The organism is Streptomyces oceani (genome assembly GCF_001751245.1).
In the GTDB taxonomy this organism is placed as follows: Bacteria; Actinomycetota; Actinomycetes; order Streptomycetales; family Streptomycetaceae; genus Streptomyces; species Streptomyces oceani.
Map to the genome: position 1 here is coordinate 23,649 of NZ_LJGU01000135.1, position 53,027 is coordinate 76,675.

At 70.3% G+C, this 53,027-nt stretch carries 51 protein-coding genes, 7 tRNA genes and 1 pseudogene; 13 read left to right on the forward strand and 46 right to left on the reverse strand.

Annotated elements, in window-relative coordinates; genetic code table 11:
• Positions 1–275 precede the first annotated feature (275 nt).
• The 16 genes from AN216_RS27325 to AN216_RS18725 all read right to left on the reverse strand — a co-directional run bounded on the left by AN216_RS27325 (position 276) and on the right by AN216_RS18725 (position 16,827).
• Positions 276–1,280: an AAA family ATPase gene (locus AN216_RS27325; protein ID WP_420855766.1), complete on the reverse strand. Its 1,005-nt coding sequence runs from the start codon at positions 1,278–1,280 to the stop codon at positions 276–278.
• A 264-nt stretch (positions 1,281–1,544) separates the two neighbouring features.
• A complete protein-coding gene (gene aroQ / locus AN216_RS18655; protein WP_070197851.1) occupies positions 1,545–2,000 on the reverse strand; it encodes a type II 3-dehydroquinate dehydratase in 456 nt (151 codons plus the stop codon).
• Positions 1,997–3,091: a 3-dehydroquinate synthase gene (aroB, locus tag AN216_RS18660; RefSeq protein ID WP_070197852.1), complete on the reverse strand. Its 1,095-nt coding sequence runs from the start codon at positions 3,089–3,091 to the stop codon at positions 1,997–1,999. The genes aroQ and aroB overlap by 4 nt, the downstream gene beginning before the upstream one ends.
• Positions 3,088–3,600 (reverse strand): shikimate kinase, encoded by a 513-nt coding sequence (locus AN216_RS18665; protein ID WP_070197853.1) that lies wholly within the window; start codon positions 3,598–3,600, stop codon positions 3,088–3,090. The genes aroB and AN216_RS18665 overlap by 4 nt, the downstream gene beginning before the upstream one ends.
• On the reverse strand, positions 3,597–4,781 hold the full coding sequence (aroC, locus tag AN216_RS18670; RefSeq protein ID WP_070197854.1) for a chorismate synthase: 1,185 nt from the start codon (positions 4,779–4,781) through the stop codon (positions 3,597–3,599). Before aroC ends, AN216_RS18665 begins: the two co-directional genes overlap by 4 nt.
• 130 nt (positions 4,782–4,911) lie before the next feature.
• Complete coding sequence (locus AN216_RS18675) at positions 4,912–5,769, reverse strand: shikimate dehydrogenase (RefSeq protein WP_070197855.1); 858 nt, start codon at positions 5,767–5,769, stop codon at positions 4,912–4,914.
• Positions 5,769–7,463 carry an endolytic transglycosylase MltG gene (gene mltG, locus AN216_RS18680; protein WP_070197856.1) on the reverse strand — a complete coding sequence of 565 codons (1,695 nt, stop codon included), beginning with the start codon at positions 7,461–7,463 and terminating at the stop codon, positions 5,769–5,771. The genes AN216_RS18675 and mltG overlap by 1 nt, the downstream gene beginning before the upstream one ends.
• 140 nt (positions 7,464–7,603) lie before the next feature.
• Positions 7,604–8,068 (reverse strand): Holliday junction resolvase RuvX, encoded by a 465-nt coding sequence (ruvX, locus tag AN216_RS18685; RefSeq protein WP_070197857.1) that lies wholly within the window; start codon positions 8,066–8,068, stop codon positions 7,604–7,606.
• On the reverse strand, positions 8,068–10,734 hold the full coding sequence (gene alaS / locus AN216_RS18690) for an alanine--tRNA ligase (protein WP_070197858.1): 2,667 nt from the start codon (positions 10,732–10,734) through the stop codon (positions 8,068–8,070). Before alaS ends, ruvX begins: the two co-directional genes overlap by 1 nt.
• On the reverse strand, positions 10,734–11,108 hold the full coding sequence (locus AN216_RS18695; RefSeq protein WP_070197859.1) for a DUF6167 family protein: 375 nt from the start codon (positions 11,106–11,108) through the stop codon (positions 10,734–10,736). Before AN216_RS18695 ends, alaS begins: the two co-directional genes overlap by 1 nt.
• An 8-nt stretch (positions 11,109–11,116) precedes the next feature.
• Positions 11,117–11,566 (reverse strand): DUF948 domain-containing protein, encoded by a 450-nt coding sequence (locus AN216_RS18700; protein ID WP_079166746.1) that lies wholly within the window; start codon positions 11,564–11,566, stop codon positions 11,117–11,119.
• Positions 11,567–11,818: 252 nt separating this feature from the next.
• Complete coding sequence (gene rpsD, locus AN216_RS18705; protein WP_244502527.1) at positions 11,819–12,430, reverse strand: 30S ribosomal protein S4; 612 nt, start codon at positions 12,428–12,430, stop codon at positions 11,819–11,821.
• 213 nt (positions 12,431–12,643) lie between these two features.
• Entirely contained in the window at positions 12,644–14,047 is a 1,404-nt protein-coding gene (locus AN216_RS18710; protein ID WP_070197862.1) for a replication-associated recombination protein A, read from the reverse strand.
• Between the two features lie 70 nt (positions 14,048–14,117).
• Positions 14,118–14,765 carry a vitamin K epoxide reductase family protein gene (locus tag AN216_RS18715; RefSeq protein WP_070197863.1) on the reverse strand — a complete coding sequence of 216 codons (648 nt, stop codon included), beginning with the start codon at positions 14,763–14,765 and terminating at the stop codon, positions 14,118–14,120.
• 65 nt (positions 14,766–14,830) lie between these two features.
• Positions 14,831–16,090, reverse strand: a complete 1,260-nt coding sequence (hisS, locus tag AN216_RS18720; protein ID WP_070197931.1) for a histidine--tRNA ligase — start codon at positions 16,088–16,090, stop codon at positions 14,831–14,833.
• 11 nt (positions 16,091–16,101) lie between these two features.
• Positions 16,102–16,827, reverse strand: a complete 726-nt coding sequence (locus AN216_RS18725) for an MBL fold metallo-hydrolase (protein WP_070197864.1) — start codon at positions 16,825–16,827, stop codon at positions 16,102–16,104.
• Positions 16,828–16,971: 144 nt separating this feature from the next.
• Here AN216_RS18725 and AN216_RS18730 point away from each other — a divergent pair, with 144 nt between their 5' ends.
• Positions 16,972–17,787 (forward strand): peptidylprolyl isomerase, encoded by an 816-nt coding sequence (locus tag AN216_RS18730; protein WP_070197865.1) that lies wholly within the window; start codon positions 16,972–16,974, stop codon positions 17,785–17,787.
• A gap of 170 nt (positions 17,788–17,957) precedes the next feature.
• Complete coding sequence (locus AN216_RS18735; protein ID WP_070197866.1) at positions 17,958–19,187, forward strand: DUF349 domain-containing protein; 1,230 nt, start codon at positions 17,958–17,960, stop codon at positions 19,185–19,187.
• A gap of 66 nt (positions 19,188–19,253) precedes the next feature.
• On the opposite strand, the gene AN216_RS18740 is transcribed toward AN216_RS18735, so the two are convergent.
• The 17 genes from AN216_RS18740 to pgsA all read right to left on the reverse strand — a co-directional run bounded on the left by AN216_RS18740 (position 19,254) and on the right by pgsA (position 36,127).
• On the reverse strand, positions 19,254–21,761 hold the full coding sequence (locus AN216_RS18740; RefSeq protein ID WP_070197867.1) for a RelA/SpoT family protein: 2,508 nt from the start codon (positions 21,759–21,761) through the stop codon (positions 19,254–19,256).
• 139 nt (positions 21,762–21,900) lie between these two features.
• Entirely contained in the window at positions 21,901–22,455 is a 555-nt protein-coding gene (locus tag AN216_RS18745; protein ID WP_070197868.1) for an adenine phosphoribosyltransferase, read from the reverse strand.
• A gap of 4 nt (positions 22,456–22,459) precedes the next feature.
• Entirely contained in the window at positions 22,460–23,638 is a 1,179-nt protein-coding gene (gene secF / locus AN216_RS18750) for a protein translocase subunit SecF (protein ID WP_070197869.1), read from the reverse strand.
• Between the two features lies 1 nt (position 23,639).
• On the reverse strand, positions 23,640–25,406 hold the full coding sequence (secD, locus tag AN216_RS18755; protein WP_070197870.1) for a protein translocase subunit SecD: 1,767 nt from the start codon (positions 25,404–25,406) through the stop codon (positions 23,640–23,642).
• A gap of 126 nt (positions 25,407–25,532) precedes the next feature.
• The gene (gene yajC / locus AN216_RS18760; protein WP_070197871.1) at positions 25,533–26,018 is read right to left on the reverse strand and encodes a preprotein translocase subunit YajC; all 486 of its coding nucleotides are present in this window, start codon (positions 26,016–26,018) and stop codon (positions 25,533–25,535) included.
• 161 nt (positions 26,019–26,179) lie between these two features.
• A complete protein-coding gene (gene ruvB, locus AN216_RS18765; protein WP_070197872.1) occupies positions 26,180–27,310 on the reverse strand; it encodes a Holliday junction branch migration DNA helicase RuvB in 1,131 nt (376 codons plus the stop codon).
• A gap of 105 nt (positions 27,311–27,415) precedes the next feature.
• Entirely contained in the window at positions 27,416–28,045 is a 630-nt protein-coding gene (gene ruvA, locus AN216_RS18770; RefSeq protein WP_070197873.1) for a Holliday junction branch migration protein RuvA, read from the reverse strand.
• A complete protein-coding gene (ruvC, locus tag AN216_RS18775; RefSeq protein ID WP_070197874.1) occupies positions 28,042–28,608 on the reverse strand; it encodes a crossover junction endodeoxyribonuclease RuvC in 567 nt (188 codons plus the stop codon). Before ruvC ends, ruvA begins: the two co-directional genes overlap by 4 nt.
• A gap of 167 nt (positions 28,609–28,775) precedes the next feature.
• A complete protein-coding gene (locus AN216_RS18780) occupies positions 28,776–29,528 on the reverse strand; it encodes a YebC/PmpR family DNA-binding transcriptional regulator (RefSeq protein WP_070197875.1) in 753 nt (250 codons plus the stop codon).
• 57 nt (positions 29,529–29,585) lie between these two features.
• Entirely contained in the window at positions 29,586–30,176 is a 591-nt protein-coding gene (gene pdxT, locus AN216_RS18785; RefSeq protein ID WP_070197876.1) for a pyridoxal 5'-phosphate synthase glutaminase subunit PdxT, read from the reverse strand.
• 313 nt (positions 30,177–30,489) lie between these two features.
• Entirely contained in the window at positions 30,490–30,783 is a 294-nt protein-coding gene (locus AN216_RS18790) for an SRPBCC family protein (protein WP_420855767.1), read from the reverse strand.
• A complete protein-coding gene (locus AN216_RS30295) occupies positions 30,780–31,013 on the reverse strand; it encodes an SRPBCC family protein (RefSeq protein WP_244502528.1) in 234 nt (77 codons plus the stop codon). Before AN216_RS30295 ends, AN216_RS18790 begins: the two co-directional genes overlap by 4 nt.
• A gap of 562 nt (positions 31,014–31,575) precedes the next feature.
• On the reverse strand, positions 31,576–32,493 hold the full coding sequence (gene pdxS / locus AN216_RS18795; protein ID WP_070197877.1) for a pyridoxal 5'-phosphate synthase lyase subunit PdxS: 918 nt from the start codon (positions 32,491–32,493) through the stop codon (positions 31,576–31,578).
• A gap of 184 nt (positions 32,494–32,677) precedes the next feature.
• Positions 32,678–33,229 carry a hypothetical protein gene (locus AN216_RS18800; RefSeq protein WP_070197878.1) on the reverse strand — a complete coding sequence of 184 codons (552 nt, stop codon included), beginning with the start codon at positions 33,227–33,229 and terminating at the stop codon, positions 32,678–32,680.
• A gap of 29 nt (positions 33,230–33,258) precedes the next feature.
• A complete protein-coding gene (locus tag AN216_RS18805; RefSeq protein WP_070197879.1) occupies positions 33,259–34,422 on the reverse strand; it encodes a glycosyltransferase family 4 protein in 1,164 nt (387 codons plus the stop codon).
• Positions 34,419–35,354: a phosphatidylinositol mannoside acyltransferase gene (locus tag AN216_RS18810; RefSeq protein WP_070197880.1), complete on the reverse strand. Its 936-nt coding sequence runs from the start codon at positions 35,352–35,354 to the stop codon at positions 34,419–34,421. The genes AN216_RS18805 and AN216_RS18810 overlap by 4 nt, the downstream gene beginning before the upstream one ends.
• Positions 35,351–36,127, reverse strand: coding sequence for a phosphatidylinositol phosphate synthase (gene pgsA / locus AN216_RS18815; RefSeq protein ID WP_170843168.1), 777 nt, complete (start codon positions 36,125–36,127; stop codon positions 35,351–35,353). The genes AN216_RS18810 and pgsA overlap by 4 nt, the downstream gene beginning before the upstream one ends.
• A gap of 242 nt (positions 36,128–36,369) precedes the next feature.
• On the opposite strand from pgsA, the gene AN216_RS18820 reads away from it, so the two are divergent.
• Complete coding sequence (locus AN216_RS18820; RefSeq protein WP_070197881.1) at positions 36,370–38,568, forward strand: elongation factor G-like protein EF-G2; 2,199 nt, start codon at positions 36,370–36,372, stop codon at positions 38,566–38,568.
• Positions 38,569–38,710: 142 nt separating this feature from the next.
• Complete coding sequence (locus AN216_RS18825) at positions 38,711–40,450, forward strand: hypothetical protein (RefSeq protein ID WP_070197882.1); 1,740 nt, start codon at positions 38,711–38,713, stop codon at positions 40,448–40,450.
• Between the two features lie 60 nt (positions 40,451–40,510).
• Here the strand turns inward: AN216_RS18825 and AN216_RS18830 are convergent, their stop codons facing one another.
• The 6 genes from AN216_RS18830 to AN216_RS18855 all read right to left on the reverse strand — a co-directional run bounded on the left by AN216_RS18830 (position 40,511) and on the right by AN216_RS18855 (position 44,618).
• Positions 40,511–41,059: an HIT family protein gene (locus AN216_RS18830; protein ID WP_070197883.1), complete on the reverse strand. Its 549-nt coding sequence runs from the start codon at positions 41,057–41,059 to the stop codon at positions 40,511–40,513.
• Positions 41,060–41,188: 129 nt separating this feature from the next.
• Entirely contained in the window at positions 41,189–43,171 is a 1,983-nt protein-coding gene (gene thrS, locus AN216_RS18835) for a threonine--tRNA ligase (RefSeq protein WP_070197884.1), read from the reverse strand.
• Positions 43,172–43,422: 251 nt separating this feature from the next.
• Positions 43,423–43,497, reverse strand: a tRNA-Val gene (locus AN216_RS18840).
• Between the two features lie 39 nt (positions 43,498–43,536).
• Positions 43,537–44,010, reverse strand: coding sequence for an SRPBCC family protein (locus tag AN216_RS18845; RefSeq protein WP_420855768.1), 474 nt, complete (start codon positions 44,008–44,010; stop codon positions 43,537–43,539).
• A gap of 82 nt (positions 44,011–44,092) precedes the next feature.
• Positions 44,093–44,164: transfer RNA gene (locus tag AN216_RS18850), tRNA-Val, on the reverse strand.
• A gap of 37 nt (positions 44,165–44,201) precedes the next feature.
• Entirely contained in the window at positions 44,202–44,618 is a 417-nt protein-coding gene (locus AN216_RS18855; RefSeq protein ID WP_420855769.1) for a TIGR02611 family protein, read from the reverse strand.
• A gap of 190 nt (positions 44,619–44,808) precedes the next feature.
• Here AN216_RS18855 and AN216_RS18860 point away from each other — a divergent pair, with 190 nt between their 5' ends.
• Together AN216_RS18860 and AN216_RS18865 are read left to right on the forward strand one after the other, a co-directional pair.
• Positions 44,809–45,222: an SsgA family sporulation/cell division regulator gene (locus AN216_RS18860; RefSeq protein WP_003959770.1), complete on the forward strand. Its 414-nt coding sequence runs from the start codon at positions 44,809–44,811 to the stop codon at positions 45,220–45,222.
• A 249-nt stretch (positions 45,223–45,471) separates the two neighbouring features.
• Positions 45,472–46,038: a CGNR zinc finger domain-containing protein gene (locus tag AN216_RS18865; protein WP_070197885.1), complete on the forward strand. Its 567-nt coding sequence runs from the start codon at positions 45,472–45,474 to the stop codon at positions 46,036–46,038.
• 35 nt (positions 46,039–46,073) lie between these two features.
• Here the strand turns inward: AN216_RS18865 and AN216_RS18870 are convergent, their stop codons facing one another.
• A complete protein-coding gene (locus AN216_RS18870) occupies positions 46,074–46,253 on the reverse strand; it encodes a hypothetical protein (RefSeq protein WP_070197934.1) in 180 nt (59 codons plus the stop codon).
• A gap of 67 nt (positions 46,254–46,320) precedes the next feature.
• Entirely contained in the window at positions 46,321–46,827 is a 507-nt protein-coding gene (locus AN216_RS18875) for a hypothetical protein (protein ID WP_070197886.1), read from the reverse strand.
• A 102-nt stretch (positions 46,828–46,929) separates the two neighbouring features.
• On the opposite strand from AN216_RS18875, the gene AN216_RS18880 reads away from it, so the two are divergent.
• On the forward strand, positions 46,930–47,436 hold the full coding sequence (locus tag AN216_RS18880; RefSeq protein WP_070197887.1) for a DsbA family protein: 507 nt from the start codon (positions 46,930–46,932) through the stop codon (positions 47,434–47,436).
• Between the two features lie 61 nt (positions 47,437–47,497).
• On the opposite strand, the gene AN216_RS30890 is transcribed toward AN216_RS18880, so the two are convergent.
• The 4 genes and pseudogenes from AN216_RS30890 to AN216_RS18895 form a co-directional block, all read right to left on the reverse strand.
• Positions 47,498–47,947 (reverse strand): GNAT family N-acetyltransferase, encoded by a 450-nt coding sequence (locus tag AN216_RS30890; RefSeq protein WP_338059262.1) that lies wholly within the window; start codon positions 47,945–47,947, stop codon positions 47,498–47,500.
• Positions 47,948–48,164: 217 nt separating this feature from the next.
• Positions 48,165–48,365, reverse strand: a pseudogene (locus AN216_RS30895) (GNAT family N-acetyltransferase); the annotation flags it as partial.
• A 27-nt stretch (positions 48,366–48,392) separates the two neighbouring features.
• Positions 48,393–49,214 (reverse strand): aminotransferase class IV, encoded by an 822-nt coding sequence (locus AN216_RS18890; RefSeq protein ID WP_070197888.1) that lies wholly within the window; start codon positions 49,212–49,214, stop codon positions 48,393–48,395.
• Complete coding sequence (locus AN216_RS18895; protein ID WP_070197889.1) at positions 49,211–50,281, reverse strand: chorismate-binding protein; 1,071 nt, start codon at positions 50,279–50,281, stop codon at positions 49,211–49,213. The genes AN216_RS18890 and AN216_RS18895 overlap by 4 nt, the downstream gene beginning before the upstream one ends.
• A 134-nt stretch (positions 50,282–50,415) precedes the next feature.
• Here AN216_RS18895 and AN216_RS18900 point away from each other — a divergent pair.
• From AN216_RS18900 to AN216_RS18920, 5 genes are all read left to right on the forward strand, one after another.
• Positions 50,416–50,488, forward strand: a tRNA-Gly gene (locus tag AN216_RS18900).
• 29 nt (positions 50,489–50,517) lie between these two features.
• Positions 50,518–50,588, forward strand: a tRNA-Cys gene (locus AN216_RS18905).
• A gap of 1 nt (position 50,589) precedes the next feature.
• A tRNA-Val gene (locus AN216_RS18910) sits at positions 50,590–50,661 on the forward strand.
• A gap of 25 nt (positions 50,662–50,686) precedes the next feature.
• A tRNA-Val gene (locus AN216_RS18915) sits at positions 50,687–50,758 on the forward strand.
• Between the two features lie 28 nt (positions 50,759–50,786).
• Positions 50,787–50,858, forward strand: a tRNA-Val gene (locus AN216_RS18920).
• A gap of 372 nt (positions 50,859–51,230) precedes the next feature.
• On the opposite strand, the gene AN216_RS18925 is transcribed toward AN216_RS18920, so the two are convergent.
• A complete protein-coding gene (locus tag AN216_RS18925) occupies positions 51,231–51,440 on the reverse strand; it encodes a hypothetical protein (protein WP_070197890.1) in 210 nt (69 codons plus the stop codon).
• 672 nt (positions 51,441–52,112) lie between these two features.
• On the opposite strand from AN216_RS18925, the gene AN216_RS18930 reads away from it, so the two are divergent.
• Positions 52,113–53,027: serine/threonine-protein kinase (locus AN216_RS18930; protein WP_244502529.1), on the forward strand; the 915-nt coding region annotated here is incomplete at its 3' end.

Genomic DNA, 53,027 nt, shown 5'->3' on the forward strand with positions numbered 1-53,027 from the left:
GGGGCCGGTCAGATACCGGATGTTGGCCGCTCCGGTGAGCAGGAGCGCGCCCGTCGCGCCACCCTGCGCGGCGCAGCGCTCGCGCAGGGTGGCGCGTCGGGAAACGTGCACGTCGGACATAGCGTGAGCGTACGGCTACGGGCGCCACGAGGCCGTCCGGGCAGGGCCATGCGGGCGAGCCGGAACCGCGAGGAGGTCCACCTTGAGGGGCCGGGGCCCCGGGCAGCGGCCACCGCGGGCCGCGGGTGGCCGCGGAGCTGCCGACGCCGTCGCCACTACCAGTTCGGCGGACTGGTCAGACTGCGGGCCACGACGTCGTCGAGCATGCGCGCGGTGGTGGCCACGTCCTGTCGGGAATTGTCGATGATCGGCAGTCCCGAGCTGTACCAGCCGGCCATCCGGCCGTGGATGCTCGCCACTTCCTCGTCGGCCAGCCTCCGGTTGCCCGTACGGGCGGCGTTTCGCTCCAGGACGATCTCCAGCCCCGGCAGCAGCACCACCGGGATCAGTCCGGGCCCCACGTGCCGTTTCCAGCCGCCCAGGCCGATCACGGGACGGTCGGGGAAGACCGCGTCGTCCAGGATGCAGGAGATGCCGTTGGCGAGGAAGTTACGGGCGGCGAATCCGCACGTCCGACGGGCCAGGCGGTACTGGGCCTCGGAGTGGTCGTTCCACCCGGACTGCGGGTCCGCGAAGCCGGACCTGACCCATTCCCGTACGTCATCGAGGCTGATGTGCGCGGTGGGTACGGCCCGCCGCGCCGCCCAGTGCTTCGCGACGGTCGTCTTGCCCGCGCCAGCGGCACCGATCAGCAACACCGCCACGGCCGCGTGCGTAGCGTCCAGGGCTCCCGTGTCCGCCGTCGGATCGGGAACCTGTACGGGCGCCCCGGGGGGTAGCTGCACGTGTCCGGTCGAGTCGCCGGGCGCCGGACGGCCACCACCGGGTGCTCCCGGGGGCACCGCGCCGGGGGCGGACGGCGGTGCCGTCGGCGGCGCCTGGGGTGCGGGCACCGCGCCCCTGCTGTACCGTACATCCGCCCCCGGCGCGGTGCCCCCGGGAGCACCCGGTGGTGGCCGTCCGGCGCCCGGCGACTCGACCGGACACGTGCAGCTACCCCCCGGGGCGCCCGTACAGGTTCCCGATCCGACGGCGGACACGGGAGCCCTGGACGCTACGCACGCGGCCGTGGCGGTGTTGCTGATCGGTGCCGCTGGCGCGGGCAAGACGACCGTCGCGAAGCACTGGGCGGCGCGGCGGGCCGTACCCACCGCGCACATCAGCCTCGATGACGTACGGGAATGGGTCAGGTCCGGCTTCGCGGNGGGCCGACCATCGGGCGGAGGCACCTGCGGGCCGGGCGCCTGTCCGGCGAATCGCCCCGGGGGGAACGGTCGCTGAGCCCCGTACTCCTGCATCCGCGCCCCGATCCGTCTCGTGTGATTGTCAGAACCGAACGGTACCTTCCCCGCAGGGCTTCCGCCGCACGGGCCTGACCGGTCCACCAGGCTCGTCCCGACGAGTCGGCCCGCCCCAGGCCGTCCTCAGTCCGCTGGTGAGGGTTCGGTCAGGTCAGCCAGCGCACGCAGCGCGAGGGTGTACGAACCGATGCCGAAGCCGGCGACCGTACCGCTGGCGACCGCCGCCACCACCGAGGTGTGCCGGAACTCCTCGCGGGCGCTCGGGTTGGAGATGTGCACCTCGATGGCCGGTGCCGTGCGCTGCGCCAGGGCGTCTCGTAGGGCGTACGAGTAGTGGGTGAAGGCACCGGGGTTGAGCACCACCGGGATCGCACCGTCCGCCGCCTCGTGCAGCCAACCGACCAGCTCAGCCTCGTCGTTGGTCTCCCGCACGTCCACCGCCATGCCCAGTTCGGCACCGAGCGCGGTGCACCGCCGGACCAGTCCGGGATAGCTGGTGGCGCCGTAGACGTCCGGCTCGCGGGAGCCGAGCCGGCCCAGGTTCGGCCCGTTCAGTACGAGCACCCGTTGGGCGCTCACGCGGCGATCTCCGCGTGCGCCGCGAGCAGCATCGCCGGATCGGGCCCTTCCAGCACGGCCGGCCTGGCCAGTCCGTCGAGCACGATGAAGCGCAGCAGGTCCCCACGGGACTTCTTGTCCACCTTCATGGTCTCCAGCAGCTTCGGCCACTGGTCGCCGCGGTATGTCACCGGGAGTCCGACGGCCTGGAGCACGCTCCGGTGCCGCTGCGCGGTGGCGTCGTCGAGACGGCCGGCGATACGGCCGAGTTCCGCGGCGAAGACCATACCGACGGCGACCGCGGCACCGTGCCGCCAGTTGTAGCGCTCGTTTCGCTCGATGGCGTGCGCGAGGGTGTGCCCGTAGTTGAGGATCTCCCGTCGACCGGACTCCCGCAGGTCGCCGGCGACCACGTCGGCCTTGACCCGGATGGAGCGCTCGATCAGCTCGGCGGTGTACGGACCGTCCGGCCGGCACGCCGCCTCCGGGTCCTTCTCGATCACCTCCAGGATGGCCGGGTCGGCGATGAACCCGGCCTTGATGACCTCCGCCAGCCCGCTGACGTAGTCGTGCGCGGACAGCGACTCCAACGCGGCCAGATCGCACAGCACGCCGGCCGGCGGGTGGAAGGCGCCGACGAGGTTCTTGCCCTCGGCGGTGTTGATGCCGGTCTTGCCGCCGACCGCGGCGTCCACCATGCCCAGCACGGTGGTCGGTACGGCGATCCAACGCACTCCGCGCAGCCAGCAGGCCGCGACGAAACCGGCCACGTCGGTGGTGGCGCCGCCCCCGACGCCGACGAGCACGTCGCCGCGGGTGAACCCGGTCTGGCCGAGGGCCTTCCAACAGTACGCGGCCACCTCGACCGTCTTGGCCTCCTCGGCGTTCGGCAGCTGCACCGCGATCGCCTCGTAGCCCTGGGCCTCGAGGTCCTCACGCACCACCTGCCCGGTCTCGGCGAGCGCCTCCGGGTGGAGTACGGCGACCCGCTTGGCCTGGGGGCCGATGAGTTCCGGCAGTTCCCCGAGCAGTCGGTGCCCGACGAGCACGTCGTACGACGGGCCGCCACCGCTGTCCTCGACGGTGATCCGGGTGTGCGTGGGACTGGTCATGCCTGCTCGAACTCCAATGACTCCAGGACCGCCTGGGCGACCTGCTCGGGGGTACGCCCCTCCGTACTGACGACCGCGCGGGCGACCTCGGTGTAGAGCGGTCGTCGTTCCTCCATGAGGGCGCGCCACTGCTGCCGTGGGTTGATGGTCAGCAGCGGGCGCGGGGCGTCCAGCCCGACCCGCTTGACCGCGTCGGCGAGGGGCAGGTCGAGGAAGACCACCGGCAGCCCGGCCAGCCGCTCCCGGTTCGGCGCGGAGACGACCGCGCCGCCACCGAGGGCCAGCACTCCCGAGTGGTCCGCGACCGCGGCGTCCACCGCCGTGCGTTCCAGTTGACGGAAGTGCTCCTCGCCCTCGTCGTAGAAGATATCCGCGATGGGCTTGCCGGCCATGGCGACGACATCGGCGTCGGTGTCCCGGAAGGTGCCACCGAGCCGTTCGGCGAGCAGCCGGCCGACCGTGGACTTGCCCGCGCCCGGGGGGCCGACGAGCACTACGGCGGGGGTCACGAGATCTCCAGTCCGTCGAGGTAACCGGTGATGTTGCGCCGGGTCTCGGTCACGCTGTCGCCGCCGAACTTCTCGGCCACGGCGTCCGCGAGCACCAGGGCCGTCATGGCCTCGGCGACGATTCCGGCGGCCGGCACCGCGCAGACGTCGGAGCGCTGGTGGTGTGCCTGGGCCGGCTCCCCGGTGGCGACGTCGACGGTGGCGAGGGCACGGGGCACCGTCGCGATCGGCTTCATGGCCGCCCGTACGCGTAGCGGTTCGCCGGTGCTGAGGCCACCCTCCGTGCCGCCGGAGCGGCCGGAGGCCCGGCGGATGCCGTCCTCGGTGACGAGGATCTCGTCGTGTGCCCGGGACCCGGGCGTCCGGGCCAGTTCGAAGCCGTCCCCGATCTCGACGCCCTTGATCGCCTGGATGCCCATCAGTGCCGCGGCCAGCCGGGAGTCCAGCCGCCGGTCCCAGTGCACGTGCGAGCCGAGCCCCACCGGTACGCCGTACGCCAGCACTTCGACCACACCGCCGAGCGTGTCGCCCTCCTTGTGCGCGCGGTCCACCTCGGCCACCATCGCGGCGCTGGCCTCCGCGTCCAGGCATCGCACCGGGTCCTCGTCCAAGGCGGCGGCGTCCGAGGGCGCCGGAAGCGCTCCGTGCGGCGCGGCGGCCGCGCCCAACCCCACGACGTGCGAGACGAGTTCGATCCCGGCGGTGGCGTGCAGGTAGGACCGCGCGACCGTGCCGAGCGCCACCCGGGCCGCGGTCTCCCGGGCGCTGGCTCGTTCCAGGATCGGCCGGGCCTCGTCGAAGGCGTACTTCTGCATCCCGGCGAGATCAGCGTGCCCGGGGCGGGGGCGGGTCAGTGGCGCGTTACGGGCGAGGCTGGCGAGTTCCTCGGGGTCCACCGGGTCAGCCGCCATCACCCGCTCCCACTTGGGCCACTCGGTGTTTCCCACCTGCACCGCTACCGGCGAGCCGAGCGTACGGCCGTGGCGCACGCCGCCCAGGAAGGTCACCTCGTCGCGCTCGAACTTCATCCGCGCGCCCCGGCCGTATCCCAGCCGGCGCCGGGCCAGTCCGTCCGCCACCATGTCCGTGCTGACCGGCACTCCGGAGGGCAGTCCCTCCAGGGTCGCCACCAGCGCGGGTCCGTGGGACTCCCCCGCGGTCAGCCAGCGCAACCTGCTCAACGGTGCTCCTCGCTCTCGCGCCGTCGACCGGCGCCGTCCTCTGCCTGCCGCCGATCATCCCACGTACGGGACGCGTCCCGCCCCGCCGTCCGACCACCGGACGTCGGGTGCCAAGCCGAGCGGCCGGAACTCAGCCGACTCCGTCCGCGGGCCCGCCGGCCGCCCGCCGGCGGAGCGCGGCCTCCCCGGCCGCACGCATCGCGTGGACGGGCGCGGGGGTCCGCCCGGTCATCCGCTCGACCTGCAGCACCGCCTGGTGCACGAGCAGGTCCAGGCCCCCCAGCACGGCGCCGCCGCGACGGTCCCACACATCGGCCAACGGGGTGGGCCAGGGTTCGTAGAGCACGTCGAAGAGGGCCCCCGGGCCCTGGGGCACCGCCTCCGCGAGGCTGTCGGTGGCACCGGGCGGCGTGGTGGCGACGACCAGGGGCGCCGCCAGCGCCTCGGTGGCCCGCTCCCAGGGCACCGTACGCACGCGTACGCCGAGCCGGTCGCCCCAGCGCCGCATCTCCTGGCCCCGCTCCTCGCCCCGGACGTACGCGGTGACCGTGCCCGTACAGACACGTGCCAACGCGGCGAGCGCCGAGGAGGCGGTCGCGCCGGCGCCGAGCACCGCGGCGCTCTCCACCTGCCGCACGCCGCGCTCACGCAGGGCGGCCAGCATGCCCGGGACGTCGGTGTTGTCGCCGAGGCGACGTCCGTCCGGCGCGCGGAGCACCGTGTTCACGGCCTCCACCGAGGCCGCGGTGGCGCTGATCTCGTCGAGCAGCGGGATGACCGCGCGCTTGAGCGGCATGGTCAGGGACAGGCCCGCCCAGTCCGCGTCCAGCTCGGTGAGGAACGCGGCGATACCGCGCTCGTCCACCTCGAAGCGTTCGTACGTCCAGTCGTCCAGGCCCAGTTCCGCGTACGCGGCCCGGTGCAGCACCGGCGAGAGGGAGTGCGCGATGGGTGAGCCGAGCACCGCCGCGCGCCGTCGTACGGACATCAGCCGGAGTTCCGCTTCTCTCGTTGGTATTCGTTGAACGCCTTGACGTTCCGCAGGTGCTCGTCGTGGTTGTCAGTGAAGCGAGTGTCGCCGGGTTTCACGCTGACGAAGAACAGCCAGTCACCCTTGGTCGGCTCAAGTGCCGCCTCCATGGCCTGTTTTCCGGGATTGTCGATCGGACCGGGTGGTAGTCCCGCGTGCAGATAAGTGTTGTAGGGCGACTCGAACTTCGTGTCCTCGACCGTGGTGTTGAGCTTCGACTCACCCTTGGCGTAGTTGATCGTCGAGTCGAACTCCAGCTTCATGGGTTTCTCCAGGCGGTTGTAGATCACCCGGGCGACCTTGCCGAAGTCGGCGTCCTCCTGTGCCTCGGCCTGGATCAGCGAGGCGACCGTCACGGTCTCCCGTGGGGTCATGTCACGCTTCTTCGCGGCGGACTCCAGACCGAGCTTCTCGTACTCGGACTCGGCGCGCTCCACCATGTCCCGCAGCAGGCCCTTCGGAGTGGTGTTGTCCCCGACGGTGTACTTCGCGGGATAGAGCAGGCCTTCCGGCTTGCCTCTCGCCCACTTCGGCAACCCGAGGCCGCCCGCCTCGGCGGCTTTCTCGGTGGTGCCCTTCTTCTGCTCCAGCTTCTTGTCGATCAGCTCGTAGATCTCGGTGGCCCGCAGTCCCTCCGGCACGATGAGGCCGCTCTGGCTCTTCGGGTCGAGCATCATCTCGATGGCCGCGCTGGCGGACATCTGCTTTTGCAGGGTGTAGACCCCGGCGTGAATTCCAGCGGACTTCGTGTTCTCGTCCGCGGCGTCCACGAAGGCGTCGTGGCTCTTCACCACGCCGGATTTCTTCAGAATGTTCCCCATATCGGACAGTGACGACCCCTTCGGAATCTCCACCTGTACGGTTCCGCTTCCGTTTCCGGAATAGTCCGGCGCCGGGCCGAACCGGGACTCGTAGAACTGGTAGCCGAAGTATCCGAGTGTGCCGACACCGCCCGCGAGCAGCACGGTGACGACGAGGCACGCGCAACCGCTGCGGCGCTTGCCACCCCGCCGGCCACGGCGGTCGTCACCGTCCTCCGCGTCGGCACCACCGTCGTCCGGGTCGTCCCCACCCGCGAAGAACGCGTGCTCTCCCTGGTCGGGCCCCGGGTCCCAACCGGTCTCCGGGTCGGGGAAGCCAGCGCCGCCCGGGCCAGCAGGGCCAGGGCGCGCTGTCTGCCCTGGTTCCCCCGTGGAGTGGTAGCCGGGATGCTGACCCGTGCCGTAGACGTGCGGCTGCGGACCGGTACCGTACGGGTCCGCGCCGCCCTGGGCCTCCCAGCCGGCGTACGGCTGCTGCGCCGGGTGGTAGTGACCGCCACTCTGGTACGCCTGCTGCTGGTGCGGGTCGTGGTACGGCTGGTCCTGGTATCCCCCGCCGGGGAAAGCCTGGCCCTGATAGGAGCTCTGGTAAGGATCCTGGTAGTACGCGTCCGGCGACCCGGCGAAGCCCTGATCCTGGTGCGCGGGGTACTGCTGGTACTGATAGCCCTGGTACTGCTGATCGTACGACTGTTCGTACTGCTGGCCAGTGTACGGCTCCCACCCGCCCTGCTGTGCTGCGGGCTGGCCACCGTCCCATCCCGGGTCCCCGTACAACGGGTCCTCGGGATGCCACGGTTGGGAGCCCGGGCCCCGGCCATACTCAGTCATCGATCCCCTCGCGCCATGGAGCGGCAGCGGTCCTGTGCCGTGCCGCGCGATGCTACGCGGTCGCACGACCCCGAACTGCCCGCCTGTGCGGCAGGTGTTCGAACCGCTGCCATGTCGCGCGGCACGTTACCGCATCGCGATCAGACAACCACTTCGACGCACTGGCCTGGCGGCTGCCCGGAGGTGCGTTCGGTCTCCAGCGCGGAGCGCAGGATGACCACCGCGGCGGCCTGATCGACGCGTGAGCGCCCCTTCTTGCTGCTGACCCCGGAGTCCCGCATCTCCCGCGCCGCCGTGACGGTGCTCATACGCTCGTCCACCAGACGCACCGGCACCGGTACGATGCCACGAGCCAGTCGCTCGGCGAAGGCGCGCACCTTGGCCGCGGCCGGGCCCTCCCCACCGTTCAGCGAGCGGGGCAGGCCGACGAGCACCTCGAGTGGCGCGTACTCCTCCACGAGCGCCGCCAGCCGCCGGTGGGCAGCGGGGAGGTCGCGGCCCGGCACGGTCTCGAGCGGACTCGCCAGGAGCCCGTCGGGGTCGCTGCTGGCGACCCCGATCCGGACATCCCCGACGTCCACCGCCAGGCGTCGACCACGTCGCATCAGGCGCTCTCCGTCACCTGGCGCTCCACCGCCGCCATGGCCTGCTCGACCGCCTCCGGGTCCTGGCCCCCGCCCTGGGCGAGGTCCGGCTTGCCGCCACCACCACCGCCCAGCGCCTTGGCGGCCGTACGCACCAGGTCGCCGGCCTTCAGACCACGGTCACGTGCCGCGTCGTTGGTGGCGATGACCGTCAGCGGACGCCCGTTGGTCACGGTGAACAGCGCCACCACCGCGGGCCGGCCGCCCTGGATACGCCCCCGCACGTCGAGCACCAGGGTACGGAGGTCGTCGGCGGCGGTGCCGTCCGGCACCCGGCCGGCGGCCAGTGCCACGCCCCGTACGTCCTTCGCCTCCTGGGCGAGGCCGGCGGCAGCCTGCAGCACCTTCTCGGCGCGGAACCGCTCGATCTCCCTCTCGGCGTCCTTGAGTCGGCCGAGCATCCCCGAAACCTTCTCCGGCAGCTCCTCCGGCTTACCCTTGATCAACTCGGTGAGCTGAGAGACGACGGTGTGCTCACGCGCCAGGAAGTGATAGGCGTCCATGCCCACCAGCGCTTCCACCCGGCGTACCCCGGAGCCGATGGAGGACTCCCCGAGCAGCTTCACCAGCCCGAGTTGAGCGGTGTTGTGCACGTGGGTGCCGCCACACAGCTCCTTGGAGAAGTCGCCGATGCTCACCACCCGCACCTGCTCGCCGTACTTCTCACCGAACTCCGCGAGCGCGCCCTGCTTCTTCGCGTCGTTGAGGGACATCACCTCGGCGGAGACGTCGAGCTCCCGACCCAGGACCTCGTTGATCCGCTGCTCGACGTCCAGCAGCACCCCGCCCGGCACGGCGGAGGGTGAGCCGAAGTCGAAACGGAACCGGCCCGGGGCGTTCTCCGAGCCCGCCTGCGCGGCCGTGGGGCCCAGCGCGTCCCGCAACGCCTGGTGCGTGAGGTGCGTGGCGCTGTGCGCCCGGGCGATCGAGCGGCGCCGGTTCAGGTCGATGGAGCAGTACGCGCCCGCGCCCACCGTCACCTCCCCGACCTGGACCACGCCCTTGTGCACGCTCACTCCGGGCACCGGCTGCTGCACGTCCCGCACCTGCACGACCGCGCCGTCGACCAGCCGGATGCGCCCGGTGTCGGCCAGCTGACCGCCGCCCTCGGCGTAGAACGGCGTACGGTCCAGGACCACCTCGACCTCGTCGCCCTCGTGTGCGGCCGGGGCGCTGACGCCGTCGACCAACAGACCGAGGACGGACGCCTCACCCTCGGTGGCGGAGTAGCCGGTGAACTCGGTGGTCCCGGTGGCGTCCGCCACCTGTCGGTAGGCGGACAGGTCGGCGTGCCCCTGCTTCTTGGACTTGGCGTCCGCCTTGGCCCGCTCCCGCTGCTCCCGCATCAACCGCCGAAAGCCCGCCTCGTCCACGGAGAGGCCCTGCTCGGCGGCCATCTCCAGGGTGAGGTCGATCGGGAAGCCCCAGGTGTCGTGCAGCAGGAACGCCTTGTCGCCGGGAAGCACCGTGCCGCCCCCGGAACGGGTCTCGGTGACCGCGCTGTCCAGAATGTTGGTGCCGGCCCTGAGGGTCTTCAGGAACGCGGCCTCCTCGGCGACCGCGACTGTCTCGATACGTTGGTGGTCCTCGACCAACTCCGGGTACTGCGGCCCCATCGCCCGGACCACGGTGTCGGTCAGCTCCGCGACGGTGGGCCCGGCGGCGCCGAGAATGCGGATGTTGCGGATGGCCCGGCGCATGAGGCGGCGCAGGACGTAGCCACGACCCTCGTTGCCCGGTGTGACACCGTCTCCGATGAGCATGATGGCCGTACGAATGTGGTCGGCGGCGACCCGCAGCGAGACGTCGCTGTGGTCACTCGCGCCGTAGCGCACCCCGGTCAGCTCGGTGACCTTGTCGATGACCATCCGAGAGGTGTCGATCTCGAAGAGGTTGGGGACGCCCTGCAGGATCATCGCCAAACGCTCGAGGCCGAGGCCGGTGTCGATGTTCTGCTTGGGCAGATCCCCGAGGATCGGGTAGTCCTTGCCTTCGCCGGCGCCGCGCTCGTACTGCATGAAGACCAGGTTCCAGATCTCCACGTAGCGCTCGTCGTTGACCGCCGGGCCGCCCTCCGGGCCGAGTTCGGGACCGCGGTCGTAGTGCACCTCGGAGCACGGGCCGCAGGGCCCCGGGACGCCCATGTCCCAGTAGTTCTCGTCCTTGCCCATCCGCTGGATGCGCTCCGCCGGGACACCGACGAGGTCCCGCCAGATCCGCTCCGCCTGGTCGTCCTCCTCGTAGACCGTGATCCACAGCCGCTCCGGGTCGAGGCCATAACCGCCGGCCTGCTGGGAGGTGGTGAGCAGCTCCCAGGCGAACTTGGCGGCGCCTTCCTTGAAGTAGTCCCCGAAGGAGAAGTTTCCGCACATCTGGAGGAAGGTGCCGTGCCGCGTGGTCTTGCCGACCTCCTCAATGTCCGGGGTCCGCACGCACTTCTGGACGCTCGTGGCGCGGTCGTACGGAGCCGCGGCCTCGCCCAGGAAATACGGCTTGAACGGCACCATGCCCGCGTTGACCAGCAGCAGCGTCGGGTCGTCCGCGATGAGTGACGCCGACGGCACGACGGTGTGCCCACGCTCCTCGAAGAAGCGCAGCCAGCGGCGGCGGATTTCAGCCGACTCCATCAGTGGTCCTCTTTCCGATCGTACGGGTGTGCTGGGAGTGCCGGATATGTCGTGTCGCCCCGCGCCGGCCCCGGTCCGGGCCGCGCCTCGCCGAGCCCCGGCCGGGGCTGGGGCCGGGCGGGAAGCACGGGGTGCTCGGCGTCCATGGGAGCCTGCAGGCCGAGCGCGTCGTTGAGTTCGTCCTCGCGCTGCACCATGCCGGTGCGCACCTCGAGCGCGAAGTCACGCATCCGGTGACCGGTCTCGACCGCCTTGTCGGCGGCACGCGCGCCGAGCGACTCCGGCGTCAGGCTACGCAGCTTGCGATTGACCTTGGTGGTGGCCCACACTCCGGCGGCGGCGCCGGTGGTGAACCAGAAGGCACGTCGGAACATGGCGCGGATCAGCCCCTTCCCCGGCCGCGTCCGGCACGACGGGCGCCCGGCACCGTACGCCCCGGAACGATCTTACTGCGGCGGCCGGAGTCGGCGGTGCCACCTGTCGGTTGCTGCTCGCGGCCCAGAGCTCGACGCACGCCGTACCCGAAGGACGCCACCTTGACCAAGGGGCCGCCGAAGACGGAGGAGACCGTGGTGGACAGCGCGGAGGCGTTGGAGGTGACCTCCTGGACGTCACTGGCGATGGTGTCCACCTTCTCCAGCTGACTCTGAGCCGACCGCACGGTCGCGGAAGCCTCTCCGAGCAGCGGAACCGCTCGCTCCGTCACGCCGGTCACCAGCTTGGTCGCCGCCCTGAGCGTCTGTGCGAGCCTCACCAGAACCACGGCGAGGAACGACACCAGGATCGCCCAGAAGACGGCCACGAGGAGGCCGGCCACTTCTCCACCGGACACGCTGCACCGCTTCCTTCGGGTCGTACGGGGTTGGTCAGTCGCCGTCTCCCGGTTCGGTCCGCTCCCGGTACGCGGCGGGATACCGACCTTATCGCGCCGGAGGCGGGCATCCGTACCGCGTTTCCGCTCCCGTCCGCACGGGAAGCGGGAGTTCGACCGACCGCTCGGACCGCGCCGTACGACGGAGCGGCCGGGCGCCGTACCGACAGCGGCCTGTCCGTACGGCGCCCGGGTAGCCGCGTGCCGTGCTGGTCAGCGGGCGTAGTACTCCACGACCAACTGCTCGTCACAGACGACCGGGATCTCCTTGCGGTTCGGGTCCCGATCCAGCCGGAACGCCAGCGCCTCGAGGTTCACCTCGAGGTACCGCGGGGTCTCTCCGTCGGGCGCGTACCCGCCCTCCCGGGCGACCAGGAACGGGTGCTTGGCGCGGCTCCGCTCCCGCACCCGCACGACGTCGTCGGGGCGGATCCGCACGGAAGGCTTGTCCACCTTCCGGTCGTTGACGGAGATGTGACCGTGCACCACCATCTGACGCGCCTGGTAGATGGTGCGGGCCAGCCCCGAGCGCAGGACCAGTGCGTCCAAGCGGCGCTCCAGTTCGACGATCAGGGCCTCGCCCGTCTTCCCGTCGACCTTGCGCGCGCGGTCGTAGGCACGCACCATCTGGCGCTCGCTGATGTCGTACTGTGCGCGGAGCCGCTGCTTCTCCAGCAGCCGCACCTTGTAGTCGCTGCTCTGCTTACGGCCACGGCCGTGCTGCCCGGGCGGGTAGGGGCGCTGCTCGAAGTACTTGACGGCCTTCGGGGTCAGCGCGACACCCAGCGCGCGGGACTTCTTGATCTTGGGACGCGACTGGTTCACGGTGAACAGACCTCGCATTCATTAGGTGAGCCTTACCTTAGTTGAGCGTCGCGCATACTTCTACCGGGACCCCCTTGTCCACCGCACCCGACGTGCGGGACCGGGTCAGCCGCGTCCCATGGAAGGCGCCCGACGGCGGAGCGCCGTCGAGCGCGTACGAACACTCGCGCGGTCCAGCGTAACGGGCGCGCCGGTTATTCCGCGTGGCCACGATCACTCGTCCCGGGGACGCTCCCCCGCGGTCCGGCCGCTTCCCCCGGACGTCTCCGACTCGCCACGCAACCGCGCCCGGACCCGCTGGGCGACCTCGGCGTACCGTGCCTCAGCGCCGTGACGGGTCGGGGCGTAGTACCGCTTGCCGTGGACCGCCTCCGGGGCGTACCGCTGCGCGGCGATCCCGCCGGGCAGATCGTGCGGATACTGGTAGCCGCTGCCATGCCCCAGGGAGGCCGAGCCCTTGTAGTGGCTGTCCCGCAGATGCGCGGGCACCGGTCCGGCCAGGCCGGCCCGTACGTCCGCGAGTGCCGCGTCGATCGCCGTGCACGCGGCATTGGACTTGGGCGCCAGAGCCAACGCGATCGTGGCGTGGCCGAGCGTGATCCGAGCCTCCGGGAAGCCGATCATCGCTACCGCCTGGGCCGCCGCGACCGCCGTCTGCAGCGCGGTCGGATCGGCCAACCCGATGTCCTCGCTGGCGGCGATCATCAGTCGGCGTGCGATGAATCTCGGGTCCTCCCCCGCGGCGATCATCCGGGCGAGGTAGTGCAGGGCGGCGTCCGCGTCCGAGCCGCGGATGGACTTGATCAACGCGCTGGCGACGTCGTAGTGCTGGTCACCGTCCCGGTCGTACGTCACCGCCGCGCGGTCCACCGCCTCCTCCAGGGAAGCCAGCGACACGCTCGACTCGCCCTTCGCCAGCGCCGCGCCGGCGCCCGCCTCGAGGGCGGTGAGCGCTCTGCGGGCGTCACCACCGGAGATCCGCAACAGATACGCCTCCGCGTCGGCGGGCAGTTCCACTGCTCCGCCCAGCCCCCGCTCCTGGGAGACCGCGGCGCGCAGCAGCCCACGCACGTCCTCCTCCTCCAGCGGCTCCAGGGTGAGCAGCAGGGAGCGGGACAGCAGCGGGGAGATCACCGAGAAGTACGGATTCTCGGTGGTCGCCGCGATCAGCGTGACCCAGCGGTTCTCCACGGCCGGCAGCAGCGAGTCCTGCTGGGCCTTGCTGAAGCGGTGGATCTCGTCCAGGAAGAGCACGGTCTCGGTGCCGTACGCGCCCGACGACCGCTTGGCGCTCTCGATGACGGCACGGACCTCCTTGACCCCGGCGGTGATCGCCGAAAGCTCGACGAACCGCTTGTCGGTGGCCTGACTGACGACGTACGCCAGGGTCGTCTTGCCGGTGCCGGGCGGTCCCCAGAGCAGCACCGAGGAGGGTCCGGCCGGCCCCTCCCCGCCCGCGGCGACCAGCCGGCGCAGCGGCGAGCCGGCGTGCAGCAGGTGCTCCTGGCCGACCACCTCGTCGAGCGTACGAGGGCGCATCCGCACCGCCAGCGGACTGACGGTCGGATCCTTGGCTCGACGATCCTCGGCGGCTGCGGTGAACAGGTCTGGCTCCACCCGCGTAACCCTAAGTCACAGCACTGACAGTCCGCTCATCGGTCGGCTCACGCGGAACGGACGGTCCCGGTCAGCTCGTCCAGAAGTCCCACCAGCGGGTGAGCACCAGCATGCCGATGACCCCGACGTGCAGCACGGGAACCACCCAGTGGAACTCGCCCACGACGCCTTTCAGTCCCCCGGACGCGGGGAGCATGCCCTGCCGCATGTTGTGACCGGTGACGTACCAGAACGCGAAGATGGTGGCGACCCAGGCGAGGCAGCACCACAGGCAGAGCGAGTTGATCTCGTACAGCGACTGGTACTGCAACCACGTCACGAAGAGCACGCCGAAGAGGCAGCCGGCGTTCAGCGTGAGCCAGTACCAGCGGGGGAAGCGTGCCCCGGCCAGCAGGGTCACCCCGACACAGATCAGGATGCCGTACGCGACCAGGCCCAGGATCGGATTGGAGAAGCCGAAGACCGACGCCTGGTCGCTCTCCATGATGTTGCCGCAGGAGACGACCGGGTTGAGGCTGCACCCGGGGGTGAAGGTGTCACCCTCCGCCTTGGCCTCGAGGATCTTGGTCTTGTCCACCGTGATGACCCAGGAGGCGAGCAGACCGGCCGCGCCACTGACGATCAGCAACCAGGCCAGCCCCGGACGGGCACCCACCGCACCCCCCGGCGGCCGGTCCGGGTGAGCCCGAGCGTTGGCGAGTGGCGCGGTGGTGGTCATGGGTGATTCGTCCCGTCGTACCTCGACAGCAGAGCGGCGTCCATTATGGACCAACCACCCCCGGATTAACCGACCTTCCCGCGCAGTGCGGTAGCCACTCGATCGAGTGGTACGGGGCTCTGTTCCCCGGTCGCCAGGTCCTTGAGTTGGACCAGGCCCTCGGCGAGGTCGCGTTCACCCAGGACGAGCGCGACCGCGGCGCCCGAGCGGTTGGCCGACTTCATGGCGTTCTTCAGGCCCTTGCCACCGTAGGCGAAGTCGGCGGCGATCCCCTCCCGGCGCAGCGCCGTGACGACTCCGAACAGCACCCGCCGCGCCTCGTCACCCAGCGGCACGGCGAACACCCGCGGAGTCGTGGACAGATCCAGCTCGACGTCTTCCTTCCGCAGCGCCAGGACCGTACGGTCCACGCCGAGCGCCCACCCCACCGAGGGCAACGCCGGCCCGCCGATCATCTCGGAGAGACCGTCGTAGCGCCCGCCCCCGCCGATGGCGGACTGCGAACCGAGGCCGTCGTGCACGAACTCGAAGGTGGTTCGGGTGTAGTAGTCGAGCCCGCGCACCAGCCGCGGGTCGTCCTCGAAGGTCACGCCCGCCGCACGCACCAGCTCCCGCACCTGTTCGTGGTATGTCTTGCAGGACTCGCACAGGTAGTCGCCGACCAGCGGGGCGCCGGCCAACTGCTCGCGTACGCTCTCCCGTTTGTCGTCGAGCACCCGCAGCGGGTTGATGTCAATCCGGTGGCGGGTGTCCTCGTCCAGGTCGAGCTGACGCAGGAAGTCCTGCAACGCCGCGCGGTACACGGGCCGGCACTCCCGGTCACCGAGGGAGTTGAGCAGCAGCCGGAAGCCGCGCAGGCCAAGTGAGCGGTACGCGTCATCGGCCAGGATGAGCAACTCGGCGTCCAGCGCGGGGTCCTCAGCCCCCAGGGCTTCCGCGCCGACCTGCGAGAAGTGCCGGTAACGGCCAGCCTGCGGACGCTCGTAGCGGTAGTACGAGCCGGAGTACCACAGCTTCACGGGCAGGGCGCCACGGTGCAGACTGCCCTGCAGCGCGGCACGAAGCACCGAGGCGGTGCCCTCGGGACGCAGCGCCAACTCGGTGCCGCCCCGGGTGGAGAGCGTGTACATCTCCTTGGAGACGATGTCGGTGGACTCCCCGACTCCTCGGGCGAACAGCTCGGCGTGCTCGAAGCCCGGGGTTTCGACGTAGCCGTAGCCGGCCCGCAGCAGCGGCGCGGCCAGGGCCTCGCGCACCGCGAGGAACTCGGCGGAGTTGGGCGGAAGCAGATCGTAGGTGCCCTTAGGGGCGGAGAAAGCGTTCACGGGGTTCTTGGTCACATTCCTCGTCGGGCGGCGCTCGCGTCTCCGCCAGGCCCGCCGCCGGGTTCGCCGGCGGAGACCTCCCGTAGGAAGGGATTGGTGGCGCGCTCACGGCCGATGGTGGTCTGGGGCCCGTGTCCGGCGAGCACCACGGTGGAGTCCTCCAGCGGCAGGCAGACGCGTGCCAGCGAGCCAAGGATCTCGTCGTGGTCACCACCGGGCATGTCGGTACGTCCGATGGAGCCGGCGAACAACAGGTCGCCCGAGAACAGCACCGGCGGAACATCCGCCTGCTCGGGCATCCGGAAGGTCACCGACCCCTTGGTATGCCCGGGCGCGTGCGACACGGTGAGCTCCAGGCCCGCCAGGTCCAGCCGTGCGCCGTCGGTCAGTTCCGCCAGGTCGTCCGGCTCCCCGATGGTCAGCTCGCCCATCAGCGGCTGTCCGATGACGCGACCGATCGCCTTCTCCGGGTCGCTCATCATGTAGCGGTCGGCCGGGTGAATCCAGGCGGGCACGTCGTGTGCGCCGCACACCGGGACCACGGAGGCCACATGGTCGATATGGCCATGGGTGAGGACCACCGCGACCGGCTTGAGCCGGTGCTTGGCGACGGTCTCCGCGACGCCCTCGGTGGCCTGATGGCCCGGATCAATGATCACGCACTCCTCGCCAGCGGCGGGGGCGACCAGATAACAATTGGTCCCCCAGGCCCCGGCGGGGAACCCGGCAACGAGCACGATCGTCCTTCGTCCGACGGTGAAACTGCTGACTGATTGTCCGCGAGCCTACCGGTGCTGGTACGGGCGCCGCGAACCCGTAATACGGTACTCGCCAAGTCAGTCCTCACCCATGTACGTACGCTGTGCCGAAGGAGACGACCCGTGGTCAGCAGTGAGCAGCGCCGCAAGCAGCTCGCACGCGAGAAGTTCCTGCGTCAGCAGGAACGCCGTGCCGACGCCCGGCGCAAGGCCCGGATTCGCAACTCGCTCATCGCCGCCGGAATGGCGCTCGCTCTGGCGGCGGGCGGGGCCTATGCCGCGACCGGCGGTCTGAACGGCGACGAGGAGTCCAAGGAGAACGCCGCGGACAAGCCCAACAAGCCCAGCAAGGCGCCTGATCCGTGTGACGATCCCGCGAAGGGCAAGCCGAACGGCAAGCAGTGGGAGAAGGAACCGAAGCTGGCCATCGACGAGTCGGCGTCGTACGAGATGACCCTGCAGACCACCTGCGGTGACATCCCCATCGAGATGGACGCCGAGAAGGCGCCTCACACGGTGAACTCCTTCCGCTTCCTGGCCGACGAGAAGTTCTTCGACCACACTCCGTGTCACCGCCTGACCACGGACAAGCAGCTCGGTGTGCTGCAGTGCGGCGACCCGACCGGCCGCGGGATGGGCGGCCCGGGCTACACCATCCCGGACGAGAACCTCGATGACCCTCGGTTGAAGGGCGGGGTCTACCCGGCCGGCACGGTGGCTATGGCCAACACCGGGAAGAAGGACAGCGGCGGCAGCCAGTTCTTCCTGGTGCACAAGAAGAGCAAGCTGCCCCCGAAGTACACCCCGTTCGGCACGGTCTCGGAGTCCGGCATGAAGGTGCTGCAGAAGATCGTCAAGGCGGGTACCGCCAACGGCGCCCCGGACGGCCCGCCGAACGCCACCGTGATGATCGACAAGGCGCGGGTCACGAAGGGCTGACCCCCGGCGCCGGGGGTGCCCGTGTCGGGAACGCCCTCGGTGCCGGGTCGGGAATTTCCACCACGCTGGATGCGGACAGCGTGGCCGCCCTTCACCTATCTTGGCCATACGAGACTGTGGACGACGCCAGGGGGCCGCGATCCTCGCTGGACGTCATGTGAGGAGGCGCTGTGAGCGGCGACCCGTGGGGCCGTGTCGACGAGGCGGGCACCGTGTACGTACGCACGGCGGACGGCGAGCAGGTCGTCGGCTCGTGGCAGGCCGGGTCCGCCGAGGAGGCTCTGGCCTACTTCGAGCGCAAGTACGACGGACTGGTCGTCGAGATCAACCTGCTCGAGCGCAGGCTGCAGACCACCGACCTGTCCGCCAAGGACGCCAACACGGCCATCGAGCACCTGCGTGAACAGGTCGACGCGCACCACGCGGTGGGCGACCTGGATGCCCTGCGGACCCGCCTGGATCGGCTCGCGTCGAAGGTGGAGAAGCGCCGCGAGGAGCGCAAGGCGCACCGGGCAAAGCAGACCGAGGAGGCGCAGCAGGCCAAGGAGGAGCTGGTCGCCGAAGCGGAGCAGTTGGCGACAAGCGACCAGTGGCGCCCGACCGGCGAGCGGCTGCGGGCGCTCGTGGACGTCTGGAAGGGCCTGCCACGACTCGACCGGAAGACCGACGACGAGCTGTGGCACCGCTTCTCGCACGCCAGGTCCACTTTCTCCAAGCGCCGCAAGGCCCACTTCGCGCAGTTGGACAACCAGCGGGAGGAGGTACGACAGCGTAAGGAGAAGCTGGTCACCGAGGCCGAGGCGCTCTCCGGGTCCCGGGACTGGGGACCGACCGCTGCGAAGTACCGCGAGCTGATGCGCGAGTGGAAGGCCGCGGGCCGTGCGCAACGCGAGCACGAGGAGGATCTGTGGAGCCGCTTCCGCGGCGCGCAGGACGTCTTCTTCCAGGCTCGGGGCGAGGCGTTCGCCGAGCGGGACAGCGAGCAGCGGGAGAACCTCACGCACAAGGAGGAGCTGGTCGCCGAAGCGGAGAAGCTGCTGCCGATCACCGACCTCCAGGCGGCGCGGCACTCCTTCAGGTCGATCAACGAGCGGTGGGACGCCATCGGCCATGTGCCGCGGGAGAGCAAGGCGAAGATCGAGAGCCGCCTGCACGCCGTCGAACGCGCCCTTCAGGAAGCGGAAGAGGTGGAGTGGCGGCGGAGCAACCCGGAGGCCAGAGCCCGGGCTGCGGGGCTCACCGGACAGCTGCAGGAGGCGGTCGACTCGCTGCGGGCGCGGGTGGAGCAGGCCCGTGCGGCGGGCAACTCCGCCAAGGCCGAGAAGCTGGAGAAGGAGCTGGCGGGGCGACAGGCGCTGCTCGACCAGGCGCAGAAGGGCCTGGAGGAGTTCGGCGGCTGACGGCTCGGCCGAGAACGCGACCCGCCGTACCGGGTGCACACGGCGCTTCCTGCGCCGAGGGGACGCTCAGGGGCGGCGGGTCGACGTCACCCGGTACACGTCGTACACGCCCTCCACCCGACGCACCGCCTTGAGCACGTGGCCGAGATGCTTGGGGTCGCCCATCTCGAAGGTGAAGCGGGAGGTGGCCACCCGGTCACGGGAGGTCTGCACCGCCGCGGACAGGATGTTGACGTGCTGGTCCGAAAGCACCCTGGTGACGTCGGAAAGCAGCCGGGACCGGTCGAGCGCCTCGACCTGGATGGCGACCAGGAAGACCGAGGACTGGGTGGGGGCCCACTCGACCTCGAGAATCCGTTCCGGTTCGCGGGACAACGAGTCGACGTTGACGCAGTCGGCACGGTGCACCGACACTCCGCTGCCCCGGGTGACGAAGCCGATGATCGGGTCGCCGGGCACGGGCGTACAACAGCGGGCGAGCTTGACCCAGACGTCGTCGACGCCTTTGACCACGACGCCCGGGTCCGCGTTGGTCCGACGCTTGCCCTTGTTCAGTGGCGGTGTGGTCTCCGCGATGTCCTCGTTGGCCGCGTCCTCACCGCCGACCGCGTGGACGAGCTTCTCGACGATGCTCTGCGCGGTGACATGTCCCTCGCCGATGGCGGCGTACAACGCGGAGATGTCGGAGTACCGCATCTCATGCGCGAGGGTGACCAGCGAGTCACCGGTCAGGATGCGCTGGATGGGGAGGTTCTGCTTCCGCATCGCTCGCGCGATGGCGTCCTTGCCCTGCTCGATCGCCTCGTCCCGGCGCTCGCGGGTGAACCAGGCGCGGATCTTGTTACGAGCCCTGGGCGACTTGACGAAGTTCAGCCAGTCCCGGGAGGGGCCGGCGCCGGACGCCTTGGAGGTGAACACCTCCACCAAATCGCCGTTGTCCAGGGTGGACTCCAAAGACACCAGGCGACCGTTGACCCGTGCCCCGATGGTGCGATGACCGACCTCCGTGTGCACAGCGTAGGCGAAGTCCACCGGTGTCGCCCCGGCCGGCAACGCGATGACGTCGCCCTTCGGAGTGAAGACGAAGACCTCGTTCCTAGAGAGGTCGAACCGCAGCGACTCCAGAAACTCGCCCGGGTCCTCGGTCTCCTTCTGCCAGTCGAGCAGTTGGCGCAGCCACGTCATGTCGTTGAACGTGTCCCCCTCCGCGCCCTTCCCGGACTTCTTGGGGGCTTCCGTGCGCACCTTGGAGGCTCCCGCGACCGCCTCCTGCTTGTACTTCCAGTGCGCCGCGATGCCGTACTCGGCGCGGCGGTGCATGTCGAACGTGCGGATCTGGAGTTCCACCGGCTTGCCGCCGGGTCCGATCACCGTCGTGTGCAGCGACTGGTACATGTTGAACTTCGGCATCGCGACGTAGTCCTTGAACCGGCCGGGCACCGGGTTCCAGCGGGCGTGCACGGTGCCGAGCGCGGCGTAGCAGTCGCGGACGGTCTCCACCAGGACGCGGATGCCGACCAGGTCGTAGATCTCCGCGAAGTCCCGGCCCCGCACGATCATCTTCTGGTACACGCTGTAGTAGTGCTTGGGTCGTCCGGTGACCGTCGCCTTGATCCGGGCACCGCGCAGGTCCGCCTGCACCTCGTCGGTGACGACGGCGAGGTACTCGTCCCGCTTGGGCGCCCGCTCGGCGACGAGCCTCACGATCTCGTCGTACATCTTCGGGTAGAGGATCGCGAACGCCAGGTCCTCAAGCTCCCACTTGATGGTGTTCATGCCCAGTCGATGGGCCAGCGGGGCGTAGATCTCCAGCGTCTCGCGGGCCTTCTGCTCCTGCTTCGCCCGCTTGAGATAGCGCATCGTGCGCATGTTGTGCAGCCGGTCCGCCAGCTTGATGACCAGCACACGCGGGTCCTTCGCCATGGCGACGACCATTTTGCGTACGGTCTCGGCCTGGGCGGCCTCGCCGAACTTCACCTTGTCCAGCTTGGTGACGCCGTCCACGAGCAGCGCCACCGCGTCGCCGAAGTCCCTGCGCAGGGTCTCGAGGCCGTATTCGGTGTCCTCCACCGTGTCGTGCAGCAGACCCGCCATAAGCGTCGCGGGGTCCATGCCCAGCTCGGCCAGGATCGTCGTCACGGCGAGCGGGTGCGTGATGTACGGGTCGCCGCTCTTGCGCTTCTGGCCCCGGTGCCAGCGCTCGGCCACCTGGTAGGCGCGTTCGATCTGGCGCAGGGTGGCGGACTCGATCTTCGGATCGTTGCTGCGCACTATCCGCAGGAGGGGCTCCAGAACCGGGTTGAACGGACTGGCGCGCTGCATGCCCAACCGGGCCAGCCGCGCGCGTACGCGGTTCGACGAGCCGGAACGACCGGAGACCCCGGACACGGGACGCGCCGAGGAGCCGTGCGACGGGGCGTCCGAGGGCTCGGCTCCCGAGACAGCCGCCGACGCGCCATCCCCGGCGGACGGCTTCTGCTGCTTTCTGGCGCCGCCACCGCTCCCCTCGGTCGGGAGCCCGGATTCCGCGTCCTGGCGCTGGGCGGCGGTGAGTGGCTGGGCCTCGTCTGGCACGTGCACTACTCCTCGGTGGACCCCGTTTGGACTGCCATGGTAACGACCTCACGGGCACGGCAGCCTCTCGCGGGCGATGGAGCGGTTCGGTGGTGCCCGCCCTCCTGGGGAGGCCCCCGGCGGCGGGCACCACCCACGCTCAGACCGTGATCAGCGCTTCCAGCGGAGCCGCCCCCAGCGTGGGGGCCAGACGGGAGCGGCCATCGAGGAAGCCCAGTTCGAGTAGCACGGCGACGCCGACGACCTGCGCCCCCGCCTGCCGGATGAGCTGGAGCGAAGCCTCGGCCGTACCGCCGGTGGCCAGGACGTCGTCGATGACCAGGACCCGGTCGTCCTCGGCGAGATCCTCGGCGTGTATCTCGATCTCGGCGCTGCCGTACTCCAGCTCGTAGGACTCGGCGAGCGTCGCGCCGGGAAGCTTGCCGGCCTTACGGACGGGGATGAAGCCGATCCCGGCTCGCACCGCCGCGGGCGCGGCGAGGATGAATCCCCTGGCTTCCAGACCGACCACCTTGGTCGCGCCGAACTCCACACAGGCGTCGGCCAGCGTCTCGGTCAGTGTGGAGAACGCCTTCGGGTCGGCGAGCAACGGAGTGATGTCCTTGAACTTCACCCCTGGTTTCGGGTAGTCGGGCACGTCCCGGATACGGCTGACCAGCAGCTCCCGCACCTCTGGTGCTACGGCGAATGTCATGCGGTCACCTGCGCTTTCCCGATGGACGGCCACGGTTTCGGTTCCGTGCGGCCGGCTGACGACGTGTCGAGGGCCGGCGCTCCGGGGCGGCGCGCTGACCGCCCACCCCGGCAGGTTCCTCCTGTGCGTCCCTCGGCTCCGCGTCCTCGTCGACCGGTTCGTCGTCGTGCGCGTCCTCCGGTGCCGCGCCGCCCGCGTCGGACGTGCGGCCCGCGCTGGCCTTGGCGCGTCGGCCCAGCACCCGCCGGGTGTGTTCCTGAACGGCGGGATCACGGAACTTGAGATCGACGGTCACCGGGGTTGCGATCATGACCGACGACCAGGTGCCCGCGGTGAGACCGATGAACAGCGAGAGCGAGATGTCCTTGAGCGTCCCGCCGCCGAGCAGTCCGCTGCCGATGAACAGCAGCGCGCCGACCGGCAACAGGGCGACCACGGAGGTGTTGATAGAGCGCACCATCGTGCCGTTCACGCCCATGTTGGCCAGCTCGCCGTAGGTGTGACGCTGCTGCTTCTCGAAGTGCCGCGTGTTGCTCGTGACCCGGTCGAAGACGACCACGGTGTCGTAGAGGGAGTATCCGAGGATCGTGAGGATGCCCACCACCGTCCCGGGCGTCACCTCGAAGCCCACGATGGCGTACACCCCTACGGTGATCGCCAGGTCGTGCAGCAGTGCGACCAGTGCCGCGATGGCCATCCGCCACTCGAACGTGATGGCCAGATAGACGCTCACCAGAGCAAGGAAGATCAGGATGCCCTGGAAGGCCTTCTCGGTCATCTGATCGCCCCAGCTGGGGCCCACCAACTCGGCGTTGATCTTCTCCGCCGCGATGCCCATCTCGTCGGCCAGAGCGGCACGTGTCTCGCCGGACTCCTCGGTGTCCAGGCCGGTCACCTGGATACGCAGCACGTCCCCGCCCAGCTGCTGGACCTCGGCCTCCTGGCCGGAGGTCTTCTCCGCGATGCCGCGGGCGTCCTCCACGGAGAGCTGGGTGGACGGCGTGGTGAAGACCGCACCGCCCTGGAAGTCGATGCCCATCTGCAGCCCGCGCACGCCCAGTCCGGCCAGCGCGATGATGACCAACAGCACCGTGACGGCGTACCAGCGCTTCCGGTTGCCGACGAAGTCGTAGTCCGTCTCGCCGCGGGCGAGCTTGCGGCGAACTTCACCAAGCCGTGACATCTCACGCTTCCTTCGGTTCGGAGGTGGCGGCTGTGGAACGACGGCGCCGCAACGGGGGGTTGCCGAACCGCTTGGGGTCGAGACCGGACCACGGACGACCGCTGGCGAAGAACTTGCGCCCGCCCAGGAACGTCATCAGCGGCTTCGTCAGCAGGAACACGATGATGACGTCCACAACCGTGGTCAACCCGAGCACGAAGGCGAAACCCTGCACCGAGCCGACGGAGACAAGGAACAACACCACCGCGGCGATGACGGACACCACATCGGACACCACGATGGTCCGTCTGGCGTCCGGCCAGGCCCGCGCGATGGCGGGGCGTACCGTACGGCCCCCGCGGAGTTCGTCCCGCACCCGCTCGAAGTAGACGATGAACGAGTCCGCCGTGATCCCGATCGCCACGATCGCGCCGCACACCGCGGGGAGGCTCAGTGCGAAGCCGATGGTCGGGCCGAGCAGGGTCATGATCGTGTACGTGAGGACGGCAGCGACCCCGAGGCTCGCGACAGCGACCAGGCCGAGCAGCCGGTAGTAGAAGACGAGATACAGCACCACCAGGGCGAGACCGATGCCGCCCGCGATCAGCCCCGCGTCCAGCTGGTCACTGCCCAACGACGGGGAGATGGTGGTGACGTTGCTCTCCTCGAAGGTCAGGGGCAACGCGCCGTAGGACAGGATGTTGGCCAGGTCCTCGGCCTCCTCCTGCTTGAAGTCACCGGAGATCTGCGCGTCGCCGGCCAGTCGCTCGCTCACCGACGGGGCCGACATGACCTCGCCGTCCAGGACGATCGCGAACTGGTTCTGCGGCTGCTGCTTCTGCGCGAGCTCGCCCGTGATGTCGGCGAACTGCTTACTGCCCTTGTCCCCGAAGGACATCTGAACGATCCAGCCGCCCTGCTGCTGGTCCAGCGCGGCGCTGGCCTCGTCGACGTTCTTGCCCTGGACAGCGACCGGGCCGAGGGCGTACTTGACCGGCTGCTCCTGGTCACAGGTCAGGACCGGCTCGCTCGCCTTCGTCTGGGCGGCCTCCCGGGCCGCCTCCGAACGGGCCTTCGGTGTGGAGCAGTCGAGCTTCGCGAAGTCCTTCTGCAGGTCCTTGGGGATGCCGGCTCCGGGAGGTGGCGCGTTCGGATTGGGCATCGGCGGCTGCGAGGGCTGCTTCGGCGTCTTCTGCGACCCCTCCGGGTCGTCCTTGTCCGTCAACCCGTCGGTGACGGCCCGGCCCTGACTGTCGGCCCCGGCGGACGGGGTGGCTTCCGAGGCGTCGCCCTGGTCCTGCTTATTGTCCTGGTCCTGCTTCTCGTCCTTCGAGTCACCGGACTTGGAAGGGCTCGGACTCGGCTTCTCGGGTGGCTGGGACTGCGCGATGGTCAGCACCGGCCGGAACTTCAGCTTCGCCGTCGTGCCGACCTGCTCACGAGCCTGCTTCTCGTTCGTCCCCTTGGGGATGTTGACAACGATGTTCTCCTCACCCTGAGTCTGTACCTCGGCCTCCGAGACGCCGAGACCGTTGACCCGGCTGTCGATGATGGAGACCGCGGTGCTCATGTTGGTCGGATTGATCGCGTCCTCGCCCCCGGGCTGTTCCTTGGCCGTGAGCGTGATACTGGTGCCGCCAGCGAGGTCGATGCCCAACCGCGGAGTCGTCTCACCAGAGAGGAACATCCCACCCGTGAGCGCCACCATCAGGGCCAGGAGAGCCAGCAGAGCCCGCCCCGGCTTCCCGTAGCCCCCTTTGGACCTGCGGCCCTTTTTCGGTGCTGCCACCTTGTCGTGTCTCCTGTCCAACCGCCCGCGATGGACCAAGAGCAGGGCCCATCGCGGCGCGGCACGCGAAGTGGTCTACAGGTGTCTCTGCCCGCCGGGGTCGAGAGCCGGCCGGCGGAGCGGGCGCTACTTGGCCTCGGAGTCGCCCTTGCTCTGGCCACCCTTGCCCGGCGTCGGGGCGTCCTCGTCGTCCTCGAGCTCGTCGTCCGCGGCGGAGTCAGCCCGCTTGCCGAGATCGATCTTCCCGTCGTCCTCCCCGTCCTCGGCCTCGGTGAGCTCCGAGGCGTCGTCCGGTACGACCGGGGCGTCAGCGGTCTTGAGATCGCTCGGCTCGCCGTGGACGATGCGGTCGTACTCCTCCGGCTCGAGGACCACGGCTACGGCGTTCTTGGCGTAGAGGGCGTGGGTGCCCTCATCCACCTCAAGAAGCACCGCGTCATCGCGGACCTCCAACACGGTGGCGTACATGCCTCCGATCGTCTTGACACCGGTGCCTGGCTGCATCTGGTCCCGCATCTCGGCGGCCTTCTGCTGCTTCTTCTTGGCGGACCGGGTCATCAGGAACATGGCCCCGATGAGCACGATGAAGGGGAGGAGAGTCACGATATTCACGGCGGAGAGAAGTCCTTCGTACGACCGCGGGTGCGGCCACTTATTCGGGGGCGGAGCGCCGTCCGGGGCGGACGACGTCGGCGGAGTCTAAGCGAGCTGTCGCCAATGGAACAACGTCAAGCATGGCACTCAGGTTCCTGTCCCGGCGAGTCCCCGCACCGTCAAGCTTCGAACAGCCCGCCCTGCCCCGCCCCGCCCGGTGCACCGGAGCCGCTCTGTCGCGGCGGTGCCAGCCCGAGGTGGGCCCAGGCCGCGGGGGTGGCGACCCGTCCTCTGGGCGTCCGGGCGAGCAGCCCCTCCCGTACGAGGAACGGCTCGGCGACCTCCTCCACCGTGTCCCGTTCCTCACCCACCGCCACGGCGAGGGTGGACAGTCCGACCGGGCCTCCCCCGAAGAGTTTGAGCAGGGCGTGGAGCACGCCGCGATCCAGCCGGTCCAGACCGCGCTCGTCCACCTCGTACACCGCCAGGGCCCGGGCCGCGGTGTCCCGGGTCACCAGGCCGTCTGCCTTGACCTGGGCGTAGTCACGGACCCGGCGCAACAGTCGGTTCGCGATCCGCGGCGTGCCCCGGGAACGTCCCGCGATCTCCGCCGCGCCCTCCTCGTCCGTCGTCACCTCGAGCAACCCGGCGGAACGATGCACGACCTTTTCCAGCTCGGGTGGTTCGTAGAACTCCATGTGCGCGGTGAACCCGAAACGGTCCCGCAGCGGCGGAGGCAGCAGTCCCGCCCGGGTGGTGGCGCCCACCAGGGTGAACGGCGGGAGCTCCAGCGGGATGGCGGTCGCTCCCGGTCCCTTGCCGACGATCACGTCGACCCGGAAGTCCTCCATCGCCATGTAGAGCATCTCCTCCGCGGGACGGGACATCCGGTGGATCTCGTCCAGGAAGAGCACCTCGCCCTCCTGCAGTGAGGAGAGGATCGCCGCGAGATCACCGGCGTGCTGGATGGCCGGTCCGGAGGTGATCCGGATCGGTGCCGCCATCTCCGCCGCGATGATCATGGCGAGGGTGGTCTTGCCCAGCCCGGGGGCACCGGAGAGGAGCACATGGTCCGCGGTGGACCCTCGGGCGCGAGCCGCCCGCAGCACCAGGTCCAGCTGCTCGCGGACCTTGCGCTGGCCGATGAACTCCCCCAGGTCCTTGGGGCGCAACGCGGCTTCGACGGCCTGGTCCTCCCCGTCGGCGAAGGCCGCCACCAGACGCTCGTCGCCCGCTGCCGGCACGCCCGCGGCTGGTGCGGCGGTGCTGTCCCCGGTCGATGGGGCTTCGCTGGTCTCATCCCGGTTCATGCTCGTCAGCCTCGGTCGGTCGGGGGCGTGCGGAGGGTTCGTACGGGGCGGGCGGCTCGGCGAGGGCGCTGCGGAGCCGCCCGGGGCGACTCGTGGACCGGCTGCTCACCGCGCGCGGTTCAGTGTCTGCAGCGCGGCCCGCATGAGCTGCTGCATCGACGGTGTGCCGCCGTCCCTGCTGGCTTCGGCCGCCTGTCCCGAGACGGCCTGGACGGCGCCCTCGGCCTCCCGGCGGGCGTATCCCAAGCCCACCAGGGCGGTGAGGAGTTGTTCGTGCCAGGGCTCCGGAGCGGCGGCCGACGGCGCCGGGCGTGCCACGGCGGTGCCGCCGACCGGTTCGCCGAGCCGGTCCCGCAGCTCCAACAGAAGCTTCTGGGCCCCCTTCTTGCCGATCCCGGAGACCGCCGTCAACGCCTTCTCGTCCCCCGTCGAGACCGCCAACCGCAGCGCGTCGGGGTGGTGTACCGCCAGCATGGCCTGGGCGAGTCGCGGGCCTACCCCGCTGGCGGTCTGCAGCACCTCGAAGGTCCGACGCGCGTCGTCGTCCGGGAAGCCGTACAGCGTGAGCGAGTCCTCCCGCACCACCAACGAGGTGGCCAGTCTGGCGTGTTCGCCGACGCGCAGGCCGGCGAGGGTGTCCGGGGTGCACTGCACGGCCATGCCGACACCACCCACCTCGAGCACGGCGGTGTCCGGGCCGAGTGAGGCCACTGGGCCGGCGACGAAGGCGATCATACGGTGCTGCCCTTCGATGAGCCGGCGCCCCTGCCGGAGGCGGGGCCCGGGGTACGGACGGCGGCGTTCGCCCGCTGCAGACGGTGCTGCGCCGGTGCCCGCCAGATGTGGCAGATGGCCAACGCCAGCGCGTCGGCGGCGTCCGCGGGTTTGGGCGGCGACTGCAACCGCAGCAGCCGCGTCACCATGGCGCCGACCTGGTCCTTGCCGGCCCTACCGGTCCCGGTGACGGCGGCCTTGACCTCGCTCGGGGTGTGCAGTGCGACGGGGAGCCCACGACGCGCGGCACAGAGCATGGCGACCGCGCTGGCCTGAGCGGTGCCCATCACCGTGGTGACGTTGTGCTGGCTGAACACCCGCTCCACGGCGACCACTTCGGGCCGTTGCTCGTCCAACCACCCGTCGATGCCCCGCTCGATGTGGACGAGCCGCTCGGCGATCGCCGCGCCGGACTCCGTACGCACCACGCCGACCGCGCACATACTCAGCCGTCGTCCGGCCGTGCCCTCGACCACGCCGACACCGCAACGGGTCAGCCCGGGATCGACCCCAAGAACGCGCACACCACACTCCCCTCGCTTCCGGCGATCTCCGTCCGTCGGCCTCAGCCACCACCGGGGTGGCCCACCTCCGGCACGGTTCCGTCGGCCACGACCTTAGCCGTCGACACTGACAACGCCCCGCGGCAGAGCGGGAGGCCGGGGAGCGTGCGCGCGCCACGGCACCGGCGTCAGGCGTCGACCTTCGCCAGCACGTCGTCCGAGACGTCGAAGTTCGCGAAGACGTTCTGCACGTCGTCGCTGTCCTCCAGCGCGTCGATCAGCTTGAAGATCTTGCGCGCGCCGTCCTCGTCCAACTCGATCTGGACGCTAGGCAGGAAGCTGTTGTCGGCGGACTCGTAGTCGATCCCCCCGTCAACCAGCGCCGTGCGTACCGCCACGAGATCCGTGGCCTCGCTGATGACCTCGAAGTTCTCCCCCAGGTCGTTGACTTCCTCGGCGCCGGCGTCGAGCACCGCGTCCAACACGTCGTCCTCTCCCAGTTCGCCCTTGGGCACCAGGACCACGCCCTTGCGCGTGAACAGGTAGGAGACGGAGCCCGGGTCGGCCATCGAGCCGCCGTTGCGCGTCATGGCGACCCGCACGTCGGAGGCCGCGCGGTTGCGGTTGTCCGTCAGGCACTCGATGAGTACGGCGACGCCGTTCGGTCCGTATCCCTCGTACATGATGGTCTCGTACTCGGCACCGCCCGCCTCGAGCCCGGCGCCGCGCTTCACGGCACTGTCGATGTTCTTGCTCGGGACCGAGTTCTTCTTCGCCTTCTGGATGGCGTCGTAGAGCGTAGGGTTGCCCTCCGGGTCGGCGCCCCCCGTACGGGCCGCAACCTCCACGTTCTTGATCAGTTTGGCGAAGAGCTTGCCGCGCTTGGCATCGATCACGGCCTTCTTGTGCTTGGTGGTTGCCCACTTAGAGTGGCCGGACACAGCCTTGCTCCTTCGACGTCAGCGACAGATCCATCGGCAGATCCTACCGTCCGGGCGTCATCCCGCCGCCCGCACCATGCTCGCGAACAGCGCGTGTACCCGGTGGTCTCCGGTCAGTTCCGGGTGGAACGAGGTCGCCAGCAGCCGGTCCTGGCGCACGGCCACCGGGTGGCCCTCGTAGCGCGCGAGCACCCGCACCCGGGCACCGGTCGACTCGACCCACGGCGCCCGGATGAACACGCCCCGCACCGGCTCCCCGTCCACGTCCGCCAGGTCCAGCGGCGCCTCGAAGGACTCGTTCTGCCGACCGAAGGCGTTGCGCCGCACGATCATGTCGATGCCGCCGACGGTCTCCTGCCCGGAGCGCGGGTCCAGGATCTTGTCCGCCAGCATGATCATGCCGGCACAGGAGCCGTACGCCGGCATCCCCGCCGCGACTCGGGCACGCAGTGGTTCCAGCAGTCCGAAGACGGCGGCCAGCTTGGACATGGTGGTGGACTCGCCACCGGGCAGCACGAGCCCGTCCACCTCGGCCAGTTCCTCCGGACGGCGCACCGGCTCAGCGCGCGCGCCGGCGCCGCTCAGCGCGGCGAGGTGTTCACGTACGTCGCCCTGGAGGGCGAGAACGCCGATGAGGGGCTCGCTCACGGGTGACCTCCCTTGCGGGTACGGATGCGGGTGCGGTTACGGACGCGGGGTTACGCGGTGTGCCGCGCGCGGTTCGCGCCCGTCCGCCGCGACGCCCCGAACGGACCCGGCTCAAGCATGAGCGCAGGGTGATCGGACCAGGTCCGGGCCATCAACCGCCCGAGGCGCGGTACTCCGAATCCGGGAGGACGCCGCGGTTGATGTCGTGGTCCAGGATAACGAATGTCTTGTTCGCTGACCTATGCCGGCACTGCCACAGACGACGAAGACGGGAGGAGTGGTTCCACGCCGCCAAGCAGGCTGGTGGAGAGCTTCACACCGCCTCGGCGGGAAGGTTCTGCTCCGCCCACCGACGTCCCGGCTCGGGATCAACCCCGAAACTCCGCGCGTAGAGTTCGTGGATCTCCCTCCACGACCCGTGCGCCTCCTCGTCTGAAAGGTGGCCACCGGCCAGATGCGGCTCGAGCCGGGAGAGGTAGATCTCCCAACCGGTCGCGGTCTGCGCGGCGGGCAGGTCATCGATGACGTGGGTGAAGGTCAGCCGGCACCCACCCGACTCCTCGACCAGTTCGAAGCTCTGCGACTGACCACCCAGGCTCCAGGTCAACAGGTGGGGGGCATCGACTTCGACGACCTCCAGAACCGCTCCCCGAGGTCGATGGACTCGCCGCTGATCGGCGTCCAGTCGGCCGCCCCCGGGAAGAACTTCCTGAGCTCGGACGGCACGCTGACTGCCTGCCAGACGCGCTCGATCGGGTAAGCGATCAGGCGCTCGAATCGAAGCGCCGGCCTACCGTCGATGCTCTCTAGCGTTCCGTACCCCTGGTCGCCGGACATGGTCGCTCCTGAGTCCTGATCGGGTCAGCGCGCGGAGGCCGCGCGTAACGGCGTGTGATGGAGTGAGGCTCGCGGCAACCGTCTGTGACAGCACTCACGGACCCGGTCGCCTCCAGCGGATCAAGGGTCGCGAACGGCCCGTTGTGGAGAACCCGAGAACATACTCGCCGCCAAGTGACCCCAGGCTCGAACAATGTCTGATCGTCCCGGTCACGGAGTTCACCAAGCACGGCCCTGCAAGCGCCTCGTACGAGCTGTGCACAGCAGCGACGATAGGCAATCTTTTGGTTGCATGTCAATCAACGGGCGGCGAGACGAATCGCCGCGGCCCGGCGGACGAACTGACCCGTCGGACCAGCTCGTCCGCGTACGACAGCGTCGCGGAACCCCGCGATGGCGCTCGGGAAGCCGTCTGCGCTGGCGATGTCGTGCACGACCCCTCGCCGATACCGTGTTCCAGGATCGCCGGGCGGAGGATCAGCCGGCCGCCAGCGTCGGCGGGATCAGCAGACCCCGCCGATCGCGCTGGACGCCGCGGCCAACCGGGGCGGAACCGCGACCGTCACCATCCGCGCGAGGCGTAGCGCTCCGTCTCCGGGAGGGTGTCGCAGTTGATCCCGACCATGGCGTCGCCGAGGCCACGGGAGGCGTCCGCGACCACCTTGGGGTCGTCGTGGAAGGTGGTGGCCCGCACGATCGCCGCGGCGCGCTTGGCCGGGTCGCCGGACTTGAAGATCCCGGAACCCACGAAGACGCCCTCCGCACCCAACTGCCGCATCAGCGCGGCGTCCGCAGGGGTGGCGACGCCGCCGGCGGAGAACAGCACCACCGGCAGCTTGCCCAGTTCGGCGACCTCCCGCACCAGCTCGTACGGCGCCCGCAGCTCCTTGGCGGCGGCGTACAGCTCGTGGTTGTCCAGCGCCCTCAACTGACCGATCTGCGCCTTGATCTGCCGCATGTGCCGCACCGCCTCCACGACGTTGCCGGTGCCGGCCTCACCCTTCGAACGGATCATGGCCGCGCCCTCGGCGATGCGCCGCAGGGCCTCACCGAGGTTCGTGGCGCCGCATACGAAGGGGGTGGTGAAGGACCACTTGTCGCTGTGGTTGACCTCGTCGGCCGGGGTGAGGACCTCCGACTCGTCGATGTAGTCGACCCCGAGCGCCTGCAGCAGCTGCGCCTCCACGAAGTGCCCGATGCGGGACTTGGCCATCACCGGGATGGAGACGGCCGAGATGATGCCGTCGATCATGTCCGGGTCCGACATGCGCGCCACCCCGCCGTCCTGGCGGATGTCCGCGGGGACCCGCTCCAGCGCCATCACCGCGACGGCGCCGGCGTCCTCGGCGATCTTCGCCTGCTCCGGGGTGACGACGTCCATGATCACGCCACCCTTGAGCTGTTCGGCCATGCCGCGCTTGACGCGGGCGGTGCCGGTCTCGGGTGCGCTGCCGGACGGGACGGAGGATGTGCTGGACACGGTTCGACCTCACTCGACGGGGGAAGACGACGGTTCGACACGACCATCGTAAGTTCGCGCGACCAGGTTCCCCGAACGGCCCGGCGGCCGGAAAGGGCCAATCGCGGCACGGTGGCCTGCACAATCGGTCCGCTGGGCCGGTCCTGAGCGCTGCTGTGGCATCCGTCACTCGCCCGGCACCGGCTCAGCGGGACGCGTCATCCGCCCGGTCGGTCAACACCGGCGGTGGCTCGTCGTCCATCTCGAAGGCCAGGGGCGCCGGCGCGTGCCCGGCCAGCCGGAACCAGCGCACCTTGCGGTGTCGCCGCAGCGCCCGGGCCGCTCGTACGGAGTCGTTGTGGAACCTCCGGGCCATCGGCACCCGGCGTACCGCCGCGGCCAGTTCGTCCGCGGTCGTGCCGCCGCCCAGCGCGCCGCGTACGGCCTCGAGTTGGCGCCGCTCCGCGAACACCGCCCGCAGGGCCTGGCTCAGAGCGCTCTCCGCCACCTCCCGCGTCTCCTCCTGCGCCTGCCGCGCGTCATGCGCGGCCTGGTAGAGCACCATCGAGGCGGCGGGATCGAGAATGCCCGCGGTCGCCAGCTCCTGAGCGACCGAGGCGCGCCGCAGCAGTTGGGCGTCCAGGGCGGCCCGCGCGGCGTCTACCCGGGTGTGCAGGCGGTCCAGCCGGCCGGCGGTCCAGCTGAGATAGACGGTGATCAGCAGGAGTACGACGACGATCCAGATCAGGCCGATCAAGGCTGCTCCAGCTTCTGCGCGCGGGCCGGTCAGTCCCGCGCGGCCAGGCCGAGCCGAGCGCGGAATCCGGCGCGTTCGTCGGGGGCGACCGATGCGGCACCATCGGTGACGGTCTCATAGACGGAGAGGATGTCAGCGGCGACCTTCGGCCAGTCGAACCGACTGACGTGGACGCTTCCGCGGCGCCGCAGCTCGGCGCGGGCCTCCGGATCACCCAGCAGCCGGCTGGCGGCGTTCGCGAGCGCGTCGGAGTCCTCGCTGGCGAAGAGGCGGCCGGCCGTGCCCCCGTCCAACACCTGGGCGAACGCGTCCAGGTCGCTGGCGAGCACGGGCGCGCCCGAGGATAGCGCCTCCACCAGGATGATGCCGAACGACTCCCCGCCGGTGTTCGGCGCGACGTACAGATCCACGCTACGCAGCAGCCGCGCCTTGTCCTCGTCACTGATCACCCCGAGGAACTCGACCCGCTCCCGGGACTCCGCCGGGAGATGGGCCATCGCCTCCTCCCGGTCGCCCCTCCCCGCGACCAGCAACCGAATCTCCGGGTGCGCCTCCAGGATGCGCGGCAGGGCACGAAGCAGCACCGGCAGTCCCTTACGGGGTTCGTCGATACGGCCGATGAAACCGATCGTGCCGCCCTGCCACTCCGGTCTCGGTGACGCGTGGGCGAAGAAGTCGACCGACACGCCGTTCGGGATCACGACCGCGTCGCCCCCGAGATGCTCGACGAACGTGCGCCGCGCGTACTCGCTGACCGCTATCCGCGCGCTGATCTTCTCCAGGGCCGGCTGCAGGATCGGATACGCCGCCACCATCGCCCGGGAGCGCGGGTTCGAGGTGTGGAAGGTCGCCACGATGGGTCCCTGGGAGGCCCAGCAGGTCAGCAAGGAGAGCGAGGGGGTCGCCGGCTCGTGGACGTGCAGTACGTCGAAGTCTCCCTCGTGCACCCAGCGTCGTGCCCGGGCCGCGGAAAGGAAGCCGAAGTTCAGCCGGGCCACCGAGCCGTTGTACGGCACCGGCACCGCGCGACCCGCGGAGACGACGTACGAGGGGAGCTGCTGCTCGTCATCGCTGGGCGCCAGCACGGACACCTCGTGTCCCTGCTGGATCAGGTGCCCCGCGAGGTCCCGGATGTGGAACTGGACGCCGCCGGGCACGTCCCAGGAGTACGGGCAGACCATCCCGATCCTCATGTGCCCTCCCTGTCACGTGTACCCGTTTCCTCCCCCGCCGAGCGGTCCGCGACCCACAACGGCTGCAGCATGTGCCAGTCCTGCGGGTGCGCGGAGATCCCGGTGGCGAACACGTCGGCCAGCTGTTGCGTCATCGCTCCCGCCTTCTCCCGTCGGGTGCCCACGTCGGGCACCTCGACCGCCGGATGCACCCGGCCGCGCAGCCGCGGCGTCTCCTCGAACCAGAGGGTGACGGGAAACAGCAGCGCCCCGGTCTGCTGGGCCAGCAGCGCCGGACCGGCCGGCATCCGCGCCGACTCTCCGAAGAAGCTCACCGGCAGCCCGGTATCGGACAGGTCCCGGTCGGCGACCAGGCAGACGAGTCCACCGCCCCGCAGGCGGCGGGCGAGCGTCCCGAGCGCGGAGCGTCCGTCGTGCGGCAGCACCTCCATGCCCAGACCCTCGCGGTAGGCCACGAAGCGGTCGTACAACGGCTCCGGCCGCAGGCGCTCGACGACGGTGGTGAACGGCGTCCGCAGATGGGTGGTGACCCAGGCGGCGGCCAGGTCCCAGTTCGCCAGGTGCGGCAGCGCGAGGATCACGCCCCGCTCGGAGGCGATTCCCTCGGTGAGCCGGTACGCGTCCTCTATGTGGACGTTCCGCGAGATCTGCCCGTCGCTCCACGCGGGCAGCCGGAAGGACTCCATCCAGTACCGCAGATAGGAACGCATGCCGGCCCGCGACAGCTCTCGTAGCCGCGCCGGGCCGGCATGTGGTACGACCCGCGTCAGATTCCGCTCCAACTGCCGGACGCCGACGCCCCGGCGCCGCCAGGCGCCGTCGGCGATCCGCCGGCCCAGCGCCACCGCGACCGGCTCGGGGAGCCGTCGGACCCCGGCCCAGCCGAGGCCGTACAGCGAGCCCGCGAGACGCTCCCGGGCAGCGGACCTCACGCCTCCTTCCCGGCTTCCTCCGAGCCGGGTGGGACATCGGCGTCCTCTGGTGCCCCGGCCTTCCGCGTCGACGTCTCGCCCGTCGGCTCCGCGGACTCCGCGGACTCTGCCGGCTCCGCGGACTCCGTGCCCGTCGTCTCGGCCGCGTCCGCCTCCGCGGCCTCACGGCGCACGGTGACCATCCGCTGTACGAGGGTGATCAGCGAACCGACGGCTACCAGCCACAGCGCGATCGGCAGGAGGACCTCGATGTACGGCACCCCGAAGGCGTGCAGGCCAGCCAGACCTGTCGCCACCAGCGAGATGACCAGCCGCTCCGCCCGTTCGACCAGCCCGTTGACCCGTACCGGCAGACCGATGCTCTCCCCGCGTGCCTTGGTGTACGAGACCACCTGGCCACTGGCGAGGCAGAAGAGCGCGACCGCGCACAGGATCAGGTCGTCGCCCCGGCCCGCGTACCACAGCGCCAGCCCGCCGAACACCGCGGCGTCGGCGACCCGGTCGAGCGTGGAGTCCAGGAAGGCCCCCCACCGGCTGGACCGGCCCAGTCGGCGCGCCATGCTGCCGTCCACCAGGTCCGAGAACACGAAGAGGGTGATCACGACCGTGCCCCAGAAGAACTCTCCGAGGGGGTAGAAGACCAGCGCACCCGCGATCACACCACCCGTGCCCACCAGGGTTACCGTGTCCGGACTCACCCCGAGACGCAGCAGCAGGGTGACGAACGGCGTGAGAACACGCGTGAAGAAGGCACGCGCGTACTTGTTCAGCATGGCTTTCCCGAAGGGTCGATACGTACGGTCACCCCGGCGGGCCACCGGGTGGGGGCCATCGTAGTCAGGCGCCCACCGCGGACCGCGAAGGCGTATGCCCATACTCGCGCCACGGAGCCCGCCGGTCCGCTGGCGGACGGTGCCGTCGCGACGTATGGACGAGCCGTGCGGACGGTGGAAAGCTCGAGGAGTCGCGGTGTTCGCGGCTCCAGTCCAGCACGTGCCACCGAAGGGCGGGACACATGGGCGACAAGACCACCACTCTCCCCGGAGCCGCTGGCCGAGCGCACACGGTTGACCAGCCCGCCGGTCTGCGGAACGTCGTGCTGGTGGGACCGAGTGGTTCCGGCAAGACCACTCTGGTCGAGGCCCTGGCCCAGGCCGCCGGAACGGTGCGCCGGGCCGGCCGGGTGGAGGACGGCGGAAGCCTCTCCGACTACGACGAGATCGAGCACCGGCAGCAGCGTTCGGTACAGCTGTCACTGATACCGGTGGAGTGGGAGGGCGTCCGGATCAACCTGCTGGACGCCCCCGGATACGCCGACTTCGTCGGCGAGCTGCGCGCCGGACTGCGAGCTGCCGACGCGGCGCTGTTCGTGGTCTCGGCCTCCGACGGCATCACCGCGGCCAGCAAGCTGACCTGGGAGGAGTGTGCCGCCGTGGGCATGCCACGGGCCCTGGTCATCACCCATCTGGAGGCATCACGCTCGGACTTCGCCGAGATGACGGAGCGCTGCCGGCAGCTGCTCGGCGACGACGCCCCGGACACCGTGCTGCCGCTCTACCTCCCCACCTCCGGCGAGCCCGACGGGTCCGGGCACGCTCCGGTGACCGGGCTGCTCGGGCTGTTGTCCCGCCGGTCGTTCCAGTACGCCGACGGCGTACGGCAGGAGTACGAGCCGCCCGCTGACCAGCACTCCCGCCTGGAGGAGGCACGCAACGAGCTGATCGAGGCGATCATCGCGCAGAGCGAGGACGAGGCGCTGATGGACCGCTATCTCGCCGGGGAGTCGTGCGAGGTCGGGACGCTGACCAACGACCTGGAGAAGGCCGTCGCACGCGGCACCTTCCATCCGGTGCTGGCCGCCGCGCCCGCGGCGGACGGCGGCCAGCAGGGCATGGGCACCCTGGAGCTGCTGGAGCTGATCACCAGGGGCTTCCCCGACCCACGTGAGCGCGAGGTGCCCGGGGTGCGTACACCCCGGGGAGCGCCACACGCCCCGTTGTCCTGCGACCCCGCGGGGCCCTTGGCCGCCGAGGTGGTGAAGACCTCCTCGGACCCGTACGTCGGCCGGCTTTCTCTGGTCCGGGTCTTCTCCGGCACGCTGCGTCCGGACGAGACGGTGCACGTCTCGGGACACGGTCTGGCGGACCGGGGCCGTCCGGACCACGACGTGGACGAACGGGTGGGAGCCCTCTCGACCCCGTTCGGGAAGCAGCAGCGCTCGCTGAGCAGCGCGATCGCCGGGGACCTGGCCTGCGTCGCGAAGCTCGCCCACGCCGAGACGGGGGACACCCTGTCCGCCCGAGGGGATCCGCTGGTGATGGAACCGTGGGTGATGCCGGAGCCGCTGCTGCCGGTGGCCGTCACGGCACACAGCAAGGCGGACGAGGACAAGCTCTCCCAAGGGCTCTCCCGGCTGGCCGCGGAGGACCCGACTATGCGGATGGAGCAGAATCAGGACACCGGCCAGGTGGTGCTGTGGTGCCTGGGCGAGGCCCATCGGGAGGTCGCGCTGGAGCGGCTGCGCGAGCGGTACGGGGTGGCGGTGGACGCCGTACCGCATCGGGTGCCGTTGCGGGAGACCCTCGCCGGGCCCGCGACGGGGCGTGGTCGGCACGTGAAGCAGTCCGGTGGGCACGGGCAGTTCGCGATCTGCGAGATCAGCGTGGAACCCTTGCCGGGCGGCTCCGGGATCGAGTTCGTCGACAAGGTGGTCGGCGGGGCCGTGCCGCGGCAGTTCGTCCCGTCGGTGGAGAAGGGGGTGCGTGCCCAGGCGGCGAAGGGCGTGGCCACCGGTCACCCCCTGGTGGACGTACGGGTCACGCTGCTGGACGGCAAGGCGCACTCGGTGGACTCCTCGGACGCGGCCTTCCAGACCGCCGGCGCCCTCGCGCTGCGGGAGTGCGCCGCGAACGCCGGGGTCCGGGTGCTGGAGCCGGTGGCGGACCTGCAGGTGACCGTCGCCGACGAGTACGTGGGCCCGGTGATGAGCGATCTCTCCGGTCGGCGCGGCCGAGTCAGCGGCACCGAGCAGACCGAGGGCGGCGACACCCGCGTACGGGCGGAGGTCCCGGAGGCGGAGCTCGGCCGGTACGCGGTGGACCTACGATCGGTCGCGCACGGCACGGGACGGTTCTCCCGGGCGTATCTGCGGCACGAGCCGATGCCGGAACACCTGGCGGAGAGGATCCTCGACGCACGCCGGAACGGCGGCTGACCGACGCTACGCTGTAGGGGCATCGCGCAACGGGTGTGCGTGCCTCGGAGGTTGGGAACAACTCCGGGGGCACATGGCGGACTGAACAACGGGGCGCGCCCGGCGGACGTACACGACATCTCGGCAGCAGGGTGGGGACGCAGTGTTCGACGACCTCAGCAGTGAGGAGAGCGAGGTCCCTTCGCTCGACTTCAGTCCCGGCGCGGAGGTCCCGCTCTCCGGCTCGGCCGGACAGACCGCGGCCACCCAGGCGTTGGCCTCCGCCGCCTACCGGGACGGCCCGGTCTCGGACCTGCTCGCGGCCAACGAGGAGAGCGGCTTCAAGGCCGCGCGGTTCTCCCTCTTCGAGCCGAACCTCGGCGAGGCGTTCGCCCGTGCGGTGCAGGTACGCCTGCTCGGCGGGGCACGCAAGCCCGTCATCCAGTCCTTCGGTACGGAGCCCCAGACGGTGGTGGAGCACTGCCTGGCGGCGACCCGTATCCGCAAGGAGCGGGACACGCGTCTCACCGTCGTGACGGCGATCTTTGGCCTGTTGTTCCTGCCGGGCTCGCTGCTCTGGCTGATCTTCTTCCAACTGCGTCGGACGCTGTCCCGGATCAACGGCAAGCGGGAGAAGTCACTGGCCGTCGCCAAGCTGGCGGCGCTCTCCGGGGCCGGCGGCCTCGCCGCGTCCGTGGGCGCCGTGGTGCTGGCCGTGTTGGCCGCGCTGGTCGTGATCGCGGCGGTGGCGGCGATCCAGCTGCCGATGACCGGGCTCTGGCTGTTGTACCTGCTCGCCATGCCGGTGGCGCCCATCGTGGGCTGGTGGATCGCCAAGCAGGTGTCGGAGCGTTACGCCAAGAGCCTCCGCGGCCACTGGGACGCCCTGCTCGGTGGCAGCGGTGTCGGCCCCAAGGTGCCCGAGACGGTGCCACAGGACCCCGGCGACGAGGGTGCCGAGCGGATTCGGCTGAGTCTGGCGAAGCTGTCCGCCGAGCAACGCAGCAACATCGTCTTCTACGCCGGCCCCAAGGGGATCCTCGGCATGGGCACCCGCTGGGGAAGCTGGCAGCTGGCCGAGGAGCTGGTGCCCAGCGACCCTGGTCGCGAGATCGACGGTTTCCGCAGCTGGGACGTCGTGCGCGCGATCCATGACCAGTTGCGGATGCTGGAGCGTGGCCCGCTGCACACCGGTGGGTTCCCGACCCCGACCGTACGGCACTGGGTCGTCACCCCGATCGGTGAAGGGGCCAAGGAGGTGTCGCGCACGGAGACGGACTCCGAGACGGACGCCTACCGCGTCAAGACCTTCGAGATCCAGCGCATCTGCAACGAACAGCAGTTCGGCAGTGGCAACCGACACTACCTCGGCACCCAGTTCGTCCTGTGGGACGGGCAACTGGTCCTGACGTACCTGATCTCGGTGACCGTCCTGCACCACACCCTGCGCATCGAGGTCACCGGCAACGCCCTCGGTCCGGTGCACCGCTTGTTCACCACCAAGCCCTCGCCGAAGACCAAGACGGTGTCCAAGAGCGTCAAGTTCTGGGAGACCAAGGACGTACAGCTGCCTCTGGTCAGCGCGGCCGAGGTGGTACGGCTCGCGGTGCGGGCACCGTTCACCTGGTTCCCCGCCGTGCTGGACTACCTGGGCGGCAAGCTGACGCTCCCGGAACCGTTCGGAGTGCGGCACACGTGGGCGGAGAAGCCGTGGCGGCACCGCTTCATGGCGGACGACGCGCTCCGGGCCGCGACGCCCGTGCTTCGTGTGGTGCACGCCGCCGCCATCCGGGTGCTGGACGAACACGGCTGTGACACCACGCAGTTCGGCTCCGGTTCGAAGGCTCTCAGCGGATCGATTCCGGGTGCCGAGCCACGTAAGGCGGACAACTACGACGCCTGAGCCGACGTGCCGCCACGCGCCGGCCTGGGTAGCCGCCCGGGTCGGTGCGTGGCGTGCGGCTCAGCTCGCCGGCCAGGCCGAGGCCAGCAACCGGCGGGTGTCCGCCAACAGTTGCGGCAGGATCTTCGTGTGGCCCACCACCGGCATGAAGTTGGTGTCGCCGCCCCAGCGGGGCACGATGTGCTGGTGCAGATGGGCCGCGATACCGGCGCCCGCGACCGCGCCCTGGTTCATGCCGATGTTGAAACCGTGCGCCCCGGATGCGGTCCGCAGTGCCGTCATCGCCCGCTTGGTGAACTCCGCGAGCTCGACCGTCTCCTCGAAGGAGAGGTCCGTGTAGTCCGCCACGTGCCGGAAGGGAACCACCATCAGGTGACCGCCGTTGTACGGATAGAGGTTGAGCACCGCGTAGACCTGCGCGCCACGGGCGAGCACCAGCCCGTCCTCATCGCTCTTGGTCGGGATGGTGCAGAAGGGGCACTCATCCCCCGGGCCCGCCCCGGTTGGCTTGTTCTCACCCTGGATGTACGCCATGCGGTGGGGCGTCCACAGGCGCTGGAACGCGTCCGGCGCCCCGACCCCGAATTGCTGCTCCGGCTCGCTCGTCATACGGCAAGCATATGGCGCCCGCTCGTCGTGAGCTTCGGGGGCCCGAGACCGTCGGCCACGGTCGTATCCGCCGGTGGTCAGGCGAATCGACCGAGGCCGACTCCGTGCGACTCCTCATCGCCGTCCGCGCTAAGCGGGCTGGGGCCCCTGCCGTACGGCCGCCAGCAGCTCCGCCACCGCCTCGTCCCGGGGGACGCCGTTGCGCTGCGAGCCGTCCCGGTACCGGAAGCTCACCGCGCCGTTAGCGACGTCCTCGTCGCCCGCGAGGATCATGAAGGGCACCTTGGCTCGCTGGGCGTTCCGGATCTTCTTCTGCATCCGGTCCGAGGAGGAGTCGACCTCCACCCGAAGCCCCTGGCTCTTCGCCAGCGCGGCGAACTCCTCGAGGTAGGGCACGTGATCGTCCGCGATCGGGATGCACGTCGCCTGAACCGGGGCGAGCCAGGCGGGGAAGACACCGGCGTAGTGCTCCAGCAGCACCGCGAAGAAGCGCTCGATGGAACCGAAGAGCGCACGGTGGATCATCACCGGCTGCTTTCGTGAGCCGTCGGCCGCGGTGTACTCCAGCTGGAACCGCTTGGGCTGCTGGAAGTCCACCTGGATGGTGCTCATCTGCCAGGTGCGTCCGATGGCGTCCCTGGCCTGTACGGAGATCTTCGGCCCGTAGTAGGCCGCGCCGCCCGGGTCCATGACCAGCTCCAGGCCCTGCTTGCCGGCCGCCTGCCGAAGCACCTCGGTGGCCTCCTCCCACTCGGCCGCCGCGCCGATGAACTTCTCGGAGTCGCCCCGGGTGGACAACTCCAGATAGAAGTCGCTCAGGCCGTAGTCGCGCAGCAGGTTCAGCACGAAGGTGAGCAGTTCGTCCAGCTCCTGGGGCATCTGCTCCTTGGTGCAGTAGATGTGCGAGTCGTCCTGTGTGAAGCCACGGGCCCGAGTCAGACCGTGCACCACACCGGACTTCTCGTAACGGTAGACGGTGCCGAACTCGAAGAGGCGCATCGGCAGTTCGCGGTACGACCGGCCACGCGCCCGGAAGATCAGGTTGTGCATCGGGCAGTTCATGGCCTTGAGGTAATAGTCCTGCCCGTCGAACTCCATGGGCGGGAACATCGACTCGGCGTAGTTCGGCAGGTGCCCCGAGGTCTCGAACAGCTTGGCCTTCGAGATGTGCGGCGTGTTGACGAACTCGTACCCCGCCTCCTCGTGCCGCTGGCGCGAGTAGTCCTCCATCACCCGGCGCACGATGCCGCCCTTGGGGTGGAAGACCGCCAGCCCGGACCCGACCTCCTCCGGGATGGAGAAGAGGTCCAGCTCGGCGCCGAGCTTGCGGTGGTCCCGCTTCTCCGCCTCGGCCAGGAACTCCACGTAGGCCTTCAGCTCGTCCTTGGTGGGCCAGGCGGTGCCGTAGATCCGCTGGAGCTGCTTGTTCCGCTCGCTCCCCCGCCAGTACGCGGCGGCGCTCCGCATCAGCTTGAACGCCGGGATGACGCGGGTGCTGGGCAGGTGCGGACCGCGGCACAGGTCCTTCCAGCACAGCTCGCCGGACTTGGCGTCGACGTTGTCGTAGATGGTCAGTTCGCCCGCGCCGACCTCGGCCGAGGCACCCTCGGCCGCGTCGGCGGCGGCACCCTTGAGACCGATCAGCTCCAGCTTGTACGGCTCGGCGGCCAGCTCCTCGCGTGCGTCCTCGTCGGTGGTGACGCGTCGGACGAACCGCTGCCCCCGCTTCTGGATCTCCTGCATCTTCTTCTCGATGCGCTTGAGGTCCTCGGGGGTGAACGGCTCCTCGACGTCGAAGTCGTAGTAGAAGCCGTCCTTGATCGGCGGGCCGATCCCGAGCTTGGCGTCCGGGAACAACTCCTGGACGGCCTGTGCCAGCACGTGCGCGGTGGAATGGCGCAGGATGTTCAGGCCGTCCTCACTCTCCAGCGCGACCGCTTCCACCGTGTCGCCGTCCCCGACCTCGTACGCCAGGTCCTTGAGCTCCCCGGCCACCCGGGCGGCGATCACGGAACGGTCGTCGGCGAAGAGTTCGGCGGCCGTGGTGCCCGTCGTCACCACGCGTTCTTCCCGCTCGGAATCGCGTTGGACGAGCACACGGACATCTGCCACCGGTTTCTCCTGACACTCTGGGTCGGCCCGCGCTGGCACGGCACCGCGGGGTCGCGCCGGCATCCTCGGCGCGCGCTGGAATCGTACCGAGCACCACCCCCGGACCGCGAAACAGCCGGGAGTCGTCGGCGGGGATGGCCGGGGCACGTCAGCGGCACCGACGGCAGCACCGGCGAGGCGCCGCGGGAGCGGTGGCGCACCACGGGAGAACGACCGCGGCCGGCCCGCGAGTTGGCGGACCGGCCGAGTGCTGGTGGGCGATACTGGGTTCGAACCAGTGACCTCTTCGGTGTGAACGAAGCGCTCTCCCGCTGAGCTAATCGCCCCCGTGTGCGCTGGGCACGAGCAGAACCATACCGTGTCGATCAGGCTTCATCCAAACCATGTGCCAGTCTCCGCCGCAGCCCACGCAGTCCGGCCCGCATCATCAGCGCGTGGTTCGCCAGGAACAGGGGTCGTCCGGGCAACGCGAACCACCGCAGTGACCGCTTGCGCACCTCGACGCACTGATCGAACTCCGCCCGGACCAGTCGTGGGTCGGCGGTGTCCCGCGCGATCGTCCAGCGCACGTGCCCCTGAAGGTCACCGGTCATGGCCATCTCCAGGACGCCCGTCGCCTCGTCGCGTCGCAGTGCGCGAGCGGTGACGCGGAGTTCGTAGGGCAGAAACGACCGGAAACATGCCATCCCGGCATCCCCGTCGAGCGGGTACACCTCACGCACCTGGGGCCACCAGGAGGGATACCGCTCGGCGTCCGCCAGCACGGCGTACACCTCGGCAGGCGTGGCCGACAGCCGCCATACCGCGTGAAACTCGTAGTAGTGCCAGCGGATGCCCATGAAGTGCTCCCACGACCGGCGCGGGCGGACGTTCACCCGACCGGACCGGCGGCCACTCACGATCGGATGGCCAGGCTGCGAGTGGGCGATACTGGGTTCGAACCAGTGACCTCTTCGGTGTGAACGAAGCGCTCTCCCGCTGAGCTAATCGCCCTGTCGTGGCTGCTACGTTACCCCATGTCCACGGGTGCTCAAGCCCCCTTGCGCGCCTTACGATCCGCCCGGCGTCGCTTCCACCACTCCGTCCCGGCCGCGAGCTTGCGCCGCGTCCAGCGCATCACCAGCTGTGCCCAGGAGAACTCGGTAGCCCAGATCGCCATCCCGGCGAAGATCGTCAACCACCCGGGGCCAGGAAAGACCAGCATGGCCACGCCGGCGATGACCACGGCGAGCCCTACGACGAAAACCCCGATCTGCCAGCTCAGGTGCAGCGGGCGGCTGGCCTGGACGAATCGCGGCGCTCGTGAGCCCAGCGGCTTATCGCCCTCGTTCGTGTCGACGCTGATGTCAGGGTCCGCACCCTTATCTTTGTCTCCCCCGTCCATGATGTCGTGCTGCACACCTGCGACTTTCGTCTTGGTATCCGTGGCGGCGGTCTCGGCATCCATGCCGGAAACCTACCGGATCGAGGGTGCTTCACTCGTCCGGCCGTACGAAATGACCTTCGACTCGGCCAAATGAGCGACCCGAACCTTCACAAATCGGTCAGAGGGGTTTACAACCGGCTGGTAGGTGGCATGTCGATTTCGCCGACGTGCGAACCCCCGAGCGCACACTGAGCGAAAGGCCCTGGCGCTTATGAACACCACGGTCAGCTGCGAGCTGCACCTGCGCCTCGTTGTATCAAGCGAGTCATCACTGCCTGTACCCGCGGGTCTGCGGTATGACACGGCCGATCCCTATGCCGTGCATGCCACCTTCCACACCGGCGCCGAGGAGACGGTCGAATGGGTCTTCGCCCGCGATCTCCTGGCGGAGGGGCTACACCGACCCACCGGCACCGGAGACGTCCGTGTGTGGCCGTCCCGCAGCCACGGGCAGGGTGTGGTCTGCATCGCCCTCAGTTCCCCGGAGGGTGAGGCTCTGCTCGAGGCGCCAGCGCGCGCCCTCGAATCGTTCCTGAAACGCACCGACGCCGCGGTACCACCGGGCACCGAACACCGTCACTTCGACCTGGACACGGAACTCTCCCACATCCTCGCGGAAAGCTGAGGTAGGGCCGCCCGACTCAGCCGTCCGACTCGGGGCGACGGCTGAGCACCGCGGGCCGCCCGTACGACCAGCGACAACGACGCCACGGCGAAACCGACCACCTCCTCGCCCTCCCGGCAGCATCCACCGGCAAACCAGCGCACTCGCGTCTACTACGCCGCCATCGTCAAGAGGCGATGGCGGCGCTGTCGCGCCCTGAACCGGTTAGGCTCAGAGGCCAGCGGACCCTGAACGCCCGGGAGACCCACGGTGCAGATGAACCACGACACCCGGTGCGCACTCGACGACGTGGTCGACCTCCTCAACACGGCGCCCGAGGGAGACGCACCGGACGCGCTCGTCTCCGTGGCCGACCTGTGCGCGTTCGTGAAACGCAACGCCCTCAGCGACGTCGGCGACCTCACCGAACGGGACGTGGCGGACGTGCGCTCGGTCCGCGAGCGGTTCGCCCGCATCTTCGCGGCCGACTCCGCGCGTACCGCCTCGGAGCTGGTGAACGAACTGGTGGCGGAGGCCGGCACCACGCCCCAGCTCACCAACCACGACGACTACGACTGGCACGTGCACTACTTCGCGCCCGGCGCCTCCGTCGCCCACCATCTGGCCGCCGACGGCGGTATGGCGCTGGCCTTCTTCATCGTCGCCGGGGAACGCGACAGGCTGCGCCGCTGTGAGGCCCCGGACTGCCCCCGTGCCTTCGTCGACCTCTCCCGGAACCGCTCCCGCCGCTACTGCGACAGCCGCACCTGTGGCAACCGTCTGCACGTCGCCGCGTATCGAGCGCGGCAACGCGAGTCCTCGGACAGCGCCAACTGACCGGAGCCCTGGGACGGAGCGGGGCACCGGCTGGGTCACAGCAGGAAGAGATCATGGCCGCCGGTGATGGCCAGCAAGGCACCGATCACCGCCAGGAAAAGCATCAGAGGCGGTTGGGAGAGCGCGAAGAGGCACCCACGGCTCTCGGCTGGCAGCAGCGGTTCGGCGGGTGGCTCGTCCAAACCGCCTGCGCGGTTCTGCGTTGTGTGCGGCATCTCGCGGGTGATGATCGCGCACCCGACTGCCACACCTCACGCAACACGCCAGACCCAGGCGGACCGTTCAGATTCCGTGCTTCTTCAGGATGGCCTCGATATCCGAGAAGTCCTCGTCTCCACCGCCGGACTGGCCGTCCCGCGACTTCTTCGCCGGCTCCGCGCCACCTCGCACGGCGGGGGCGCTCGGGGCGGCGGCCCCAGCGGCGCCGCCCTGCCCGCCGCCGGCTTGCCCGCTTGCGGCACCGCGCTCCTTGCGCGCACCACCGGCGCCCTGGCCGGCCGAGGTCCGGCCGCCGGCCACCCGCGCGATGACGTACAGCAGAACCGCCACCGCGAGCACCGCGAAACCGGTCCACACCGTCGGGTCCAGCACCAGGTCGGCGGCCCAGTCACCGATCGCCGTGCCGACCTTGCCCCCCAGCTTCACCAGACCGGCCATGGCCAGTCCGACGGGCAACAGCGCGAAGGCCGCGATGCGGGTCGCGGCGACGAAGCGACGCCGGTAGGCCGTCAGGAACGCGACAGCCAGTCCGGCGGCGGAGAGCGCAGCGCACACGGTCATGATGAGCATGTCTCCATCGTGCACCGACCGGCACCCCGAGGGCCATGCCAAACGGGAATCTCCGGGATATTCCGGGGTTGTGGCTCCCTCCCGGGTGCGAGAATCACCACCATGACCGACACCTCCGCAGCACCGGTAGTCCTCGACGCCTGGTACGAACTCCAGTGCCCCGACTGCCATCGGGCCCAGGGTGACCTGCGCGCCCTGCGCGAACAGTACGGCCCCGCGCTGGAGATCCGGCTGCGCCATTTCCCGTTGGAGAAGCACCGGCACGCGCACGCCGCGGCGCAGGCCGCCGAGGAGGCGTACGCCCAGGGTGTGGGCGACGCCTACACGGAGGCGGTCCTGGCCCGTACCAGCGATCTCGGCAAACGTGGCGAGCCCGTGCTCCTCGAAGTGGCGCGGGAGCTGGGCATGGACGTCGAGGAGGTGGAGACGGCGCTGATCGACGGTCGCCACCTGTTGGTCGTCGACGCGGACCAGGCGGAGGGGCGGGCCCTCGGGGTGACCGGCACTCCGACGTACGTGATCAACGGCGAGGTGCTGCACGGCGGGAAGAGTCAGGAAGGGCTACGGGAGCGCATCGTGGAGATCGCGGACGGGTTGCTGAAGAGCTGAGGCGCGCTGGCGGGGCTGGCGAGCGCCCGGCAGTCTGGCGGCTGGCACCGGCCCAGCAGGGTCAGTCCAAGCGCTTGTGCAGCACCCGCTCGATCGTGCGGTAGCCCAGCGTGGCGTACAACCGCCGCGCCGGGGCGTTGTTCACCCGCACCTGGAGACCGAGCCGGCGCGGACCGGCCGCGTGGCACTCCCGCTCGGCGAGCAGCATCAGCGTGCGTCCGTGCCCGCGGCCCCGCTGCCCCGCGGGCACCTCGACCGCGTACGCCCAGGCGTCGGCCTCGGGCCGGGGCGCTCCGTCCGTACACAGCCAGAGGCCGCCGACCGCCGCTCCGTCGTGCTCGAGGGTACGCAGCGTCATGCCGCTGGTCGCGGGGCCCTCCGGCAGCAGGGTGTCCAACTCGCGTGAGGCGACGGCACGCGCCCGTTCCGGAGGCACCCCGCGATCGGCGAGCACGTTGGAGTACCCGGCGACGTCCCGAACCCGCCAGGTCGCGTACTCCGCGTCGGTCATCCCCCTGGCCAGGCCGGCCCGCCGGCAGCGGCGGCGGGCCGGCCAACTCCTTCACCATGACGTGGCTGCGTTCCGCGTACCCCAGGGCGGTCGCCAGCGCCAGTGCCGGTGCGGCGGCCTCCGGGAGCGGCTGTTCCGGAAGGGCCGGCTCCGGCAGAGCGAGTTCCACGCGTACGCACCGCCAGTCGCGCAGCACCTCCTCGGCGGCCAGCGCTGCCGCGGTGGCGCGGCCCCGGCGGCGTTGCGCGGGATCGATGGACAGCCGGACGATCCGGCCGAGCGCGACCCCGTACGAGTCGCACGCGGCGAGCCTCACGGTCCCGACGGGGCGAGCGTTGGAGCAGATGTCGTAGGTACGCGCACGGCCGCCGTCCGGGGCGCGTTCCTCCGGCCCGGCGGGCCGCAGCGTGAGCGTCATCAGGCGTCCGGCGTCCGGCGGCCGGCGTCAGGCGTCCGGCTCGGCGGCGGAACGCTCCTCGAAGACCCGCATCGCCTTCGCCGTGACCGGTCCGGGGGTCGCCGGCAGGTCCCGCCCGTCGACACGGTGTACGGCCTGCACATCGCGCATCGACGAGGTCAGGAAGATCTCGTCGGCGCGGTCCAGGACGTCCATCGGGAGCTCGGTCTCCCGGGCTCCGGTCCACTCCGCCACGAGGGCGCGGGTGATGCCGGCCAGGCAGCCCGAGTCGAGCGGCGGAGTGTGGAGTTCGCCGTCCAGGACGACGAAGACGTTCGACCCGGTCCCCTCGCAGAGCGCTCCCTTGGTGTTGCTGAAGAGGGCTTCCGTCGCGGCCTGTTGCCGGGCACGGGCCAGCGCGATGACGTTCTCCGCGTAGGAGGTGCTCTTCAGTCCGGACAGGGCGCCGCGCTCGTTCCGAGTCCAGGGCACGGTGATCACGGAGGTGCTGTCCGGTCGCCGGGTCGCCTCGCCCATCGCGACGACCAACGTCGGGCCGGTGGTGCCCCGGTCGGAGCCCAGCGGCGAGAGCCCTCCGGTGTAGGTGATACGCAGCCGGCCCAGCGGCATCGGGTTCGCCTCGGTCACGGCCGCGCACGCGCGCCGTACCTCCTCGGCGTCCGGCTCGGGCAACCCCAGTCCGCGTGCGGAAGTGGCGAGCCGCCGCAGATGTCGGGTCATCGCGAAGGGGCGCCCGTCGACGGTCTTCAGCGTCTCGAAGACGCCGTCACCCACGGTCAGGCCGTGATCGAGTACGGACACCTGCGCGCTCGTGCTGTCCCGCAGCGCTCCGTCGAGCCAGATCCTCACGTCGTCATCCTCTCGTTCCCGTACACCTCCGACGCTACCGCGAGCAGTCGGGACGCCTTCAGCTCGGTCTCCTCCCACTCACGCTCGGCGTCCGAGTCCCAGGTGATCCCGGCACCGGTGCCGAAACACAACCGGGGCCCGCCGGGCAGGTCCCGCCGTATCCAGAACGTCCGGATACCGACCGCCAGTTCACCGGTGCCTCGGTCCGCGTCCACCCAGCCGACGGCGCCGCAGTACGGACCGCGCGGCGCCGTCTCGAGATCGGCGAGCAACCGCGTGGCGCGCGACTTCGGCGCCCCGGTGATCGATCCGGCCGGGAAGGTGTCGGCCAACAGCCGCGCCCAGCCCCGTGGTCGGCACGCGTGCGCGATCTCGCCACGCACCGTGGAGACCAGGTGTACCAGCCCGGGGTGCTCCTCGACGGCGCACAACCGCGGCACCGTCACGGTGCCGGTCCCGCACACCCGACCGAGGTCGTTCCGCACGAGGTCGACGATCATCACGTTCTCCGCGTGGTCCTTGGGCAACAGATCCTCGGCCGTACGGCCGGTGCCCTTGATCGGCGAGGAGGTGACGACGGCGCCGTCGCGGCGCAGGTACGACTCCGGCGAGGCCGTGGCGACCTCGACTCCGTGTGCGGGTAGTCGCACGGTGCCCGCGTACGGCGCCGGGTTGCCGCGGGCCAGGCGGGCGGCGAGCTGGTCCACGTCGCTGCTGGCGCGGCTCGCGTCCGGCAGCGGCGCCGTCAGTATCCGGCACAGGTTGGCCTGGTACACCTCGCCGGCGGCGATGTGCTCGCGTACGCGGCGCACTCCGGCCGTGTAGGCGGCGCGATCCAGCGAGGAGGTCCAGTCCGCGGGCGCCGGGCCGCGCCAGCCTCCCGGCAGCACGGCCGGTGGTGCGGCCGGTCGTACGTCTCCGAACCGGGCGCAGGTGAGCCCTCCCTCGTAGTCGGCTACGACCGCCCACCACCCGGAGGAGTCCAGCGCCTCGGGATCGTCGGTGACCTCACGTAGGTCGGTGGCGAGGAGGCCAGCGAAGCGGGCGAGCGGGGCGGGGTCGGACATGCGAGCGAGTCTAGGGATGTCCCGCGGCGACCCCGAGGTCGGCGTACGGGCACCGGGGCGGCAAGTGAATTGGAGCTGGTCCCAGAATCAGCTAAGGTTCAACCCGTCGCCGGGAATGCACCCGGGGGCGCACTGCGGACGTAGCTCAGCTGGTAGAGCACCACCTTGCCAAGGTGGGGGTCGCGAGTTCGAATCTCGTCGTCCGCTCCGGTTGGGGCTATGGTGGCCCCGACCATGGTGGAGTGGCCGAGAGGCGAGGCAACGGCCTGCAAAGCCGTCTACACGGGTTCGAATCCCGTCTCCACCTCGGACGATTAGCTCAGCGGGAGAGCGCTTCCCTGACACGGAAGAGGTCACTGGTTCAAATCCAGTATCGTCCACTGGTTCGCGGTCGCGGACCGTTCCGCGCGATTAGCTCAGCGGGAGAGCGCTTCCCTGACACGGAAGAGGTCACTGGTTCAAATCCAGTATCGCGCACGCTCGGCAGGCGGTCCCGCGCCGTCCCGGACGATTAGCTCAGCGGGAGAGCGCTTCCCTGACACGGAAGAGGTCACTGGTTCAAATCCAGTATCGTCCACTCCCGAACGCGTCCTCGGCGGATACCGCCGGGGACTTCTCGATCTCACGACCCGGCGTTCCAGGCTCGGTGCCTACGCGGTCGTGGCGGCACGTCGCGTGGACCGGGCACTTCGGGACCCGCGTCGTCCGCGGTGTCTCCCTCGTCGGCGAGTTGTGGACGCGCGCCGCCTACGACCGTGCCACGTACGGTGGTTGGGCGATGCGCGAACGCGTCCCCGCGGTCGGCAGCCGGACGTGGGCAGCACGCGGGCACGGCCCGGACAGCTCCCCAGCTGCCCGGGCCTCCTGCCGCCCGCCGCACCCCCGTCCCCACGGGGCTGATGGTCGGATGTCCCCGACTCGGGCCGCTCTCCCGAGCCCGGGGCGTCTGTCAGCGCCCCAGCATGCCGACCACGGACGACGCCTGCATGACCACCGCGTCCACACCACCGAAGCCGATGGCGAGGAGGACGGCCATCGGGAGGACCATGGCGGCGGCGACCAGCGGATGGCGGCTGCCACCCGGCCGGACGCCGAGCGCGGCGAACGATGTCAGCCGCCGCTGCGTCCGCGCGGCCGCTCGATGCGCTGTGTGCGACATGGTCTCTCCCCGTCCGTTGGCAGCGGCGGGCGTATAACCTCGGGGGACGAGTGCCGCGCCCGCCGCTTGATCCACCACACTAGGTGAGCTGTCCGCACCCGGGCGTCATGCCCGCGTACCCACTGCGGGGCCTCCCGCAGGATGACACCTCGCGAGCTCGGATACTCCCAGAGGTGGAGAACCTCGGCCCCGTTCCCAGGGAAATCCACCAGGGGTTCGAGCTAGGGGCCGCCGCTCGCCCCCAGGTCGGTCCGCCGGTGCTGTTCTCGGGCGGCAGCGGGCCGCCGGGTGACTTCACTCACGTACGTCGCCGCCACCGTCCCCTGTGCATGTGCTTCCGGTCACCACCCGTGCCGTGGGCAGGCCCGGCCAGGCCGCCGAGTGGCGGTCCCCCAGCGCCGCCGACTCTCACCTGCCGCCACGTCAAATCCCGGTGATGGCCCGGTTCTTGGCCGCCGCGGCCCTGGCGGGCCAGGGCCGCGCGAGGGCGCCGTGGGTCGTACCCGCTCCGCGATCCGCCGCTGACAATCCGTCTGGCGCCGCGTGTGCCGCCTGTCGTGGCTACCCGCCGGCAGTCCGTAAGCTGTCTTCGTCAGATGGACGGGCGGACCGGGAGGACTTCTCCCCGCCGGCGGCAGGGCGGAACTCTCCCCACCGGAGGTAGGAAGCGACATGGCGATGATGCGGCTCCGGCGCGAGGATCCGCGGGTCGTCGGCTCGTTCCGGCTGCACCGCCGGCTCGGTGCGGGCGGTATGGGAGTCGTCTACCTCGGCTCCGACCGACGTGGCCAGCGGGTGGCGCTGAAGGTGATCCGGCCGGACCTGGCGGAGGACCAGGAGTTCCGTTCCCGCTTCGCCCGGGAGGTCTCGGCCGCCCGACGCATCCGGGGCGGCTGTACGGCCCGGCTGGTGGCCGCCGATCTCGACGCGGACCGGCCATGGTTCGCCACCCAGTACGTCCCCGGACCCTCCCTGCAGGACAAGGTGAACGAGGACGGCCCCCTTCCGCCCTCGCGGGTGGCCTCGATCGGCGCCGCACTGGCGGAGGGCCTGCTGGCCGTACACGACGCCGGGGTGGTGCACCGGGACCTCAAGCCGTCCAACATCCTGCTCTCGCCCAAGGGTCCCCGCATCATCGACTTCGGTATCGCCTGGGCGACCGGGGCGAGCACTCTCACGCACGTCGGGACGGCCGTCGGTTCACCGGGCTTCCTGGCTCCCGAGCAGGTCCGCGGTGCCACGGTGTCGCCGGCGACGGACATCTTCGCGCTGGGTGCCACGCTCGCCTACGCGGCGACGGCCGACTCCCCCTTCGGGCAGGGGAGTTCCGAGGTCATGCTGTACCGCGTCGTACACGAGGAGCCACAGCTGCGCGACGTGCACGCGGCGTTGGCCCCACTCGTCGAAGCATGTCTGGTCAAGGCACCGGAGGAGCGGCCCAGCACGCTGCAACTCTCCCTGCGCCTCAAGGAGATCGCCGCTCGGGAGGCGCGCGGCCTGCCGGACGGCGCCCACCAGCCGCCCGCGGCCCACCCCGCCAAGCCCCCGGGGCAGCGCGGTTCGACCGGTCGGCGCGGCTGCTGTACG

Coding starts and splice junctions, on each gene's coding strand:
- pgsA (WP_170843168.1), bottom strand. CDS start 36,127: ATGCTGAACAAGTACGCGCGTGCCTTCTTCACGCGTGTTCTCACGCCG.
- AN216_RS18875 (WP_070197886.1), bottom strand. CDS start 46,827: ATGCTCATCATGACCGTGTGCGCTGCGCTCTCCGCCGCCGGACTGGCT.
- AN216_RS18880 (WP_070197887.1), top strand. CDS start 46,930: ATGACCGACACCTCCGCAGCACCGGTAGTCCTCGACGCCTGGTACGAA.
- aroB (WP_070197852.1), bottom strand. CDS start 3,091: ATGACCAGTCCCACGCACACCCGGATCACCGTCGAGGACAGCGGTGGC.
- ruvA (WP_070197873.1), bottom strand. CDS start 28,045: ATGATCGCCTTCGTCGCCGGCCCAGTGGCCTCACTCGGCCCGGACACC.
- AN216_RS18870 (WP_070197934.1), bottom strand. CDS start 46,253: ATGCCGCACACAACGCAGAACCGCGCAGGCGGTTTGGACGAGCCACCC.
- AN216_RS18855 (WP_420855769.1), bottom strand. CDS start 44,618: ATGGATGCCGAGACCGCCGCCACGGATACCAAGACGAAAGTCGCAGGT.
- AN216_RS18925 (WP_070197890.1), bottom strand. CDS start 51,440: ATGTCGCACACAGCGCATCGAGCGGCCGCGCGGACGCAGCGGCGGCTG.
- AN216_RS18830 (WP_070197883.1), bottom strand. CDS start 41,059: ATGACGAGCGAGCCGGAGCAGCAATTCGGGGTCGGGGCGCCGGACGCG.
- AN216_RS18805 (WP_070197879.1), bottom strand. CDS start 34,422: ATGAGGATCGGGATGGTCTGCCCGTACTCCTGGGACGTGCCCGGCGGC.
- secF (WP_070197869.1), bottom strand. CDS start 23,638: ATGTCACGGCTTGGTGAAGTTCGCCGCAAGCTCGCCCGCGGCGAGACG.
- AN216_RS18845 (WP_420855768.1), bottom strand. CDS start 44,010: ATGGGCATCCGCTGGCACTACTACGAGTTTCACGCGGTATGGCGGCTG.
- AN216_RS30890 (WP_338059262.1), bottom strand. CDS start 47,947: ATGACCGACGCGGAGTACGCGACCTGGCGGGTTCGGGACGTCGCCGGG.
- AN216_RS18745 (WP_070197868.1), bottom strand. CDS start 22,455: ATGACATTCGCCGTAGCACCAGAGGTGCGGGAGCTGCTGGTCAGCCGT.
- AN216_RS18695 (WP_070197859.1), bottom strand. CDS start 11,108: ATGTTCCGACGTGCCTTCTGGTTCACCACCGGCGCCGCCGCCGGAGTG.
- AN216_RS18895 (WP_070197889.1), bottom strand. CDS start 50,281: ATGTCCGACCCCGCCCCGCTCGCCCGCTTCGCTGGCCTCCTCGCCACC.
- AN216_RS18860 (WP_003959770.1), top strand. CDS start 44,809: ATGAACACCACGGTCAGCTGCGAGCTGCACCTGCGCCTCGTTGTATCA.
- AN216_RS27325 (WP_420855766.1), bottom strand. CDS start 1,280: ATGTGCGCGGTGGGTACGGCCCGCCGCGCCGCCCAGTGCTTCGCGACG.
- AN216_RS18675 (WP_070197855.1), bottom strand. CDS start 5,769: ATGTCCGTACGACGGCGCGCGGCGGTGCTCGGCTCACCCATCGCGCAC.
- ruvB (WP_070197872.1), bottom strand. CDS start 27,310: ATGAACCGGGATGAGACCAGCGAAGCCCCATCGACCGGGGACAGCACC.
- AN216_RS30295 (WP_244502528.1), bottom strand. CDS start 31,013: ATGTCCGGCGACCAGGGGTACGGAACGCTAGAGAGCATCGACGGTAGG.
- AN216_RS18820 (WP_070197881.1), top strand. CDS start 36,370: ATGGGCGACAAGACCACCACTCTCCCCGGAGCCGCTGGCCGAGCGCAC.
- alaS (WP_070197858.1), bottom strand. CDS start 10,734: ATGGAGTCGGCTGAAATCCGCCGCCGCTGGCTGCGCTTCTTCGAGGAG.
- mltG (WP_070197856.1), bottom strand. CDS start 7,463: ATGACTGAGTATGGCCGGGGCCCGGGCTCCCAACCGTGGCATCCCGAG.
- ruvX (WP_070197857.1), bottom strand. CDS start 8,068: ATGCGACGTGGTCGACGCCTGGCGGTGGACGTCGGGGATGTCCGGATC.
- AN216_RS18715 (WP_070197863.1), bottom strand. CDS start 14,765: ATGACCACCACCGCGCCACTCGCCAACGCTCGGGCTCACCCGGACCGG.